At 59.1% G+C, this 56,826-nt stretch carries 52 protein-coding genes, 1 tRNA gene, 1 pseudogene and 5 riboswitches (1 of these 59 only partly in view); of the genes and pseudogenes, 36 read left to right on the top strand and 18 right to left on the bottom strand.

All coding sequences use genetic code 11. The features are described from left to right. Window positions 1-223: the 5' portion of a TetR/AcrR family transcriptional regulator gene (locus tag B9Z48_RS05850; protein ID WP_233261029.1), read on the bottom strand. It extends 461 nt beyond the left edge of the window; the window shows 223 of its 684 coding nt (coding positions 1-223); the start codon lies at window positions 221-223; its stop codon lies beyond the left edge, outside the window. A gap of 99 nt (window positions 224-322) precedes the next feature. Here B9Z48_RS05850 and B9Z48_RS05845 point away from each other — a divergent pair, with 99 nt between their 5' ends. Then, complete coding sequence (locus tag B9Z48_RS05845) at window positions 323-1,219, top strand: metal-dependent hydrolase (protein WP_089961671.1); 897 nt, start codon at window positions 323-325, stop codon at window positions 1,217-1,219. A gap of 45 nt (window positions 1,220-1,264) precedes the next feature. Here the strand turns inward: B9Z48_RS05845 and B9Z48_RS05840 are convergent, their stop codons facing one another. After that, window positions 1,265-1,687: a thioesterase family protein gene (locus tag B9Z48_RS05840; RefSeq protein WP_089961676.1), complete on the bottom strand. Its 423-nt coding sequence runs from the start codon at window positions 1,685-1,687 to the stop codon at window positions 1,265-1,267. A 10-nt stretch (window positions 1,688-1,697) separates the two neighbouring features. Next, complete coding sequence (locus tag B9Z48_RS05835) at window positions 1,698-2,480, bottom strand: SDR family oxidoreductase (RefSeq protein ID WP_108377478.1); 783 nt, start codon at window positions 2,478-2,480, stop codon at window positions 1,698-1,700. A 151-nt stretch (window positions 2,481-2,631) separates the two neighbouring features. Here B9Z48_RS05835 and B9Z48_RS05830 point away from each other — a divergent pair, with 151 nt between their 5' ends. The 9 genes from B9Z48_RS05830 to B9Z48_RS05790 all read left to right on the top strand — a co-directional run bounded on the left by B9Z48_RS05830 (window position 2,632) and on the right by B9Z48_RS05790 (window position 14,474). Then, the gene (locus tag B9Z48_RS05830) at window positions 2,632-4,323 is read left to right on the top strand and encodes an electron transfer flavoprotein-ubiquinone oxidoreductase (protein ID WP_108377477.1); all 1,692 of its coding nucleotides are present in this window, start codon (window positions 2,632-2,634) and stop codon (window positions 4,321-4,323) included. Window positions 4,324-4,512: 189 nt separating this feature from the next. Then, the gene (locus B9Z48_RS05825; RefSeq protein ID WP_108377476.1) at window positions 4,513-5,484 is read left to right on the top strand and encodes a TRAP transporter substrate-binding protein; all 972 of its coding nucleotides are present in this window, start codon (window positions 4,513-4,515) and stop codon (window positions 5,482-5,484) included. 71 nt (window positions 5,485-5,555) lie between these two features. Next, window positions 5,556-6,050, top strand: coding sequence for a TRAP transporter small permease (locus B9Z48_RS05820; RefSeq protein ID WP_108377475.1), 495 nt, complete (start codon window positions 5,556-5,558; stop codon window positions 6,048-6,050). Beyond that, window positions 6,047-7,324 (top strand): TRAP transporter large permease, encoded by a 1,278-nt coding sequence (locus B9Z48_RS05815; RefSeq protein ID WP_108377474.1) that lies wholly within the window; start codon window positions 6,047-6,049, stop codon window positions 7,322-7,324. Before B9Z48_RS05820 ends, B9Z48_RS05815 begins: the two co-directional genes overlap by 4 nt. A 9-nt stretch (window positions 7,325-7,333) precedes the next feature. Continuing rightward, window positions 7,334-7,451: riboswitch (glycine riboswitch) on the top strand. Between the two features lie 11 nt (window positions 7,452-7,462). After that, window positions 7,463-7,595: riboswitch (glycine riboswitch) on the top strand. 45 nt (window positions 7,596-7,640) lie between these two features. Beyond that, a complete protein-coding gene (gene gcvT, locus B9Z48_RS05810; RefSeq protein ID WP_108377634.1) occupies window positions 7,641-8,780 on the top strand; it encodes a glycine cleavage system aminomethyltransferase GcvT in 1,140 nt (379 codons plus the stop codon). A gap of 117 nt (window positions 8,781-8,897) precedes the next feature. Further along, window positions 8,898-9,263 carry a glycine cleavage system protein GcvH gene (gene gcvH, locus B9Z48_RS05805; RefSeq protein WP_089961700.1) on the top strand — a complete coding sequence of 122 codons (366 nt, stop codon included), beginning with the start codon at window positions 8,898-8,900 and terminating at the stop codon, window positions 9,261-9,263. Between the two features lie 244 nt (window positions 9,264-9,507). Further along, on the top strand, window positions 9,508-12,414 hold the full coding sequence (gene gcvP / locus B9Z48_RS05800) for an aminomethyl-transferring glycine dehydrogenase (RefSeq protein WP_108377473.1): 2,907 nt from the start codon (window positions 9,508-9,510) through the stop codon (window positions 12,412-12,414). A 38-nt stretch (window positions 12,415-12,452) separates the two neighbouring features. Next, window positions 12,453-12,543, top strand: a riboswitch (glycine riboswitch). Window positions 12,544-12,564: 21 nt separating this feature from the next. Continuing rightward, window positions 12,565-12,666: riboswitch (glycine riboswitch) on the top strand. A 63-nt stretch (window positions 12,667-12,729) separates the two neighbouring features. Continuing rightward, entirely contained in the window at window positions 12,730-13,989 is a 1,260-nt protein-coding gene (locus B9Z48_RS05795) for a D-amino acid dehydrogenase (protein WP_108377472.1), read from the top strand. Between the two features lie 2 nt (window positions 13,990-13,991). Continuing rightward, window positions 13,992-14,474: a GNAT family N-acetyltransferase gene (locus tag B9Z48_RS05790; protein WP_108377471.1), complete on the top strand. Its 483-nt coding sequence runs from the start codon at window positions 13,992-13,994 to the stop codon at window positions 14,472-14,474. Between the two features lie 194 nt (window positions 14,475-14,668). Here B9Z48_RS05790 and B9Z48_RS05785 read toward each other — a convergent pair. From B9Z48_RS05785 to cysS, 6 genes are all read right to left on the bottom strand, one after another. After that, a tRNA-Ser gene (locus B9Z48_RS05785) sits at window positions 14,669-14,761 on the bottom strand. A gap of 17 nt (window positions 14,762-14,778) precedes the next feature. Then, window positions 14,779-16,041, bottom strand: a complete 1,263-nt coding sequence (locus tag B9Z48_RS05780; protein WP_089961709.1) for an aspartate kinase — start codon at window positions 16,039-16,041, stop codon at window positions 14,779-14,781. Between the two features lie 147 nt (window positions 16,042-16,188). Next, window positions 16,189-17,133, bottom strand: coding sequence for a tRNA lysidine(34) synthetase TilS (tilS, locus tag B9Z48_RS05775; RefSeq protein WP_108377470.1), 945 nt, complete (start codon window positions 17,131-17,133; stop codon window positions 16,189-16,191). Window positions 17,134-17,161: 28 nt separating this feature from the next. Further along, window positions 17,162-18,136, bottom strand: coding sequence for an acetyl-CoA carboxylase carboxyltransferase subunit alpha (locus B9Z48_RS05770; protein WP_089961716.1), 975 nt, complete (start codon window positions 18,134-18,136; stop codon window positions 17,162-17,164). Between the two features lie 45 nt (window positions 18,137-18,181). Further along, window positions 18,182-18,832 carry a DNA-3-methyladenine glycosylase gene (locus B9Z48_RS05765; RefSeq protein WP_108377469.1) on the bottom strand — a complete coding sequence of 217 codons (651 nt, stop codon included), beginning with the start codon at window positions 18,830-18,832 and terminating at the stop codon, window positions 18,182-18,184. Beyond that, window positions 18,829-20,205 carry a cysteine--tRNA ligase gene (gene cysS, locus B9Z48_RS05760; RefSeq protein WP_089961853.1) on the bottom strand — a complete coding sequence of 459 codons (1,377 nt, stop codon included), beginning with the start codon at window positions 20,203-20,205 and terminating at the stop codon, window positions 18,829-18,831. The genes B9Z48_RS05765 and cysS overlap by 4 nt, the downstream gene beginning before the upstream one ends. A gap of 242 nt (window positions 20,206-20,447) precedes the next feature. Here cysS and B9Z48_RS05755 point away from each other — a divergent pair, with 242 nt between their 5' ends. The 10 genes and pseudogenes from B9Z48_RS05755 to B9Z48_RS05710 all read left to right on the top strand — a co-directional run bounded on the left by B9Z48_RS05755 (window position 20,448) and on the right by B9Z48_RS05710 (window position 29,763). Further along, window positions 20,448-20,954 carry a tetratricopeptide repeat protein gene (locus B9Z48_RS05755; protein WP_089961725.1) on the top strand — a complete coding sequence of 169 codons (507 nt, stop codon included), beginning with the start codon at window positions 20,448-20,450 and terminating at the stop codon, window positions 20,952-20,954. Between the two features lie 116 nt (window positions 20,955-21,070). Then, window positions 21,071-21,703: a peptidylprolyl isomerase gene (locus B9Z48_RS05750; RefSeq protein ID WP_108377633.1), complete on the top strand. Its 633-nt coding sequence runs from the start codon at window positions 21,071-21,073 to the stop codon at window positions 21,701-21,703. 4 nt (window positions 21,704-21,707) lie between these two features. Next, entirely contained in the window at window positions 21,708-22,214 is a 507-nt protein-coding gene (locus tag B9Z48_RS05745; RefSeq protein ID WP_089961733.1) for a peptidylprolyl isomerase, read from the top strand. Between the two features lie 11 nt (window positions 22,215-22,225). After that, a complete protein-coding gene (locus B9Z48_RS05740) occupies window positions 22,226-23,050 on the top strand; it encodes a UDP-2,3-diacylglucosamine diphosphatase (protein ID WP_108377468.1) in 825 nt (274 codons plus the stop codon). A 103-nt stretch (window positions 23,051-23,153) separates the two neighbouring features. Continuing rightward, window positions 23,154-23,860, top strand: a pseudogene (locus B9Z48_RS05735) (IS5 family transposase); the annotation flags it as partial. Window positions 23,861-23,979: 119 nt separating this feature from the next. Further along, entirely contained in the window at window positions 23,980-24,198 is a 219-nt protein-coding gene (locus tag B9Z48_RS05730) for a hypothetical protein (RefSeq protein ID WP_108377467.1), read from the top strand. Window positions 24,199-24,859: 661 nt separating this feature from the next. Beyond that, window positions 24,860-26,062, top strand: a complete 1,203-nt coding sequence (locus tag B9Z48_RS05725) for an FxsB family cyclophane-forming radical SAM/SPASM peptide maturase (RefSeq protein ID WP_368665913.1) — start codon at window positions 24,860-24,862, stop codon at window positions 26,060-26,062. Beyond that, window positions 26,055-27,356 (top strand): HEXXH motif-containing putative peptide modification protein, encoded by a 1,302-nt coding sequence (locus B9Z48_RS05720; protein ID WP_108377465.1) that lies wholly within the window; start codon window positions 26,055-26,057, stop codon window positions 27,354-27,356. Before B9Z48_RS05725 ends, B9Z48_RS05720 begins: the two co-directional genes overlap by 8 nt. Then, window positions 27,331-29,082: a hypothetical protein gene (locus tag B9Z48_RS05715; protein WP_108377464.1), complete on the top strand. Its 1,752-nt coding sequence runs from the start codon at window positions 27,331-27,333 to the stop codon at window positions 29,080-29,082. Before B9Z48_RS05720 ends, B9Z48_RS05715 begins: the two co-directional genes overlap by 26 nt. 72 nt (window positions 29,083-29,154) lie before the next feature. Next, window positions 29,155-29,763: a hypothetical protein gene (locus tag B9Z48_RS05710; RefSeq protein WP_108377463.1), complete on the top strand. Its 609-nt coding sequence runs from the start codon at window positions 29,155-29,157 to the stop codon at window positions 29,761-29,763. Window positions 29,764-30,135: 372 nt separating this feature from the next. Here B9Z48_RS05710 and B9Z48_RS05705 read toward each other — a convergent pair whose 3' ends face one another. After that, window positions 30,136-32,853 (bottom strand): DUF349 domain-containing protein, encoded by a 2,718-nt coding sequence (locus B9Z48_RS05705; protein ID WP_108377462.1) that lies wholly within the window; start codon window positions 32,851-32,853, stop codon window positions 30,136-30,138. 421 nt (window positions 32,854-33,274) lie between these two features. On the opposite strand from B9Z48_RS05705, the gene B9Z48_RS05700 reads away from it, so the two are divergent. From B9Z48_RS05700 to nrdR, 3 genes are all read left to right on the top strand, one after another. Then, the gene (locus B9Z48_RS05700; RefSeq protein ID WP_158273216.1) at window positions 33,275-34,060 is read left to right on the top strand and encodes a lytic transglycosylase domain-containing protein; all 786 of its coding nucleotides are present in this window, start codon (window positions 33,275-33,277) and stop codon (window positions 34,058-34,060) included. A 41-nt stretch (window positions 34,061-34,101) separates the two neighbouring features. Next, a riboswitch (ZMP/ZTP riboswitch) is annotated at window positions 34,102-34,272 on the top strand. A 58-nt stretch (window positions 34,273-34,330) separates the two neighbouring features. After that, window positions 34,331-35,575 carry a serine hydroxymethyltransferase gene (glyA, locus tag B9Z48_RS05695; RefSeq protein ID WP_108377460.1) on the top strand — a complete coding sequence of 415 codons (1,245 nt, stop codon included), beginning with the start codon at window positions 34,331-34,333 and terminating at the stop codon, window positions 35,573-35,575. Between the two features lie 12 nt (window positions 35,576-35,587). Beyond that, window positions 35,588-36,034: a transcriptional regulator NrdR gene (gene nrdR / locus B9Z48_RS05690; RefSeq protein WP_089961755.1), complete on the top strand. Its 447-nt coding sequence runs from the start codon at window positions 35,588-35,590 to the stop codon at window positions 36,032-36,034. Window positions 36,035-36,073: 39 nt separating this feature from the next. On the opposite strand, the gene B9Z48_RS05685 is transcribed toward nrdR, so the two are convergent. Further along, entirely contained in the window at window positions 36,074-36,667 is a 594-nt protein-coding gene (locus B9Z48_RS05685) for a GspH/FimT family protein (RefSeq protein WP_108377459.1), read from the bottom strand. A 116-nt stretch (window positions 36,668-36,783) separates the two neighbouring features. On the opposite strand from B9Z48_RS05685, the gene B9Z48_RS05680 reads away from it, so the two are divergent. From B9Z48_RS05680 to B9Z48_RS05655, 6 genes are all read left to right on the top strand, one after another. Then, window positions 36,784-37,251 carry a type IV pilin protein gene (locus B9Z48_RS05680; RefSeq protein ID WP_108377458.1) on the top strand — a complete coding sequence of 156 codons (468 nt, stop codon included), beginning with the start codon at window positions 36,784-36,786 and terminating at the stop codon, window positions 37,249-37,251. After that, window positions 37,248-37,880, top strand: coding sequence for a hypothetical protein (locus B9Z48_RS05675; RefSeq protein WP_108377457.1), 633 nt, complete (start codon window positions 37,248-37,250; stop codon window positions 37,878-37,880). Before B9Z48_RS05680 ends, B9Z48_RS05675 begins: the two co-directional genes overlap by 4 nt. Beyond that, window positions 37,877-39,094 carry a hypothetical protein gene (locus B9Z48_RS05670; protein ID WP_108377456.1) on the top strand — a complete coding sequence of 406 codons (1,218 nt, stop codon included), beginning with the start codon at window positions 37,877-37,879 and terminating at the stop codon, window positions 39,092-39,094. The genes B9Z48_RS05675 and B9Z48_RS05670 overlap by 4 nt, the downstream gene beginning before the upstream one ends. Beyond that, a complete protein-coding gene (locus B9Z48_RS05665) occupies window positions 39,091-39,528 on the top strand; it encodes a prepilin-type N-terminal cleavage/methylation domain-containing protein (protein WP_089961771.1) in 438 nt (145 codons plus the stop codon). The genes B9Z48_RS05670 and B9Z48_RS05665 overlap by 4 nt, the downstream gene beginning before the upstream one ends. Window positions 39,529-39,575: 47 nt before the next feature. Continuing rightward, window positions 39,576-40,733: a bifunctional diaminohydroxyphosphoribosylaminopyrimidine deaminase/5-amino-6-(5-phosphoribosylamino)uracil reductase RibD gene (ribD, locus tag B9Z48_RS05660; protein ID WP_228769328.1), complete on the top strand. Its 1,158-nt coding sequence runs from the start codon at window positions 39,576-39,578 to the stop codon at window positions 40,731-40,733. A gap of 689 nt (window positions 40,734-41,422) precedes the next feature. Beyond that, window positions 41,423-42,958, top strand: coding sequence for a class I adenylate-forming enzyme family protein (locus B9Z48_RS05655; protein WP_108377453.1), 1,536 nt, complete (start codon window positions 41,423-41,425; stop codon window positions 42,956-42,958). 11 nt (window positions 42,959-42,969) lie between these two features. On the opposite strand, the gene xerD is transcribed toward B9Z48_RS05655, so the two are convergent. Both xerD and B9Z48_RS05645 read right to left on the bottom strand, forming a co-directional pair. Next, the gene (xerD, locus tag B9Z48_RS05650; RefSeq protein WP_108377452.1) at window positions 42,970-43,878 is read right to left on the bottom strand and encodes a site-specific tyrosine recombinase XerD; all 909 of its coding nucleotides are present in this window, start codon (window positions 43,876-43,878) and stop codon (window positions 42,970-42,972) included. A 9-nt stretch (window positions 43,879-43,887) separates the two neighbouring features. Then, a complete protein-coding gene (locus B9Z48_RS05645; RefSeq protein WP_089961782.1) occupies window positions 43,888-44,862 on the bottom strand; it encodes a tripartite tricarboxylate transporter substrate binding protein BugE in 975 nt (324 codons plus the stop codon). Between the two features lie 150 nt (window positions 44,863-45,012). Between B9Z48_RS05645 and B9Z48_RS05640 the strand changes: the two genes are divergently transcribed. Beyond that, window positions 45,013-45,918, top strand: a complete 906-nt coding sequence (locus B9Z48_RS05640) for an AEC family transporter (protein ID WP_108377451.1) — start codon at window positions 45,013-45,015, stop codon at window positions 45,916-45,918. A gap of 103 nt (window positions 45,919-46,021) precedes the next feature. Here the strand turns inward: B9Z48_RS05640 and queG are convergent, their stop codons facing one another. Beyond that, window positions 46,022-47,086 carry a tRNA epoxyqueuosine(34) reductase QueG gene (gene queG / locus B9Z48_RS05635; protein WP_108377632.1) on the bottom strand — a complete coding sequence of 355 codons (1,065 nt, stop codon included), beginning with the start codon at window positions 47,084-47,086 and terminating at the stop codon, window positions 46,022-46,024. 24 nt (window positions 47,087-47,110) lie between these two features. Between queG and tsaE the strand changes: the two genes are divergently transcribed. Together tsaE and B9Z48_RS05625 are read left to right on the top strand one after the other, a co-directional pair. Further along, window positions 47,111-47,659, top strand: coding sequence for a tRNA (adenosine(37)-N6)-threonylcarbamoyltransferase complex ATPase subunit type 1 TsaE (gene tsaE / locus B9Z48_RS05630; protein WP_233261043.1), 549 nt, complete (start codon window positions 47,111-47,113; stop codon window positions 47,657-47,659). Continuing rightward, the gene (locus tag B9Z48_RS05625; RefSeq protein WP_108377449.1) at window positions 47,649-49,040 is read left to right on the top strand and encodes an N-acetylmuramoyl-L-alanine amidase; all 1,392 of its coding nucleotides are present in this window, start codon (window positions 47,649-47,651) and stop codon (window positions 49,038-49,040) included. Before tsaE ends, B9Z48_RS05625 begins: the two co-directional genes overlap by 11 nt. A 370-nt stretch (window positions 49,041-49,410) precedes the next feature. Here B9Z48_RS05625 and B9Z48_RS05615 read toward each other — a convergent pair whose 3' ends face one another. Genes B9Z48_RS05615 through B9Z48_RS05600 form a run of 4 tightly spaced genes read right to left on the bottom strand, consistent with a single transcriptional unit; the run spans window position 49,411 to window position 52,545 of the window. Continuing rightward, the gene (locus B9Z48_RS05615) at window positions 49,411-50,082 is read right to left on the bottom strand and encodes a transaldolase family protein (RefSeq protein ID WP_108377448.1); all 672 of its coding nucleotides are present in this window, start codon (window positions 50,080-50,082) and stop codon (window positions 49,411-49,413) included. After that, window positions 50,079-51,302 (bottom strand): ROK family protein, encoded by a 1,224-nt coding sequence (locus B9Z48_RS05610; RefSeq protein ID WP_108377447.1) that lies wholly within the window; start codon window positions 51,300-51,302, stop codon window positions 50,079-50,081. Before B9Z48_RS05610 ends, B9Z48_RS05615 begins: the two co-directional genes overlap by 4 nt. 20 nt (window positions 51,303-51,322) lie before the next feature. Continuing rightward, window positions 51,323-51,763 carry an RbsD/FucU family protein gene (locus B9Z48_RS05605; RefSeq protein ID WP_089961803.1) on the bottom strand — a complete coding sequence of 147 codons (441 nt, stop codon included), beginning with the start codon at window positions 51,761-51,763 and terminating at the stop codon, window positions 51,323-51,325. Then, entirely contained in the window at window positions 51,757-52,545 is a 789-nt protein-coding gene (locus B9Z48_RS05600; RefSeq protein ID WP_194944837.1) for an ATP-binding cassette domain-containing protein, read from the bottom strand. Before B9Z48_RS05600 ends, B9Z48_RS05605 begins: the two co-directional genes overlap by 7 nt. 163 nt (window positions 52,546-52,708) lie before the next feature. Between B9Z48_RS05600 and B9Z48_RS05595 the strand changes: the two genes are divergently transcribed. The 4 genes from B9Z48_RS05595 to B9Z48_RS05580 all read left to right on the top strand — a co-directional run bounded on the left by B9Z48_RS05595 (window position 52,709) and on the right by B9Z48_RS05580 (window position 56,595). Beyond that, complete coding sequence (locus B9Z48_RS05595; RefSeq protein WP_089961807.1) at window positions 52,709-53,674, top strand: sugar ABC transporter substrate-binding protein; 966 nt, start codon at window positions 52,709-52,711, stop codon at window positions 53,672-53,674. Window positions 53,675-53,743: 69 nt separating this feature from the next. Next, complete coding sequence (locus B9Z48_RS05590; RefSeq protein ID WP_089961810.1) at window positions 53,744-54,688, top strand: ABC transporter permease; 945 nt, start codon at window positions 53,744-53,746, stop codon at window positions 54,686-54,688. Window positions 54,689-54,709: 21 nt separating this feature from the next. Then, entirely contained in the window at window positions 54,710-55,660 is a 951-nt protein-coding gene (locus B9Z48_RS05585; protein ID WP_089961814.1) for a carbohydrate kinase family protein, read from the top strand. Window positions 55,661-55,728: 68 nt separating this feature from the next. Next, the gene (locus tag B9Z48_RS05580; protein ID WP_089961817.1) at window positions 55,729-56,595 is read left to right on the top strand and encodes a CoA transferase; all 867 of its coding nucleotides are present in this window, start codon (window positions 55,729-55,731) and stop codon (window positions 56,593-56,595) included. Window positions 56,596-56,826 lie beyond the last annotated feature (231 nt).

The following is a 56,826-nucleotide window of genomic DNA, read 5'->3' as shown; positions in this document are numbered from 1 at the left end:
CTTTGCTGGGGAAGTATTGGTACAGCGTGCCAATCGAAAATCCGGCGGCGGCGGCCACTTTGTTCGTGGTCAAACCGCCCTCACCGTCCTTGTCCAAAATCTGAGCAGCGGCTTTGAACAAGGTTTGCATGGTTTGCTGCGATCTGGCCTGCGATGGCTGGCGACGCAGGCTGGACGGGGCTTTGGCAGACGGGGTCGCTTTGGCGGGTTTGGCTGAAGCCATGAAAAAGCCCTTCAAAAAATGTGAGCAGATCGCGAGTTGCAAGGTCTTTGCAAAACCTGAACAATGCTCATATTCTGATCGATCACGCAAGGCACTCCCATGAGCACACACGCAAACTCCCCCACTGAATTGACCGTTCGTCGCTTGAGCGTGGACCTGAGCCAAGGGTTTTCTCGCCACTGGAACGGTGGCGACGCCTTCATGACGGCTTATGCCAACGCCTTGTCCATGAGCTTTCCGGTGGGCGAACAATCCTTCATCGACGCGGTCAAGAACGGTGCCAAAGCCTTGCCCGACACGCCAGAAAACGCTGACCTGAAAAGTGTCGCGAAAGGTTTTATTGGGCAAGAAGCCACCCACCGCCACCTGCACGCCCTCTACAACGCCCACCTTGAAAAGCAAGGCTTGGTCAACCATTGGGGCCCCCGCGCAGAGCGCCGTCTGAAAAAAGGCCGTGAAGAGTTTTTCAGCAAAAGCGACAAGGGCTATTTGCACGAATTGGCCATCACGGCCGCTTTTGAGCACTACACCTCGATTTTTGGCGACCTGACTCTCGAGCGCATGGACCAGCCCGGCGACTGGTTCGCCGGGGCGCAAGAGCCCCTGAAAACCTTGTGGCGTTGGCACGCGGCCGAAGAATCCGAGCACAAATGCGTGGCCTTTGACCTGTACCAACGCCTGGGCGGCAACCACGCTTGGCGCATGCGCTGGTTTTGGTACGTCACGGTGCAATTCAGCACCGACGTGTTTCGCCAGACGGTCAACAACCTGTGGCACGACAAGACGCTCTTCAAGCCCTCCACTTGGTGGTCGGCCAGCAAGTTCTTGTTTGGCCGTCACGGCATGGTCTGGCGAGTGGCCAAACCCGTTTGGGAATACACCCGCAAAGACTTTCACCCCATGCAAGTGGGCAGCGACACCTTGTCGAAAGATTGGCTGGAAAACCATGCCGACCAATGGCGTGCGGTGGGTTCAGCGACCCAGGCTGCGGCTTAAGGCATTCGCGCACGGGGGTGCGCTCCCACAAAACAGCAACCACGCTCAGTCGCTGACCAAAGCCCGCACCCAGTCGGGCAAAGTCACGGCTTTTTGATTCGGAAAATCCACCCAAATCGTTGTGGCCCCGCCTGCGGCAAAGATCACGCCAGGCTGATCGGTTCGCTCCAGCGTGCACCAGCTTTCAAACGTGGTGCGACCGGGGTCACTGACAAACATCTTGGCCAGGATGTCGCCCGGAAACTCGAACTGTTTGTAGAAGTTGCAAAACGCGTTCACGATGACCGGCCCCTGGCCTTGCGGGTTGACCTGGCAACCAATGGCCTCAAACCAGTCGATGCGCAGCGTCTCCATGTAGCGGAAATACACCGTGTTGTTGACGTGGCCCATGGCGTCCATGTCACCCCATCGGATGGGGATGACCAACTCAAACACTTGCTTTTTGTGCTCAGGCAGCTCCAGCTTCATGGCTTGGCCCTCACACCGCGAAACCGTCGTCGGCCGACACCACCGCGCCGTTGATGAAGTGGCTCTGGTCGCTGGCCAACAACATCAGCAAAGCGTCCAAATCTTGCGGCTGGCCCACGCGTTTGCGCGGCAACATGCTGATGAGCTTTTGGCCCTGCTCGGTCTGCCAGTGGTGGTGGTTGATTTCGGTGTCGATGTAGCCCGGGCAAATCGCGTTCACGTTGATGCCAAATTTGCCCCACTCCACCGCAAAAGCCTTGGTCATCTGAATCACGGCGGCCTTGCTCATGCAGTACACACCAATTTGCGGCAAAACCTTCAGCCCCGCCATCGAGGCGATGTTGATGATGCGCCCGCCCGTGAAGCTGCCAGGCGCTGCGCCCTTGGCGCGGGCCAGCATGCGCTTGCCCACCTCTTGCGCCACAAAAAACGCGCCGCGCACATTGGTGTTCATGATGAAGTCGTAGTCTTCTTCGGTCACATCCTGGATGCGCTGGGTGGTGCTCACGCCCGAGTTGTTCACCAAAATGTCGATGCTGCCCATTTCGGTTTCGGCATGCGCCACGGCGGCTGCGATGCTGTAGCGGTCGGTCACGTCCATCTCGACCACATGCGCGTCGCCGCCAGCGGCTTCGATCTCGGCCCGCAGGTCTTTGAGTTTGTCCATGCGGCGGCTGGCCAACACCACGCCGGCACCTGCTGCAGCCAAGGTTTTGGCAAATTGCGCCCCCAAACCACCCGAAGCGCCCGTGACCAGGGCCACGCGGCCGGACAAATCGATTTCATAAGCCATGACAACTCCTTCAAGAATGAACCCCTGCGGGCAAAAACGGTTGACGCCATTGTGCGGGGCAAGCCGGGCAGAGCCGCATAAAATGAGTCACACGCCCGACACCCCTGTGTTTGGACATTTGTTTTGACCCCTTTCTCAAGAAGAGACGTTCATGAGCCCCGAAGAAATCCTGAGCACTTATGGTCCCCGCGAATCCATGGAATACGACGTGGTCGTGGTCGGCGGCGGCCCCGGAGGCCTGTCCACAGCCATTCGCCTGAAACAACTGGCCGCTGAAAAAGGTCAGGACGTGTCGGTCGTGGTCCTGGAAAAAGGCGGCGAGCCCGGTGCGCACATCTTGTCGGGTGCCATCATGGACCCCAAGGCCCTGAGCGAACTCTTGCCCAACTGGAAAGAGCTGGGTGCACCGCTCAACCAGCCCGTGACCGACGACGCTTGGAGCTTCTTGAGCGAGACCGGCGCGACCCGCACCCCCGGCATTTTCTTGCCCGAGTGCGCACAAAACCACGGCAACTACATCATCAGCCTGTCCAACTTCACCCGCTGGCTGGGCCAGCAGGCCGAAAACCTGGGCGTGGAAATATTTCCTGGCTTCACCGCCGCCGAAGTGCTCTACAACGACGACGGCTCTGTCAAAGGCGTGGCCACCGGCAATATGGGCATCGGCAAAGATGGCGAACCCACCGAAAACTTCCAGCTGGGCATGGAGCTGCACGCCAAATACACCGTTTTTGCCGAAGGCGCGCGCGGCCATCTGGGCAAGCAGCTGATCGCCAAATACAAGCTCGACGAAGGCCGTGATCCACAAACCTACGGCATCGGCATCAAGGAAGTCTGGGAAATCGACCCCTCACGCCACACCCCCGGTTTTGTCATGCACACCGCTGGCTGGCCCATGAACAACGACACCTACGGCGGCGCGTTCATGTACCACATGGAAGACAACAAAATCGCCATCGGCTACGTGGTGGGTCTGGACTACGCCAACCCCTGGCTCAGCCCCTTTGAAGAATTCCAGCGCTGGAAAACCCACAACAACATCAAGTGGTACTTCACCAACGACCAAGGCGAAGTCAACGCCAAGCGCATAGGTTACGGCGCACGCGCCATCACCGCTGGCGGTCTGATGAGTCTGCCCAAGACCGTGTTCCCAGGCGGTGCGCTGGTCGGTTGTGATGCCGGTTACCTCAACGTGAGCCGCATCAAAGGCAGCCACGCCGCCATCAAGACCGGCATGCTGGCCGCCGAAGCCGCTTACGACGCCATCGTGGCCGGTCGCCAGCACGACGAGCTGAGCGCCTACCCCGAAGCATTTGAAGCGAGCTGGCTCTACACCGAGCTGAACAAGTCGCGCAACTTCAAGACTTGGTTCAAGAAGGGCCTGACAGTCGCCACCCTCATGAATGGCTTTGAGCAGTTCGTGCTGCGCGGCCACATTCCCTGGACACTGCGGCGCGACAAGGCCGACCACACCTATCTGAAGCCTGCGGCCGATTGCCCCAAGATCGACTACCCCAAGCCCGATGGCAAGCTCACCTTCGACCGCTTGAGCAGCGTGTTCATCAGCAACACCAACCACGAAGAAAACCAGCCCGCCCACCTGACGCTCAAGGATGCCTCGGTGCCTGTCAGCATCAACCTGGCCAAATACGCTGGCCCAGAGAGTCGCTACTGCCCTGCTGGCGTTTATGAGTTCGTGAAAAACGAAGACAACTCCGACCGCCTGCAGATCAACGCGCAAAACTGCGTGCACTGCAAAACCTGCGACATCAAGGACCCCACGCAAAACATCGTCTGGGTCACGCCCGAAGGCGGCGGCGGCCCCAACTACACAGGCATGTAATTCCTGCGCATTCAATTCAAGAGGCCCTGCAGGGCCTCTTTTTTTCGACTCGACCCCGCTGCGTCGCCAATGCAACAGCAACCCCGCGAAAACCCTAGGCCAAACGGCCAATGATCACACCATAATCAACTTGTATGACAAGTTGATTCGCAGCTTGTTGTTGTCCATCGATCCACGAGGAGCTTTCGAATGAAATTGAGCAAACTGATGTTGGGCCTGAGTTTGGCCATGGGTATCCTGACCACCGCCTCTGCGCAAATCACCATGCGCAACAGCATCTCTGTCGGCCAGAACTCCCACCAGGGCGAAGCCATCGACACCTTGGCCAAAGAAGTTGAAAAGCGCACCAACGGTCGCATCAAGATCCAGAACTTCTACTCTGGCTCTTTGGGCGGTGAGCGCGAGTCCATCGAATCCGTGCAGCTGGGTACCCAAGAACTGGCCACCACATCCACCGGCCCCGTGCCCAACTTTGTGCCCGAGTCGCGCATCCTGGACGTGCCCTTTTTGTTCCGTGACAAAGCACACGCACGCGCTGTGCTGGATGGCCCCATTGGCCAAGAACTGCTGACCAAGTTCGACGCCAAAGGCTTCAAGGCTTTAGCCTGGGGTGAAAACGGCGTGCGCCACATGACCAACAGCAAGCGTGCGGTGAACGAGCCGGGCGACCTGAAGGGCCTGAAAATGCGCACCATGGAAAACCCAGTGCACGTGGCCGCTTACAAGAGCTTGGGCATTGTGACCACCCCCATGGCTTTCCCTGAAGTGTTCACCGCTTTGCAACAAGGCACTGTGGACGGTCAAGAAAACCCACTGTCAGTGATCATGGCGGCCAACTTTGACCAAGTGCAAAAGCACCTGACACTGACCGGCCACGTTTACTCACCCGTGGTGATCTTGATGAACAAGGGCTCGTTTGACAAGCTCAGCGCTGCCGACAAGCAAATCTTCTTGGACTCGGCCAAAGAGGCCGTCAAGGTCAACCGCGCCCGTGTGGACAAGGACGATGCCAATGGCGTGGCCGAGTTGCGCAAAAAAGGCATGACCATCATCGAGAACGTGGACAAGTCCAAGTTCTTGGCCACCATGGGCCCCGCCATGGCCGAGTTTGAAAAGCAGTTCGGCAAGGCCAACCTGGACCGCATTCGCAACTTCAAGTGATCTGAGCTTGTTTTGGACGCCCGACCAGCTTTGGCTGGCGGGCGTTTTTCAATTTGGCCGAGAAACGCCCCATGAAACAATTATTTTTACGCTTTGAGGAGCGGACCACCGCCCTTTCGATGATGGTCGCCTGCGCGATGATGGCATTGGCCTCGGCTTTTGCCATTCACCAAATTGTGACCCGTTTCATACTCGAGTCTCCGGCGGAGTGGACCGAGGTGTTGATCCGATTCAGCCTGATCTGGATGGTTTTTCTAGGCATTCCCACCGCTTTTCGCACCGGCTCCATGGTCAGCGTGGATTTGCTGTACCGCCTGAGCGGCCATCGAATGCGGCGAGTTTTGGATGCCGTGGTGGCCATCTCGGCCCTGGTGCTGTGCGGCATCATTTTGTGGTGGGGCTGGGACTACGCCAACCGGGGCAGTGTGCAGTCCATGATTGGCTTGGAAGGTGTCTCGATGTTCTGGGCTTATTTGGCTTTGCCCGTGGGCGCTGTGTTCAGCATCATTGGCATCATTGGTTTTTGGCTGGATCCCCAGCGTATGGAATTGGAGAGCGCACAATGAGTTCAGCCATGCTTTTCACGATGCTGCTGTGCTTTGCACTGACGGTATCGGTGGCAGTTTCGATTGGTTTGTCGGCGATAGTTGGCATCCAAATCGCCAACGCCAACATGCTCATTTCCGTCAAGGAAATGTTCAACTCGATCAACAAGTTTCCCCTGGCGGCCATTCCCTTCTTTATTTTGGCGGGCAACCTGATGGAGACCGGCGGCATTTCTCGCCGCTTGGTCGAATTTGCCAAGAGCATTGTGGGTGGTGTCCAGGGGGGCTTGCCCATGACTTGCGTGCTGACTTGCATGATTTTTGCAGCCGTCTCGGGCTCCTCGGTGGCCACCACCTTCGCCGTCGGTGCCATCTTGATTCCGGCCCTGATCAAACACGGTTACCCCAGGCCTTGGGCTACCGCCTTGCAAGCCACCTCGGCCGAGCTGGGCGTGATCATCCCCCCGTCCATTCCCATGATCTTGTTTGGCGTCTCTGCCGAAGTTTCGATTGGTGAATTGTTTGTCGCGGGTGTCGGCCCTGGCCTGCTCATTGGCGGTGCCCTGATGCTGTTCGTCTGGCTTTACTCCAAGTACATGGGTTGGGGCAAAAATGATGGAGACGGTCGCTTGAGCTTTGGCAAGGCCACTTGGCAAGCCAGCTGGGCTTTGCTCATGCCGGTGATTGTGCTCGGCGGCATTTATGGCGGCGTCTTCACACCCACCGAAGCAGCGGCCGTGGCGGTGCTTTACTCCTTCATTGTGGGCACCGTGATCTACCGCGAAATCGGCTTCAAGGACATGTACAACATCCTGCGCAAGTCGGTCATTTCAAGCGCGGTGATCATGTTCATCATCGCCAACGCCGGCTTGTTTGCATTCATGATCACCCGGGCCGGCGTGCCTGCCGCCATTGGTGCCTGGCTGCAAGAGATGCTGCAGTCGCCCATGTATTTCTTGCTGGGCATCAATGCGGCCTTGTTCATCATCGGCATGTTCATCGAGACCAGCGCGGCCATCATCGTGTTGGCCCCGATCCTGGTGCCAGTGGCGATGCACTTTGGCATCGACCCGATCCACTTTGGCATGGTGATGATCGTCAACCTGGCCCTGGGCATGATCACCCCGCCCTTTGGCGTGAACCTGTTTGCCGCGTGTACGGTGGCTAGGATTTCGCTGGACCGGATCATCAAAGACCTGATCCCCTTCATCGGGGTCATCTTGGGCTGTTTGCTGCTGATCAGCTACGTGCCCGAGATATCCTTGACCTTGCGAGACTGGATTTACAACAAATAAAGCTAGAATCCACCCCTGTCAGGAGAGTGCCTGACTTGTCTTCCCTTGTGAAACAAGTCAGGCCGCCGAAGGCGCAGGCGGTTTGAAAAACTGCTGAACGCTCAGGCAAAAGGACTGACAAAACGCCTTTCATCAAGGCGTTACCTCACTGGAGAGAGGTGCCGGGCCATCGGGCCACGGCATCCACCGAAGGAGCAACCCGCAGAACGTTTGGCTTTTGGGCTGAAGGTTACCGGCGAATCTCTCAGGTAAAGCGGACAGCGAGGGCAAGCGCCACAGCATGTGCTGTGGTTTTTCATTGCCCTTGGAGTTTTTTGTGACCGCTGCTGCCGACCTGCTCACTACCCCTTTGAACGCACTGCACACCGAGTTGGGCGCCCGCATGGTGCCTTTTGCGGGTTACAGCATGCCAGTGCAATACCCGGCAGGCTTGGTGGCTGAGCACCACCACACCCGCTCTGCCGCTGGCCTGTTCGACGTCTCGCACATGGGCCAGTTGTGCCTGAGTGGGCCGGATGCCGCAGCCGCCTTCGAGAGCCTGATGCCCGTGGATGTGATGGGCCTGGGCGTGAACAAACAGCGCTACGGCCTGTTGCTCAATGACGCTGGCGGCATCATCGACGACCTGATGTTCGTGAACCGCGATGTGGCCAACGGTGGCGACATTTTTGTGATCGTCAACGGTGCCTGCAAACACGGGGATTTGGCCCATATCCAAGAGCGCATTGGCAACCGCTGCACCATCACGCCGCAATTTGACCGCGCCTTGCTGGCACTGCAAGGCCCGCAAGCGGTGACCGCCTTGCAACGCCTGTTGCCCGGTGTGGAAAAACTGGTGTTCATGACCGGCGCTGCCTTTGAAGTGGACGGCGCAGACCTGTTCGTGACGCGCAGCGGCTACACCGGCGAAGACGGTTTTGAAATCTCCTTGCCCGCCCACGCCGCCGAGGCCTTTGCCCGCCGCCTGCTGGCCCAGCCCGAGGTCAAGCCGATTGGCCTGGGTGCCCGCAACTCGCTGCGCCTGGAAGCCGGGCTGTGCCTGTATGGCAACGACATCGACACCACCACCACCCTGGTCGAAGCTGGCCTGAACTGGGCCATGCAAAAGGTGCGCCGCACAGGTGGCGCGCGGGCGGGCGGCTTTCCGGGTGCCGACAAGATCCTTTCACAGCTCAACGGAACATCCCCGGCACAGCGATTGCGTGTGGGCCTGGTGGGCCTGGAGCGCGTGCCGGTGCGCGAGCATGTTGAACTGCACAACGACGCCGGTCAAAAAGTGGGCGAAGTCACCAGCGGCCTGCTCGCCCCCACAGCCGATCAGCCCGTGGCGCTGGCCTATGTGCAGGCAGAATATGCGCCAGCAGGCACACGCCTGAACGCCATGGTGCGCGGCAAAGCCGTGCCCATGGAAGTCAGCGCCCTGCCCTTCGTGCCCAACCGCTATTTCCGCGGCTAAAGGCTCATTGAATCGTTAATCGGGGTCAGATCCCAATTAAATCCACACACCCGTCCAAGCCAAACAATTGGGATCTGACCCCGATTTAATTTCCAAACACACACCAGGAGCCCCCTCATGATCAAGTACACCGAAGACCACGAATGGTTGCAAATTGACGGTGACACCGCCGTCGTCGGCATCACCCACCACGCGCAAGATGCGCTGGGTGATGTGGTGTTTGTAGACCTGCCCGAAGTGGGCAAGTCTTTTGCGGCCAAAGAAGTGGCTGGCGTGGTCGAGTCGGTCAAGGCCGCCGCCGACGTTTACATGCCCGTGGACGGCGAAGTCACCGAGGTGAACGAAGAGCTGCGCGGCGACCCATCACTCGCCAACACCGACCCGCTGGGCAAAGGCTGGTTCTTCAAGGTCAAGTTAAGCAACCCGGCGCAAACCGATGCCCTGCTGGACGAGACGGCTTACAAGCAGTTTTCTGCTGGCTGAGTGACCTGTTCACTGAAGACTAAGTGAGCAGTTTTTGTGTTTTGTCACCCCGGACTCGATCCGGGGTACATCTCCTCAAGAGCACCACAGCACCCATTTGACGACATGCGTGCTCGATCAAGTCAGGCATGACAAAACCACAACGCACTCACCCCAAAGAACCCCAACAGAACGCGTAAATATCCAGAACCTTGGGCAAATGGCACACCGTGCCACTTGCCGAATGTTTTAACCGGAGCCACACATGCTGATGTCCACCCTTAAACCCTTGGCCGAACTCGAAAACCCGTCCGAATTCATTGCCCGCCACATTGGCATCAGCGGTGCAGACGAGCAGCACATGCTCAGCGTGATCGGCGAGGCTTCGCGCCGCGCCCTGATCGAGTCCATCGTGCCGCGCAGCATCGCCCGTGCCCAGGCCATGGACTTGCCCGCCCCAGTGACCGAGGCAGCGGCGCTGGCCGAACTCAAAAGCATGGCGCAGCAAAACCAGTTGCTCAAGAGTTTCATCGGCCAAGGCTATTACGGCACACACACCCCCGGCGTGATCCTGCGCAACATTCTGGAAAACCCCGCTTGGTACACCGCTTACACGCCCTACCAGGCCGAGATTTCACAAGGCCGCATGGAAGCGTTGGTCAACTTCCAGACCATGGTGACCGACTTGACGGCCATGGACATCGCCAACGCCTCCATGCTCGACGAGGCCACGGCCGCCGCCGAGGCCATGACGCTGGCCATGCGCACCGTCAAAAGCAAGAGCCGGGTGTTTGTGGTGTCTCGCGCCTGCCATCCGCAGACCATTGAGGTGATTCAGACGCGTGCCCAACCGCTGGGCATTGAGGTACTGGTGCCGCAAAGCGCCGACGCCTTCACCGCTGCGCTGAACGCTGAGCACTTTGCCGCACTGGTGCAGTACCCCTGCAGCACCGGGCTGGTGGAAGACCTCAGTGGCTACGCAGCCCAAAGCCATGCGCAATCCGCCGCCCTGATCGTGGCCGCCGACATGCTGGCCCTCACGCTGCTCAAGGCCCCAGGCGAAATGGGTGCCGACATCGTGGTCGGCACCACGCAACGCTTGGGCATGCCCATGGGCGCAGGCGGACCTCATGCCGCCTTCATGGCCTGCCGCGACGCCTACAAACGCTCCTTGCCAGGCCGACTGGTCGGCGTGAGCGTGGACGTGCATGGCAAACCCGCCTACCGCCTGGCCCTGCAAACCCGCGAACAACACATCCGCCGCGAAAAAGCCACGAGCAACATCTGCACCGCGCAGGTGCTGCCTGCCGTGGTCGCCAGCATGTACGCCGTGTACCACGGCCCCGAGGGCTTGAAGCGCATTGCGCGCCGCGTGGCGACTTACACCGCGATCTTTGCGCAAGGCCTGCAGACCTTGGGCTTCAAGCTGCGCAAAGAAACCGCCTTTGACACCGTGTGGATCGCCATCGGCGAATCCTCGGCCTCGCTCATCGAACGGGCCCGGCAAGCGGGCATGAACCTGCGCAAGGCTTGCGACAAGAGCGTGTCGATCTCGCTGGACGAGACCACCACGCGCGAGGACATCCACGCCCTGTGGCAAGTGTTCGCCGCCGAATCAGCCAACCCGGGCCAATCTCTGCCCAGCTTCGATGCGTTTGAAAAAGGCGTCGAGCCGCTGATCCCAACCGAGCTGCGCCGCAGCAGCGATTTCCTCACGCACCCTGTGTTCAACCGCTACCACTCCGAGACCGGCATGCTGCGCTACATCCGCCAGCTGTCCGACAAAGACCTGGCGCTGGACCGCAGCATGATTCCGCTGGGCAGCTGCACCATGAAGCTCAACGCGACCAGCGAGATGATTCCCATCACCTGGCCCGAGTTTGCCCATGTGCACCCATTTGCCCCGGCTGATCAACTCAAGGGCTACGCCCAGCTGGACCAGCAGCTGCGTGACTGGCTGTGCCAGGCCACCGGCTACAAAGGCATCAGCCTGCAGCCCAATGCCGGATCACAAGGCGAATACGCGGGCCTCCTGGTCATTCAGGCCTACCACCGCGCCCAAGGCCAGGGCCACCGCAACATCTGCCTGATCCCGTCCAGCGCGCACGGCACCAACCCGGCCAGTGCTCAAATGGTCGGCATGCAAGTCGTCGTCACCAAGTGCGATGAAAACGGCAACGTGGACATGGCCGACCTGCAGGCCAAGTGCGAGCAGCACAGCGCCAACTTGGCCGCCGTGATGATCACCTACCCCAGCACACACGGCGTGTTCGAGACGCAGGTCAAGCAGCTCTGCGAACTGGTGCACCAACACGGTGGTCGTGTGTACGTAGACGGCGCGAACATGAACGCACTGGTGGGTGTGGCCGCCCCCGGCGAGTTTGGCGGTGACGTGAGCCACCTGAACCTGCACAAGACTTTCTGCATTCCGCACGGCGGTGGCGGCCCCGGCGTCGGCCCCGTGTGCGTGGTGGAAGACCTGGTGCCTTATCTGCCGGGCCACGCCACAGGCGGCGTGCCGGTCAACGGTGTGGGTGCCGTGAGCGCAGCGCCGCTGGGCAATGCCGCCGTGCTGCCCATCAGCTGGATGTACTGCCGCATGATGGGCGCAGAGGGCCTGAAGCACGCGACCGAGTCGGCCATTTTGGCGGCCAACTACATCAGCAAGCGCCTCAGCGCCCACTACCCCACGCTCTACGCCAGCGACAACGGCCATGTGGCCCACGAGTGCATCCTGGACCTGCGGCACTTCAAGGAAAGCTGCGGCGTGATGGCCGAGGATGTGGCCAAACGTTTGATGGACTATGGCTTTCACGCGCCCACGCTGAGCTTCCCTGTGGCCAACACCCTGATGGTCGAGCCCACCGAAAGCGAAACACTCGAAGAGATTGACCGTTTCATCGACGCGATGATCGCCATCCGCGAAGAGATCCGCCAAGTCGAAACCGGCGCCTGGCCACAAGACAACAACCCGCTGAAACACGCGCCGCACACCGCAGACAGCCTGCTCGGCAGCGAATGGGCCCGCCCCTACAGCCGAGAGATCGCTGCCGCGCAAGCCCAACGCGTGCCGGCCAGCGTGAAATACTGGCCGCAAGTGGGCCGGGTCGACAACGTCTACGGCGACCGCAACCTGTTTTGCAGCTGCATCCCGGTGGGCGACTACGCCTGACCCACACACGAAGGAAGACCACCGCTTCAAACCAAAAAAATCCCGCATCGGGAGAGACTGTCAACCGCAGACAGCGCCGAAGGAGCAACCGCCCCGGAAACTCTCAGGCCAAAGGACCGATGCAGGCTGGCCCCCATCTCCGGATGAGGGGCCACACACTCTGAAGAGCGATCCCGGTTCGTCACCGGGGTCCACCGCAGGAGCAAGCCTCATCCGAGGTGAATCTCTCAGGTTTCAAACAGAGGGGGTCATGCCGCGCACATTCGGTGCGCAGCGTGTCCACCTGTTTGAGACGTTTTGAAGAGAAAACTCCTTATGAAAAAGCACATCGTCATCATTGGTGGCGGCATCACCGGCGTCACCTCCGCCTACGCCCTGGCCCAACAAGGCATTCAGGTCACCCTGATCGAGAAAAACCGCTACCCCGGAATGGAAACGTCTTATGCCAACGGCGGACAGTTGTCGGCCTCGAACGCCGAAGTCTGGACCCACCCGTCAACCATCATCAAGGGCCTCAAGTGGGTGCTCACGAGCGATGCGCCGCTGCTTATGAACCCCGCCCCCACTTGGCACAAACTCAGCTGGATGGCCGAGTTTGTGGCCGCCATTCCCAAGTACAAAGACAACACCATCGCCACGGCCCGGCTGGCCATCGAGTCGCGCGAACATCATTTCGCCTGGGCCAAGGCCGAAGGCATCGACTTTGACCACAAGCGCGAAGGCATCTTGCACATCTACCGCGACAAAAAAGGCTTTGACCACGCAGGCCAAGTCTCCAAGCTGCTGGCCCAAGGCGGCCTGCCGCGCCGCGCCGTGACGCCCGACGAAATGAAAGCCATCGAGCCGACCCTGCAAGGTCAGTACTACGGCGGATACTTCACCGAAAGCGACTCCACCGGCGACATCCACAAGTTCACCTTTGGCTTGGCCAAAGCCTGCGAACGCCTGGGCGTGAAGTTCCTCACCGAGCACGAAGTGCTGAACGTGCAGTCCGATGGCCAAATCGCCAGCGTGCAGGTCAAGCACCAAGGCCAAGTGGACACCTTGACCTTTGACGGCATCGTGGTCTGCGCCGGTGTGCACGGCCGCCGCTTGGCCGCGCAGCTGGGTGACCGCCTGAACATCTACCCTGTCAAGGGCTACTCGATCACCGTGGGCCTGAATGACGCCGCCAGCCAGGCCGCGGCACCGCAGGTCAGCCTGCTCGATGACGAAACCAAACTGGTCACCAGTCGCCTGGGCGCAGACCGTTTCCGCGTCGCGGGCACGGCCGAATTCAACGGCATCGACCTGGACATCCGCGCCGACCGCATCAAACCCTTGGTCAACTGGGTCAACGACTGCTTCCCCGGTGTGGACACGCGCCGCGCCGAGCCCTGGGCTGGCCTGCGCCCCATGATGCCCAACATGTTGCCACGCGTCGGCGCAGGCAAAAAAGCCAACGTGTTCTACAACACCGGCCACGGGCATCTGGGCTGGACACTGAGCGCCATCACCGCGCACCAATTGGCTGGCCATGTGATGGCCGCTATGCAGGACAATGTGCGCTCCTTCATGACCCCTGTCACCGCCTGACCATGCCACTTCACATCCTGCCCGTTGATTACCAAAACCCCACCCACCGCAACGCGCTGGTGATGCTGCTGGACGCCTACGCCCAAGACCCCATGGGCGGCGGCGAAGCACTGGCGCAGGATGTGAAAGCGCGGCTGTGCGATGACTTGGCCGCACGCACCGATGCGGCCAGCTTCATCGCCTGGCTGGACGATGCGCCTGTGGGCTTGGTCAACTGCATCGAGGGATATTCGACCTTCAAAGCAAAGCCCTTGATGAACATCCACGACATCGCCGTGCTGCCGGGTCACCGGGGCGCGGGCGTCGGTCAGGCTTTGCTGGCAGCCGCCGAACAACACGCCAAAGAACACGGCTGCTGCAAGCTCACGCTGGAAGTGTTGACCGGCAACGCGCGGGCCTTGAAGAGTTATCTCGGATTTGGCTTTGAGCCTTATGCGCTGGACCCGGCAGCGGGCCAGGCCAGCTTCATGCAAAAGTGGCTTTGAACAGCGCAGACTTGCCCATTGGTTGATGTTCCACCCATGGTGCGATTCAGACACCGCGGGTTGCACAAAAAAATCAGCTTGACCCAAGAAGGCTGATGGAGTTGTTTGTCCGATCAGACGGGGTCGGCTGAACCCAATTCCAAACACCACAAAAGAAAAAACCCCAAGTAGATCAACTACTTAGGGTTCAGTCTTGGCGGAAACGGAGGGATTCGAACCCTCGATGAGGCTCTACACCCCATACTCCCTTAGCAGGGGAGCACCTTCGGCCACTCGGTCACGTTTCCAATGCGTAAATTATAGCTCAGGCTTGGTCCAGATCGAAGGCTTTGTGCAAGGCACGCACTGCTAATTCCATGTATTTTTCATCGATCACGACCGAAGTCTTGATTTCGGAGGTTGAAATCATCTGAATGTTGATGCCTTCTTCACTCAAGCTGCGGAACATCTTGCTGGCCACGCCCACATGGCTGCGCATGCCGATGCCAACGATGGACACTTTGCAAATCTTGGCGTCGCCCAACACTTCGGCTGCACCCAATGAAGGCAGTACTTTTTCCTTGAGCAAATCAATGGTCTTGGCGTAATCGTTGCGGTGCACCGTGAAGCTGAAGTCGGTCTTGCCGTCTTTGCTCAGGTTCTGGATGATCACATCCACTTCGATGTTGGCGTCGGCCACAGCGCCCAGGATTTGGTAGGCAATGCCGGGCTTGTCGGGCACGCCCAACACGGAAATTTTGGCTTCGTCGCGGTTGAATGCGATGCCGGAAACGACGGCTTGTTCCATTTGTTCGTCTTCCTCAAAAGTGATCAGGGTGCCGGATGCGGCTTCTTCGTTGATGTCGATGTCCCAGGGCGTGAAGCTCGACAGCACGCGCATGGGCACTTTGTATTTGCCTGCGAACTCCACCGAACGGATTTGCAGGACTTTGGAGCCGAGCGATGCCATTTCGAGCATTTCTTCAAAGCTCACGGTGTGCAGGCGACGGGCTTCAGGCACGACGCGGGGGTCGGTGGTGTAGACGCCGTCCACATCGGTGTAGATCAGGCATTCGTCGGCTTTGAGCGCAGCAGCCACAGCCACGGCTGAGGTGTCGGAGCCGCCACGGCCCAGCGTGGTGATGTTGCCCTGGTCGTCCACGCCTTGGAAGCCGGTGATGATCACAACCTTGCCCGCGTTCAAATCACCGCGAACTCGCACATCATCAATCGATTCGATGCGGGCTTTGGTGAAAGCGCTGTTGGTCTTGATGGGCACTTGCCAGCCTGCATAGCTGACCGAAGGCTGGCCTTCGGACTGCAAGGCAATGGCCAGCAGGGCCGACGAAGCTTGCTCGCCGGTCGAGGCCAGCATGTCGAGTTCGCGGCTGTAGTCGTTGCCCGGTTTGGCGGGGGCGAGCTCCTTGGCCAAGCCGAGCAGGCGGTTGGTTTCGCCGCTCATGGCGCTGGGGACCACCACGATCTGGTGGCCAGCGCGGGCCCACTTGGCCACGCGCTTGGCGACATTGCGAATGCGCTCGGTGGAGCCCATCGAGGTGCCGCCGTATTTGTGAACGATCAAAGCCATCTTGAGTGTTTAAGTGATAAAAAAACTGGGCAACAGGTGTCTGTTTTCACTGCTGCGAGCATCGGACAAACCCTAGATTGTACCCATCGGCCTGACATCTTCTTGACCTGCTCATGCAGGCCTGCTGGCCATCAAGCCCAGCAGGGTTCAGGCCCTTGTCCAAGACAGGTGGCTGGCTTGACGCAGCACAAAGCCTTGCCCCACTTTCAGGTGCAAGCGATGCCCACGGGTGGTACAGGCCGCCACTTGGTCGAGCAACTCGTGCAGCTGCGCAGTGCTGGGCGTGGTGGCGTGGTGTTGCCTCAACCAGTGTCGCAGCACCAAGGCTTGGCGGGCACGGCTGAGTTGCTGCAAAGCCTGGATGCGTGGTGGCACGCCCACCTGCGTCAAATCTTGCGCAGCCACCTCGTTCAAGACCTCTTGGGCCTGTGCTGCGTGGGTGGCGCTGCGGGCAAATGTGGCGCGAAAAGCAGGCAACGCTTTGGACAAAGCGGGCAGTACTTGGGCGCGAATGCGGTTACGGGTCAAGTGCTCGTCCGTGTTGCTGGGGTCTTCAACCCAAGTTTGCCCTTGGCTTTGCAGCCAATCACGCAGGGCCGCACCCGGCACAGCCAACCAAGGGCGGTGCCAGTTCAAGCCCTGTCGCTGCCAGTGCGCCGGCATGCTGGCCAACCCCGGCAAACCTGCGCCGCGAGACAAAGCAATGAGCAGGGTTTCAATTTGGTCGTCCGCGTGCTGGGCCAAAGCCACATCACGCACCTCGGGCCATTCGGTTTGTACCGCCTCGGCCAGCGCCAAGTAGCGGGCCTGGCGGGCTGCATCTTCTGGGCTTTGACCGGGGGCATGAGCAGCCTGAACCCGGCGCACCGCCAAGGGCAAGGCCAATGTCTTGCAAAGTGCTCGGCAGTGCGCCTCAAAACCATCGGCGGCCTCTTGCAAGCCATGGTGGATGTGCACCGCCCTCACCTGTCCTGGCCAACGTCGTTCACAGGCCAACAGCAGCGCGGTCGAATCGGCCCCACCGCTCAAGGCCACAGCAAAAGGAAGGCCCGGGCTGAAATCAGCCAGGGCCTGATCAAGGTTGGGGTTCATGCAAGCGACTCGTCAACCCCCAGCGCACTCACTTGGCTGCTTTGGTATCGGTAAAACGGCCGTAGCTGTTCAGTCGCTCGTAGCGACGCTCCAGCAGTTCCTTGGGTTTGAGGTCGGCCACTTGACGCCATGCATCCCCCAAAGCACGCTTGAGGAAAGACACCATTTGAGCGGTGTCGCGATGCGCCCCACCCACAGGCTCATTGACGATTTTGTCGACCAGACTCAAGGCTTTCAAGCGGTGCGCGGTGATGCCCAAGGCTTCGGCGGCCACTTCGGCTTTCTCGCTGGTTTTCCACAAAATGGAGGCGCAACCCTCAGGGCTGATGACCGAGTAGACCGAGTACTGGAGCATCAAGACTTGGTCGGCCACAGAAATGGCCAATGCACCGCCAGAGCCACCTTCGCCAATGATGGTGGTGATGATGGGCACTTCGAGTTGGGCCATCTCGAAAATGTTGCGGCCAATGGCTTCGGACTGACCACGCTCTTCGGCGTCAATGCCAGGGTACGCGCCGGGTGTGTCAACAAAAGTAAACACTGGAAGCTTGAATTTTTCGGCCGTCTTCATGAGGCGCAGGGCTTTGCGGTAGCCCTCGGGCTTGCTCATGCCAAAGTTGCGCAAAGTTCGCTCTTTGGTGTCTCGTCCTTTTTGCTGGCCCAGCACCATGCAGGCTTGGCCATTGAAGCGGGCCAATCCACCCACAATGGACAAATCATCGGCAAAGTGCCGGTCACCATGCATCTCGACAAAGTCGGTGAAGATGCCTTGGATGTAATCGAGCGTATAGGGGCGCTCCGGGTGGCGAGCGATTTTGGTGATTTGCCAAGGCGACAAATCACTGTAAATGTCCTTGGTCAGCTGATGACTTTTTTTGCTCAGTTGATCGATTTCGAGGGTGATGTCCACCGCCGACTCGCTTTGCACATAGCGCAGCTCTTCGATCTTGGCTTCGAGTTCGGCAACCGGCTGCTCAAAGTCGAGAAATGTTTTTTTGGCCAAGTTTTACTCCTTGTTCATAACCGGGTGGACGCCACGTCCACCCCCTCAATACGCCACGGGAACAGGGTCCAGCGAGCGCCAAATATACCAAGTCGCCACGGTGGCGTAAGGACTCCAGGCCTGAGCTACCTCTCGCGCATCGCTGCGGCTGACCGGCTCACCTGAAAAATAATTGCGGCTGATGCCGTTGATCAAACCCACATCATCGAGTGGCAAGACGTTAGGGCGCATGAGGTAGAAAATGAGAAACATCTCGGCGGTCCAACGGCCAATGCCTCGAATGGCCACCAACTCGTCAATGATGGCCTCGTCGTCCATCTCGTTCCACGCTTTGACGTGCACGGTGCCGGAGCTGAAATGCACCGCCAAGTCCACCAAATACTCCACCTTGCGGGCCGACAAACCGGCCGCACGCATGTCATCGACTTTGAGCTTGAGCACGGCGGCAGGGGTCATGCGCTTGGGCAAGGCCGAAAAACGGTCCCACACCGATTGAGCCGCCTTGACAGAAATTTGTTGGCCCACGATGGACCGGGCCAAAGTGACGAAGGCATCGCCCCGGGTTTCCAAAATGGCATCGCCAAACTGGGGAATCAGTTTTTTCATGACCCGGTCTTTATCGGCCAGGTGCGCGCAGGCCTCGGCCCAATAGGCGGGCGTCACGGGTGTCAAATCTTTGCTGTTCAAAACAGTCACTGCGCCGACTCCCAAGTCGTTCCCGCAGCAGAGTCTTTGAGCACAATGCCTTGGGCCAGCAAATCGTTGCGAATGCGGTCAGCTTCGGCAAAATTTTTGGCCTTTTTGGCGTCGGCTCGTGCCTGAATCTGCGCCTGAATGGCCGCTTCATCCAAACCCGCACCGGATTGCAGGTAAGCCGTGGCGTCGGTTTGCAGCAAGCCCAGCAAGCCGCCCAAGGCTTTGAGCAAGCCCGAACGCTCGGCCGAGCCGCTGCGGTTGACTTCGCCTGCCAACTCAAACAGCACGGCCACCGCCTCGGGCGTCCCAAAATCTTCGTCCATGGCGGCCTTGAATCGAGCAGCCAAAGGGTCAGCCCAGTCGATGGACACTGTTGCGGGCGGCACAGCTTGCAAGGCGGTGTACAAGCGCTTCAAAGCGCCTTTGGCGTCATTGAGGTGCACATCGCTGTAATTGAGCGAGCTGCGGTAGTGGCTGCGCACAATGAAAAAACGCACCGTCTCGGCATCGAATTCTTTGAGCACGTCACGGATGGTGAAGAAGTTGCCCAAGCTCTTGGACATTTTTTCGTTGTCCACATTGATGAAGCCGTTGTGCATCCAAAAGCGGGCCAAGAGCTGGCCGTTGGCGCCTTCGCTTTGGGCGATCTCGTTTTCGTGGTGCGGAAACTGCAAGTCGGCACCGCCGCCGTGGATGTCAAAGGTCTGCCCCAGCAGCTCGCAAGCCATGGCCGAGCACTCGATGTGCCAACCGGGTCGGCCCGTGCCAAAGGGGCTGGCCCATTTCACGTCGTCGGGCTCGGTGGGTTTGGCGCTCTTCCAGAGCACAAAGTCCAGCGGGTCGTTCTTGTCGGTCTCTACGGCCACACGCTCGCCAGCATTCAGCTCGTCCAGCGACTTGCCGGACAACTTGCCGTAACCGGCAAACTTGCGCACCGAATAATTCACGTCGCCATTGCCCGCCCGGTAGGCCAGGCCTTTTTGCTCCAGCGTGCCGATCATGCTGAGCATTTGGGGCACAAAGTCGGTGGCCCGGGGCTCGTGTTGGGGGCGCTCAATGCCCAGGGCGTCCGCGTCTTGGTGCAAAGCGTCGATCATGCGGTCGGTCAGGTGGCGGATGGTTTCACCGTTTTCCAAGGCACGCTTGATGATCTTGTCATCGATATCGGTCACATTGCGCACATAAGTGACTTGGTAACCACTGGCCTTGAGCCAGCGCTGCACCACGTCAAAAGCGATCATGGAACGGGCGTGCCCCAAGTGGCAAAGGTCATAAACCGTCATGCCACAAACGTACATTCGCACATGGCCGGGCTCGGCAGGCGTGAAATCGGAAACAGCACGGCTCAGCGTGTTGAAAATGCGCAGACTCATGTCAAACCACAAAAATTATCGGAAATGAGAACACCGGATCAAACCACCTTGGCACAGGCGCATTGGACCGGAAAAAGCGTTCTAAAAGGCCGCAGTGAAGCTGTGCGGCGAAGAAGTCTCGGGCATGGGGCTGACCCAGCGCTCCGTTACAATGACCCTTCAGTATATCCCCGACCTGCGGCCCCCTGCAGCACTTTGCAGCCATCGGACCCGACACCTACACACCCTTTGTTTTGGCTTGCATGCGACATTTGCTCACACTGACTTGGATGGGTGCCCTGCTGGCATTCAGCACGCATCTGCGCGCCGACATTTACACCGATGTTGACGCCCTGGTGCGCAGTGGACAATGGCAAAAAGCCCAGGCACTGGCCAATCTTCGGCTCCAAACTGCTCCTACAGACCCGCAAATGCGCTTGCTGCAAAGCCATATTCAGGCAGGTTTGGGACAAACCCAGGCGGCAATCCAGACCCTCAAGGCGTTAACGCAATCTTTTCCTGAGTTGGCCGAACCCCACAACAATCTGGCCGTGCTCCTGGCCCAAGACAACCGTCATGAAGAAGCGCTTGAGTCCTTGCAAGCAGCCATCAAGGCACGCCCCGACTATGCTTTGGCACTGGAAAACTTGGGTGATACCCATTTGGCACTGGCCGCCCAAGCCTATGCACAAGCCCTGAAATCGGGTGCGCCTGCGGCCAGGTTGCAAGGCAAAAAACTGGCCACCGAGCAAACCCTGAAAACACCTTGAACGACACCCTGGACCTTGGCAACCACATGACCCAGACCGCACTCGCCCCCCAGCTGCACCAACGCAGACTGACCACATGGGCCGCATTGGCCTTTGTTTTGGCCTCGCTTGCCCCCATGGCAGCCCCAGCACAAACCGTTGGCAGCACAGGCAACACCACCAAAGTCCGCATCAGCACCAGCATGGGTGATATAGACGCTGAACTCTATGCCGACAAGGCCCCCAAAACCGTGGCCAACTTTTTGCAATATGTGAACGACAAGCACTACGACGGCACGATTTTTCACCGCGTGATTGCAGGCTTCATGGTGCAAGGGGGCGGTTATGACGCGCAATACAAAGAAAAGAAAACCCGCGCCCCGGTGCCACACGAAGGACGCCAATCTCTGGCCGCAGGCCTGAAAAACATCACCGGCACGCTGGCCATGGCACGCACCAACGACCCGCAATCGGCCACCGCTCAGTTTTTCATCAATGTGGTGGACAACGCATTTTTGGACCCCACGCCCATCCCCGATGGCGATCCCGTGGCCAAATTCCAATACCAAGGCCGCGTTTACGAAAACGTGGCCCGCGCCCAGCTGCTGGGTGCACCCCAACTGTATGGTTACACCGTTTTTGGCAAAGTCACGTCCGGCATGGACGTGGTCCAAAAAATCAGGACCACCCCCACCGGTGCGGGCGGTCCTTTTCCCGCCGATGTCCCCCGGACACCGGTCCTCATTCAATCCATCACTTTGTTGAAGTAACACCATGAGCAACCCCCAAGTCGAACTGCACATCACTGGCTACGGCGTCATCACCCTCGAACTCGATGCGGAAAAAGCCCCCAAATCCACCGCCAACTTCCTGTCCTATGTGAACAAGGGCCACTACAACAACACCATTTTTCACCGTGTGATTCCGGGCTTCATGATTCAAGGCGGAGGTTTTGAACCTGGCATGAACCAAAAGCCCACCGATGCCACCATCGAAAACGAAGCCAACAACGGCCTCAAAAACAACGAGTACACCGTGGCCATGGCCCGCACCTCGGCCCCTCACTCGGCCTCGTCACAGTTTTTCATCAACGTGGCGGACAACGGTTTTCTGAACCACACGGCCCCTTCCATGCAAGGCTGGGGCTATGCCGTGTTTGGCAAAGTCGTCAGCGGCACCGAGGTGGTCGACCAGATCAAGGGCGTGAAAACCGGCAACAAGGGCGGTCACGGCGATGTGCCTAAAGAAGACGTGGTGATCGAAAAGGCCGTCGCCCTCTGATTGACGACGCCATGCCCAACGGGTCAGCACCCGACGCCCTCAAGCTCGGGCACTTGAGGGCTCCGGCAACTTGGCAATGCGTGGACCTGATCTCGGACCTGCACCTGCAGTCTGCCGAGACGGCCACCTTCGAAGCTTGGCGACATTTCATGCACACGACCTCAGCGCAGGCGGTCCTGATTTTGGGCGACCTGTTTGAAGTCTGGGTGGGTGATGACGCGGTGGACAGTGACCCCTTTTTGCAGGCCTGTGCGGACACTTTGCGCCAAACCACTGAGCGCATCACCGTGGGCTTCATGCCTGGCAACCGGGACTTTTTGCTTGGGCAAAACTTTTTGTCCAGCTGTGGGGTGCAGGCCCTGAGCGACCCCACTGTGTTGGAATGGGGCGATTTGCGCCTGTTGCTCAGCCATGGCGACGCCTTGTGTGTGGCCGATTTGGACTATCAACGCTTTCGCATGCAAGTGCGCAGCGACGATTGGCAGCATGCCTTTTTGGCTCAACCGTTGCACGAGCGTTTGCGCTTGGCCCGTGCCATGCGCATGCACAGCGAATCGCAAAAACGCAGCGATGCGGTCTATGCCGATGCAGACACCGCGACCAGCCTGGCTTGGTTAAAAGCCGCCGACAGCCGCCACCTGATTCATGGCCATACCCACCAAGCTGCTGACCATTCCTTGTTGGAAACGCCCCACACCCTGCGCCAAGTGTTGAGCGACTGGTCACTCGACCACACCCCCCTCAGGGCGCAGGCGCTGAGACTCTGGGCAAATGGCCAAACTGAAAGGGTTGACCTTGCACCCAAAGAGCAAGCCACCCGGCCACTGATGCGATAACCAGCCCTTTGGAAGAGGGCCTGGTCATCAGCACATCAGTGTCCAATCACGAGCGGAGCAGCCCTTTCAAGGCATTTTGCAAACGACGTGCCGACACCTCGGTTTGGGCTTGGTCGAGAGTTTGCTGCGCATGGCGCACCTTGGTTGGCGGGTTCCAGACTTCAGTACTGTGAGCCGACGGAAAAGCGCCTGCAGGTGCAACTGCTCTACCGCGCCAGCACGAGCGCGCTGGACCTGCTGGTGGACAGCACCGGCATCAAATTTCTGGGTGAAGGTAAATGGAAACGCAAGAAACACGGGGCCGAGTACCGACGTCAGTGGCGCAAGGTGCATTTCGGCATTGATGCGAGTACGCTTTAGATTCGTGTCATCGAGCTGACCGACAACAGCTTGGGCGACGCGCACATGCAGCCAGGGTAGCTGGGGGAAGATACTGCCCCATGAAGCGATTGCCAGCACCAGCGCTGACGTCGCTTACGACTCGAAGACGTGCCATGCGGCGATCGTTGAGCGCGGGGTGCATGCGGGGAGTTCCTCGCGGAAGAACGCCCAGGGATAGAAGGCGACTCTCAATGGAGCGCTGGCGCCTAACGAGGCGCTCAAGGGGGGCCGCAGGCGTGCCTGGCGCATATGGAAGAAGTGGAGCGGGTACCACCAGAGCAGTTTGGTGGGGACCAGGATGCATTGCTTCAAACGCTTGGGTAAGCGGTTATGGTACGCACGTTTGAGAGTCAGGTGGTGCTGCGGAATGTGCGGGTGGCCTTGCTCAACCGCTACACGCTGTCCGGGTGCCCGTGTCTGCCATGGTAAAGCCGCGTCTGTGGTTAGGGTACTCTCGTATCCATTTCGACTTGTACAACCAAGTCTCTCGCAATTGAAATTTGTATATTAGAATACTTAAAAATTTAATTTTGAATTACAAATAATCCATGAATAGCAATCAATCGAACAAGGCAACGTCGCATCAGGAATTGACACTTGAGGACTTACTCCAAAGTGAGTCTGCCGTGCTGCGACGCATCAATGACGATTTCCAGCGAGATGGCGACCTGACAATGGCAAGCCACAACTCCACGACCACCGGCCACAATTCAAGCGGGATTCACACCTCCCACACATCGGCAATGAAAGAAAACCTGCTGAAGTAATGCTGGGCCTACCAATGCCCTCCTTTGAAGCAGGAGCCTTTCTCAATACTGTGCTGAAGCTTACCGCTCGGGACGGAAATGTGGCCGTTTTACCCGAGTCCGCAAGATTCGCGTTGGGCGAAAAGCGAGTCGTGCGCGTTGTTGCGCCAAGCGCTGCACAAGAAGAATACTGTCAAGCAATGGACAGGGTTGGCGTTCATTGTGTGCCTCAGCAATTGGCGGTATCTAGTTCAAGTGGCACCTGGCAGGTTATTTCACAACCAGACCTTGACCGAAAAGCTGAGCTGATAGGCCTTTACCTGTCTCAGGACCTAGGCGCTGCCACAGACGCTGCTTTTGCTGATATCTACGACGCAGACACAGCCGGTGCTCTATTTGGGTATCCGGCATGCTGCATCGCAGCAGTTACGGACTTAGAGCATGCGGGAAGTCGATGGCCGGAGCAGTTGGTCAAGCAAAGTGGCCCACCTATCAATTGGCATGCTTCAGCAAATCGAATCGTCGCTGATTGGGGTGGTATCTCACCTGTCGGCGAGTTGTTTCCGTGTTCCCTTGCATGTGAACACGCTGCACAAATCGGCCGTTCGGGGGTCCACGCCTTAGAGCATGTGGGTCTTCACAGGTTGGCCAGCCAAATAGTTCAAGATGCAAGCCGAAACTGGTGTCTTGCGCAAGGCCGGGGCGTTCCGAGTTTCGCCCCAAACGCGTACCAGCTTGCCTGGCAATAGAAGTGCCCACAAAAGTCACTGCAATCAATGAGTTCATCGTCAAAGTTGCCTCCCGATGTAACTTGGACTGCGACTACTGCTACGAGTACCACTCAGGCGACGACTCGTGGAAAACAATGCCGAAGTTCCTCTCCATGGATTCGGCAAATTACCTTGCTTTTCGGATCGCAGAGCATTGTCGCGAACATGGACTCAAAACGGTTTTCGTTACGTTCCATGGAGGAGAGCCTACCTTGGCCGGTGCAGACCGACTGGAACGCTTCATTGAAATCTTTCTGGGAGAAGCACGGTCCGATTTCTTAATCATTTTCGCCATACAAACAAATGCGACTCTGATCACAGATGAGCTCTGCGAATTGATTCGGCACAGGAACATCCAGGTAAGCGTTAGCGTCGATGGAAATCAGAAGCACAACGATTTGCATCGACTCGACCACCGCGGCAAATCCTCGCATGTCCGCACGGCTGCGGGCATTGCAAAGCTGAAAGAGACCGTTGGCGAGCAGCTGTCGGGGTTGCTTGCGGTGATGGACATTAAGACCGACCCTCTTGAAGTCTTTGACGCTCTTGCTCAATACGGCACCACCTCAGTCGAGTTTCTTCTGCCCCACCACAACTGGGACAAACCACCACCTCGTCCAGGTGATGACGAACACGCCTACGGGAAGTGGTACTTCGAAATTTTCAAAGCCTGGATAGGTGGAAGAAACTCTCACCTTGACATCAGGTTCTTCACGCACATCCTTAGTCAATTGGTAGGCAACGGCGGTATCTACGAAGCGATGACCTTGGCACCGATTACGTTGCTAACGGTCAATACAGCTGGCGGCTATGAAGCCGTTGATTGCATCAAGAGTACTGGTTCGGGTGCTCATCACCTAGGCCTGCATGTCAAAGAGACCTCTGTCTCTTCACTGCTGACCCATCCCGCAATCGAAGTCCGTCAAAAAGGGGAAGGACAACTGGCACCGAAATGCCAGACCTGTCGATTCAAGACTTCTTGCGCGGGCGGCTATTACCCCCATCGCTACTCAGTTGCCAATAGCTTTAACAATCCAAGTGTCTACTGCTCGGACTTGTATTGGCTTCTGAGCGAAATCACTACTCACGTCAAGGCCTTGAATCGTCATGCCTGAAAAACTGATTCAACTTGTTCCTCCTCAAGTCCTGCATGAAGCCAGTGGCAAAGCGTTCCAGCTGCGTCTCAGGCACTTTTTCGAAACCTATCGAAATACGGATTCTTTATCGCCGCCCGAGTTGAGCGATCTGCTTCAGTCAGGAGTCTTGGAGTGGCTGTCCGATAGCGCCACCCTCCGAGCGTGGATGTGGAGCATTAGTCGGCTGGCTTTTGCATTGCGAAGCGGGGGGGTGTCCATCGCGGTCGACACTCTCGACCATCTCCGTGTTGACAAGCCACACAAATCCCGGGTGAGCGAATTGCTCTATTGGCAACTACTCGGAATTGTGGTGGGGCAGGCATTGCACAAAGGTGTGTCCTTTTCGGTTTCATCGCAAATCCCGCCGCCAGAACGTATTCAGCTGGACAAGTTCGGAAAGCTGGAGCTCCTGCTGGACCGGCCAGTTGGCGCATATAGTCTTCGTTGCCAGGATGGAGTTCTCATTTTTTCGAGTCCTGGCATGAGCTTGAAGTTGGATGCCCCCTCAAGTAAGAGGACGCAAAACTATCGGTTCACTCCACTGCACTGGGTCACGCCTGAGGTTTATCTGGCGTACGACAATGACGCACTTTGTCGGCCCTTCTTTCAGCCTCTGCCGATGTTGGTTGGCAATGAAGAGAACCGACGACTCGAGGAGCAAATTTCCAGATGCTGGACTGCACTCAACACCTCAGATATTGACGGCGTGAGCCATGTCTTGGCCCTTTGCGAGTCCATTATTGGCCTAGTCAGCTTGACGGAAAGCATTGGTAGCGCAAGCCGCGAGGAAGCCTTGGGGCTCGTTTTCTTGCCAGCAGGCACCGATGACATCAACGTCGGGGAGTGTTTGTTGCACGAAGGTTTGCATCAATTACTGTTCCGGATTGAAGAAGCCGCTGACCTCTTTACTCCTGACACCAGTAAGGGAGAGAACTTCTACTCCCCTTGGCGAACTGATGGCAGGCCGCTAAGAATGGTTTTCCACGGGGCATTTGTTTTCTCCGGAATAGCCAGCATGCACCTTCATTTGCAGCAGAGTATGAATCCGGACCTAAAAGGCAGCCTCGAAGAGGCGTTCCGACGTATGGAGCAAAGTGCCCTAGCGATGGAGACGGTTCGGCGCCACGCACAACTCACCCCCGTAGGAATGAAAGTTGCGGCGGCAATTGACGCTCAAATCGAGAGCGTCCGTGGTCAATTACCCACAAACTACGAATCAGTTCGCGAAGCGATTCGCAAGAGACCTCATGATTTTCCCGTCCTGCTCGTCTGACGCCGTTTATCGCAGGTACAAGCTCGGCGTACTTGGCTTTCTGCAGCACGCCCTGAGAGACGGGGCTCTTTCCACTGAGGTTCTTAAGGCATCACAGGAACGGATGGCGGATGCCGTATACGAGCACCTCGACAACTGCATGCTTGCGCTTTACACACAAGCCCCTTTGGACGTCCAGCTGGCTGCATATTCCGTGGCTGCGACCATGCTACGAGATGTTGAGCACAGCGTGCAATATCCGCGCGTTATCGGCAAAGACCAGCTGCTGACCGGTGCGCTGAATTTGAGTTCGGATGCGCTCGACGAAGATATCGTAAAGGGCGCATACGTTCAAGCCGTCGAACTTCTTGACGCGGCAAATCACCCGGGCTCCGTGATTATTCGCAGCAGCACCCTAGCGCTACTTGGCTTGAAGAACTGCTTTGGCGATATTCGGGCGTTCTCAGATGAGCGCCTCCCTGGGTTCATCGCATTTGGGGCCAGCAATCCGCCCGGTGCGGTAGCAGAGCAGTTGCTGCACGAGTCAGTTCACACACGTCTTTGGTCTTATCTGCAGCTGGAGCACTCTACGCGAGACGTTCTTGCAGCATTGAATGGCACATATTCGCCGTTCGTAAAACGAGGGCGCTCCGCCCTTCTAGTGCTTCATGGCCTGCTTAGCTATGGCGCAGTGCACTCCATGTGGAGGGCTATTTCCGACGCGGGACTCGCTAGTGTCGCGTTTGGTCAAGAAGATGCAATATCCGTAGGCTTAGTGGAAAAGCGGCTGGCCGTATTGGCCTCCCGGGTCCGTTCTGCGCAAAAGATGCTTCAAAACGTCTGTCGACACGGTGAAGCACAAGCGCTTGCCGAAGCTTTAGGAATTTCCTGGAGCTTGACAGGCGAGAAAAGCGTTTCAGCGAGAGCAGACTCGGTGGAAGAGCTACTGAAATTGGTCACTGACTCCTCCCTCGGCAACATTACCAAGGCGGAAATTGCGCTTGCAGTCCTGGGGGAGAAGGTTTCTCGAGCCGTTTTGCCAATCGATGGCCTTGAGTTTCTGGAGGATTTTGGCAATGCCGGAGGGAAATTTGTCATCGGACGGCAAGCCATCCGCTCCAAGTCAGATGACCGAATCGACGGATTTTCCAACATTGTCTCTTCCGTATGTTCGTTGGATTCAAACGAGCCTAGTTTGGATGTGTTTGTCTATTTTGGTACGAACATTGAGATGCTTGAGGTGGCCGCGCGCTTAGACGATACAAACGAAGCTGGACTTCTTCTCGAAATTCCCGCCTGCTGCCAAGAGTACTTTCGAGAAAACTGGAGTACTGTTATGCAGGGCGATGGCGACTTGTTTGGCCATCTGCTGGCTCAACAGCCTCTGATTTCCACAGGATGCCTAGAGTGCAATGCTACACAAATGTATAGAGGTAAAGGCCTGTGTTGGCACTTTCCCTGCTCACTGAACTGTGATGCGACTAAGACCAGGGTCCGTCGCCGGCTGCAACTCATTCATGATGTTGATGAGCAACTAGCCCTTAACCTGAACGCGGACTCGTCAGGCATCCTACTTTGGAGCAGTGTTGACGGATATTGCTACATTGAAAACGCAAAACCAGATGCTCCAATTCCTTTGACATCGAAGTGGCTAAGCGGAAAGTTGATTCCGCCTTCAATTTCATCAAATGAGTGGGTCTGCGGGGGAGGCACCGCCGAAATCCGTCGACTCGTCATTTTTGAATAAAACGGGTTTTATGTAACCCCTCTTGAATTCAATTCAAAAAATTTCTTTGATTTACGTATTTACTGGAGAAAAATGCTTAATTTCATCATAATTGTCGCCATTTCAGCAATTGTAGGTTTTGCATGCTTGTTTATTTGGGACTATGTTTGGGTGTTCTGGGTTATTGGAGTTGTCCTGCTTTTTACCGGATTCAACGCAATGAACGACGGCCGAGTGAAAGACCGTCGCTTTAAAACGGGGTTCAGAAATAATGCTGAAGACACGAGTGACTTGGGGTTAGGTCTAAAGCTAATATGCGCAAGCGTTATGATTTTTGTAATTGCTTTTAATGCTAGGTACATTCTGCCCCGCCCCCACTCAGGCTCTAAAACAGAGACCAGCAGTTCAATTAAGCCTACAGTGGTTGAAACGCACGCGCCTAGTGTCGGACCGTTGAGCCCTGCAACAGTGACAGCAGCCCCGAAGCCCTCAGGTCAAAAGCAAACATCCGGTGCTGACACGTCGCACCCTGAGACTGCCTCTGAGGAACTACGGAACAAGGTAATTGATGTCAAAGACAAGGTGTTCACCGACGAAGAAATCGACAAGTTGGAGGAAGAAAAGCAATATCACGGTAACGATCCGATCGTCAGAGCACGGCTGGGCCTTCCCTCACGGACAACAAAAAGAATAGAGCCTTAATTTCCCATCGCCACCCACCAGCGCAAAACTGCGCGGATCAAATTTATCCCAACCTCCAAGCTTGCCAAACCAAGTTGTATTGAGCAATCGGGAACTCTCTGCCCGAACCATGCCATTCGGCCCTAAAGGCCAAATTGGCCTGGCATAACCGAGGGTCGATAAAAACTAATTGATAGAAAAAGCCATGCTGCGGCTCTGGGGAGAGCGACACATTTTTTAGCGAAAAAAAAGGGATTTATTGTAAGAAAAAATTATTTTTATACTCAACTGTATAATTTATTTGTAGCAAATAAATCCATAAAAAATACCGACGCTGCCATCAGGCTTTGATGCGCGCCGGCATGGTCAAACCGACAAAACCAAGCAGCACGTTCAAGCGCGCAACAGCCCTTTCAAGGCGTTTTGCAAACGACGTGCCGACACCTCGTCGTGCGGACCTGACAACACCTGAGCCACATCCTGGGCCCAAGTCTCTGCAGGACCGGGTTGATTGCGCTGTGTGAGCAATTGCAATTGCAGGGCACGACGCGCGGACAACTGTTCGGCAGGCGTGGGCACTTCAGCAGCCATTTCAAGGCGAAGCAAGGCCGTTGAGGCACTCTCTTTGGCCGGTGAACTCAGAGCCTGAGTCCAAACCTGGCGGGTCGATGCATTGACGGCGCGGCCCAACTCCTGTGTGCTCGGCAAGGCATCGGCTTGACGCTCTTGCCAAGCCCCCATGAGACGCGTGAGGGTTTCACCATGGGCTTGGGCGGCCAGCTTGCGCAAAGACATCTCAGCACGCTCCAAGGCCTCGCGCTGAGCACGGAAAGCGGCATCACCCAAACGCGGTCCACGATCTGGCCGTTGCTCAAAGTCACCTCGGCCAGAGCGATCGCGCTCGCCCATGCGAGGCTGGCCACGCTCGCCCATGCGCTCGCCGGGACGGCCTGAGCGTTCGCCCGGACGCGCATCGCGGCGGCCTGTGGGGGCTGGCGCTTCGGTTTTCTTTTGTCCAGGACGGTCATCGCCCCGAACCGCCACCACCCGTTTGGGCGCTTGTACTTTGGCCACAGGTGACGCCGCAGCGTCGCTCTGTGCACCCGTGTCGCCGGACACCTCCTGACCATCAGCCGATGGAGCAGACGCATTGGCCATGTCCGAGCCTTCACCGTCGGAAGGAGCGGCGTCTTGATCAGGCGCAGCACCGGATGCAGGCAATTCGGCCCGAACCTCTGGGGCAGGACTCGTTTTTTCAGCCAACACCGCTGCAGCTTGGCCACGCAATGCGGCGTCGAGTGCGGCCATGGCGGCACGAATTTTGGTGGCATCGCCACTGGCATTGGCCGCTTCCAAAGCTTGAGAGGCGTCGATCACCATGCGGTCGTGTGCATTCAAGGGTGCGGACACATGCTGGCGCTCAGAGCCTTTGCGCTGGAAAGCTTCATCCAGAGGCGCTCGGAAAATTTCCCACAGTTTTTGCTCGGTTTTGCGGTCCAAAGGCACGGACTGGGCCTCGGTTTGCCAACGGGTTTGCAAAGCTTTCACCGCATCTACGCGCAAAGCCGCAGCCGAGCCCAACTCGCGGGCCTCTTGGATCAAGGCTTGGCGACGCTCAATGCTGGCCTTTTGTGCGGCCTCCAGTCGGGCTGCAGCAGCCTTGAAAAGGGCTTTCCACTGAGACTGCATTTCAGCAAATGACTTTTCGCTCAAGTGACCGGCATTGCGCCAAAGGTCCGCAAACTGGTGCAAAGCCCGCAATTGGCCACGCCAATCTTCACTGTCGGCATGCGCGGCAGTGAACGCTTTGACTTCCTCCATCAGCGCCACACGCTGCGCACGGTGGTCGGCCGATTCTTTTTTGATTTGCTCCAGCCACAACAGCACTGTTTTGTAGGCCTCGTTGCAAGCCGCGTCAAAACGTTTCCACAAAGCGTGGTTGGGCAGGCCCCCTTGGTCGGTTTGCTTCCAGCTTTCACGCAGTTGACGCAGCTTGTCTTGCATTTTGCGCCCCCCCACGGTGGGGGTTTTGTCTTGACCAAGCAAAGCTTCAGCCTGAGCCACCAGGTCTTGACGGATCTGGTCGGCTCGCCAGCGTTGCCAGCCTTCGAGTTCGCCCGCTGCGGTCAAGGCCAAGTGCACACGCTCATCCAAGACCGTGTCCAGATGCTTGCCGTGAACTTTGAGCACCGCACGCAAAGCCACTGCAGCTTCAGCAGACGCTTTTCCTTGACCCTCAGCGGCTTCTTTTTCAACCGCTTCGAGCACGGGCGTGACGGCAGCACTGGCGGCTTCGCGCAGAGCCTGACGTTGCGCTGGATCCAATTTGGGCTTGGCGGGTTTGTCTGTTTTTTCGGTTTTGGCTTGTTCTGGAACGAGTGCGGCCTCTTTGCCCGTGTCACCGCGCAAGCGTCGAATTTCGTCGGCCCAAACAGGCACCGAAGGCAAGGCTGCGGCGGGGTCGGTTTGAGCCAAACCGGCCAAATCCAGAGCTGCTGAAAAACCATCCCAGACCGCTTGAAGTTGTTTACCGGCCACCTCCAGTTGAGAGGGGTACTTCAGGTCCACGCTAGGCCAAACCGCATTTTGGGTGAGGGCCAAAGCCTGGGTTTGCCACTGCACCACATCCGATTGCAAGCCCGAATGACCGCTTTGGGCTTCGCTCAGGGGTTTGGTGGACAACACCTCCACACGCTGAGCCAACAAAACGGCCGCCTCGCGCTGCACCATGACTTGGTGCTGCAAGTCTTCAACCCCTTTGACCACTTCGGCCAAACGCAATTTCAGACTGGCCAAAGGTTCGCGCGACAAGGGGGCACCGGCCTTGGCCGCATCACGCTGCCATGCCAAGGCGTCGGCAATGTTCAAACGCGGAGCCTGCAGCATCTGCTCGGCCTTCTGACCCCAGTCGCTGGCCAAAGCCTCCTGTCCGTGAGCGCGTTTGATCTCGTCGAGTTTTTCCTTGAGGATTTTGGCCACGCCTTTGTCACGGCTGGCCAGTTCACGGTAAACATCGTTGAGCAATGCCTCTGCAGGCTCGGAGGCCAACCACTCACGCAAACGGGCGCTGCGTTCACCGGATGTGGCGGCATTGAAGATACCGGCCGTCATGGGATCGAGGGCGGCAAGGTCAAAAGGCTTGAATGATGAGGTCACGGTAAAAAACTTTAAAACACGTTGGGTGCCAAGACGGCGGCGGGCCGACAGACTCGACCCCTGGGGACCAACTCGGCAACACAAACGCGTATTTTCGCCGGGATTTGCACGCGACAGAAAGCGGAACGCGAATCCAAGCGAAACAGGACGGTTTTCAGAGCCAAAAAACCATCTATATATTCAATGAAATCTATCAAACAAAATTTAAATACTTGACGGGTTATTAAAATTTCTTAAAATTTGCCACACATCGGCACCACTAGGGATAACCCGAGCATCAGCCGATTCGCTGCAAACCCCTCCTGGTCTGCAGCCTCGGCCCCCCTACCAAGCGTTTGCCTGCGGCATGTTCACGCTTGACACGAGAGGAGTTTTTTTGAAATCCCATCTGAATCTGTCCGAATTCTGGCGAAGCTTCACCACCTTGAGCGGCGACGTGCGCGAAGGTTTTGTAGAAATCACACGGCACAGCCTGGCCCTGCTGGGCATGGCTGTGGTGGCTGTGGCCTTGACTTTTTTTGCCCGCCCCGGTTTGCAGGTCTATGCCAGTGAAACCTTGATGAGTTGGCTCGAAATGCGCCAAGCCGAGACGCTGGACATCGACATCTTGCTCGAAGGCGCATCACGTTCGACCGCAACGAGCGTGAAAAGTCTGCCCAAAGACCAAATGGCTGTGACCCAATGGCTCAGCCGCAAATACAAAGTGTCGCCCGAACCCGTCGGCGCACTGGTGTCAGAGGCCTGGTCGGTAGGTGAGCGCAGCCAAATCGCACCGACTTTGATTTTGGCGGTGATGGCCATTGAGTCACGCTTTAATCCCTTTGCTTCGGGTTCACAAGGTGGCATGGGATTGATGCAGATCGAGCCCAATGCCCACAGTCAGGCCTTGACGCCCTTTGGGGGCCGATTGGCCGCGTTCGATCCTTTGACAAACCTGCGCGTAGGCACGCGCCACTTGCAGTTTTTGATTCAACAATCGAGCACCGTTGAAGATGCGCTGCGGCTTTATGCCGCCGACTCAGGACAAGCCAGGGACGAGACCTACATTGACCGCGTCTTGAGCGAACAAAAACAGCTGGACAAAATCACGCAAGGATTCAAAACAGCTGGGGTTACGCCATCGCATTCTGGCGGAACAAAAACCACTCAATTTCCGCTTTGATCTCAGGCATTGACAAGGGCCCGAAAACCCTCGGCTACACTAGCTGGGTGCGCAACTGGCGATAGGGGCGGCGTTCTGGCTCTCAAAAAGCCAGCGACTGCTCTGACGTGGATTGTGGTGGATGCTCCACCCTGAACCACTGGGAAGCGTGCAACCGGCTGTCGCTTTTTGTCGTGCCCAGCCGGTCTCAGCCGTTCGCCTGGGCAGCCCTTGTCAAAAACAACCCCATCTTCGTTTTTATTCAAGGTCACTTCCATCCAAAGGACTGCCATGTACCACCGCAACATTCTGATTGAACAAACCGACCCCGAGCTGTTCGCTGCCATCCAGGCCGAAAACGCTCGCCAAGAACACCACATCGAGCTGATCGCCAGCGAAAACTACGCCTCGCCCGCCGTCATGGCAGCACAAGGCAGTCAGTTGACCAACAAATACGCCGAAGGTTATCCGGGCAAGCGTTATTACGGCGGTTGCGAGCATGTGGATGTGGCCGAACAATTGGCCATTGACCGCATCAAGCAAATTTTTGGCGCTGAAGCCGCCAACGTGCAGCCGCATTGTGGTGCCTCGGCCAACGAAGCCGTGTTTCTGGCTTTCTTGAAGCCCGGCGACACCATCATGGGCATGAGCTTGGCCGAAGGCGGTCACCTGACCCACGGCATGCCGCTCAACATTTCCGGCAAGTGGTTCAACGTGGTGTCTTACGGCCTGAACGCGCAAGAAGCCATCGACTACGAGGCCATGGAAGCCAAAGCCCGTGAAACCCGACCCAAGCTGATCATCGCGGGTGCATCAGCCTATTCACTGCACATCGACTTTGAGCGCTTTGCCAAAATTGCCAAAGAAGTTAGCGCGATCTTCATGGTCGACATGGCCCACTATGCGGGCTTGATCGCTGCGGGCCAATACCCCAACCCCGTGCCCCACGCCGACGTGGTCACTTCGACCACCCACAAGAGCTTGCGCGGCCCCCGTGGCGGCATCATCTTGATGAAGGCTGAGCACGAAAAAGCCATCAACAGCGCCATCTTTCCCGGCCTGCAAGGCGGCCCGCTCATGCATGTCATCGCAGCCAAAGCGGTGGCCTTCAAAGAGGCTCTGGCGCCTGAGTTCAAGGCCTACCAAGCCCAAGTGGTCAAAAACGCGCAGATCATTGCCGAGACACTGACAGCTCGCGGCCTGCGCATCGTCAGTGGCGGCACCCAAAGCCATGTCATGCTGGTGGACCTGCGGGCCAAAGGCATCACCGGCAAAGTGGCCGAGGCGGCTTTGGGCAACGCCCACATGACCATCAACAAGAACGCCATTCCGAACGACCCGGAAAAGCCGTTCGTGACCAGCGGCGTGCGCATCGGCACCCCCGCCATGACCACCCGCGGCTTCAAGGACGAAGAAGCCCGCGCCACGGCCCACCTGATTGCAGATGTGCTGGACAACCCGCTGGACGAAGCCAATTTGGCCGCCGTGCGTGCCAAGGTGCATGCACTGACCAGCCGTTTCCCCGTTTACGGCTGATCGGTCCACACGATGAAATGCCCGTTTTGCGGTCACCTCGAAACGCAAGTGGTCGAGACCCGTTTGGCCGAGGACGGGGATTTCATTCGGCGGCGTCGCCAATGTGGGGCGTGTGAAAAGCGCTTCACCACCTACGAAAAGCCCGAAGTCAACTTTCCGGCCATCGTCAAAAAAGACGGTCGGCGCATCGATTACCAGCGAGAAAAACTGCGCGGCAGTCTCAACTTGGCTCTGCGCAAAAGGCCCGTCAGCATCGAACAACTCGATGCGGCCATGGAGCGGATCGAGGAAAAACTGCTCAACTTGGGCACACGCGAAGTGGCTTCACACCGCATTGGTGAATGGGTCATGCGTGAATTGCAAAAACTCGACAAAGTCGCTTATGTGCGCTTTGCCAGTGTCTACCGCAATTTTGAAGACATTGACGACTTCAAAACCTTGGTTGACGAAGTCCGCTAAAATTTTTGCTCAAGGGCCTGTCGGCCCCTGAAAGAGGCGTCAATCGCAGTCCTTGGTCGGTATTTTTTCCAACTTGGGGCGTCCCATAGCATTGCTGACCACTTGCCAGCCGTGTGGCAAATTTGCCGAACAAAAGCGCCAGGTGCCCGCCATGAAGGCCCCGCTCAGGCTCACGCTTCTTCCCTCACCACCATAAGAAAAATAAGACTTGACGGTATTGGTGACCGTCAATTGAAAACCTTCGGGCATGGCGTCTTGACGCTCGACGATCACCTCTCCCGGATCTCTGCGGGCGCTGTTGTTGCTGTCCACAAACACCAGCCAGCCTTGCTGCCAACGCCCTTCGGGATCACATGAATCGCCATGGGGAGCAGCGTTTGCACACACGGTCACCCTTTGCTGGCGATGCAGCGCTTCTGAGCGAGCCAACACCAAGCTGCTCAAAAAGGCCTCGGCCCGTGCTTGCAGCCGATGCTGTTGCCGCAAGTCCGACAAAGACGGCACAGCGATGGCCATCAACACACCCACCAGCGCCAGCACCACCAAGGCCTCCAGCAAACTGAAGCCCCGCAGCGTTTGCGCACAGCGCGGGTCATGGGGCCACGGGCGGGGTGGCAGCGTTTGGCGATGCATGGCTCATCCTCCTGGGTTCATGTGTGCGCATCGTGCCCACAAGCAAGCCCTCATCTTGAACTGTACAAAATGAATACACAAGACCACAATCAAAACCAAATCAAGGGAGTCATGCCATGCACCTTTTGGGTCACCATCCCCCAGACACCACCACCGCCCAGTTTCGGAATCGGGGATTCACGCTGACCGAGCTGCTGATCAGCTTGGCGCTGATGGCCGTTCTGGCGGCCTTGGCACTGCCGGCCTACCAACAACAGCAACGCCAGACCCGACGCCTTGACGGTCAAGCCGCTTTGCTGCAATTGCAAATGGACCAAATCCGCTGGCGCAGTGCCCATGACCAGCATGCCGATGCCCTGAGCACTTTGGGCTGGACCACCGACCGATCCAGCCAAGCCCATTACCAACTGCGCATCACCTTGGCCGATGCCGACGGCTTCACCTTAGAGGCCACCCCCGTGGGGGCTCAATCGGCCGACCTCCAGTGCGCTCCCTTGCGGTTGACGTGGCAAGGACCCGCCAACGCTTTGCTCAGCGCGGGCCCTCACTTGAGCGCTGACCCCGACCGTTGCTGGAAAAAATGAGCACCACCCGCCACCGCCTTCAAAAAGGTGAGACCTTGACCGGGCTGCTGGTGGGCCTTGCGCTGGGCATGGTGGTGCTGGCAGCAGGCAGCACCATGCTGACCCGTCAATTGCGTGGTCACCGCCAGACACTGCATGACACCCACCTGCACCACGATCTGCGTTCGGCCATGGACTGGATGGCCAAAGAATTGCGCCAAGCGCAGTACTCGGCCAAAGCCTGGGAAACACGCAGCCCAACCCTGTGTCTGGACGATTTCTGTCAAGACGCACAAGATTTCAGCGTGAGCGACGAAACTCTGGCCTTCAGTTATGACCGCAACCACAACGGGCAGCGCGAGAAAGACGAATGCATGGGTTTTCGGCTCTCGTCACAAACCATCCAAATCAAACGTTCATGCCAAGATGCGGGTGATTGGCAAGCCATCACCGACACCAGCAGCCTGAAAGTCAGCGCACTGCAGTGGACACTCCATTGCTCAGCTGCACAAGGTTGGCTGCGCCGCTCGGTGCAGATGACGCTGAGCGCTGCATGGCCACAGGACCCCAGTCGCACCATGAGCCTCACTCAAACCGTGCGCTTGCAAAACGATTTGCCCGCCAGCGTCCAATCGAAGTTTTGCCCATGACGCGCTCGCCTGCCCTCGGCCCGCAGACGGGTGCCATCACTTTGCTGATGGCCATGACCTTGGTGATGCTGGCCAGCCTGGCCAGTTTTTACAGCGCCCGCAGTGCCCAAATGGACCAGCTGGCCACTTTCAACCACGCCCGAAGCCACCAAGCCCGATGGGCCGCCACGGCCGCTTTGGCGGGAGCACAAGCTTTGTTGTTGGATTCAAGCACCCCGGTGGACAGCCTGTTGCAGGCGTTGACCGCCTGCCCCGAAGGGGTCACCGGGCCCCAGTGGCAGTGCATTCGGCTCACGCCCGAACAACACCCTGCCATGCCGCAGGCCCAGCTGAGCACCACCGCCGTGCGCGACTTGGTCGAGTCGCCCCATGTGCTGACATTGCACGCCAGCGCCCGCATGGGCACACCACACAGTCAAGCGCTGGTCAAAGAAAGTGTGTTCGTCCCTACGGTGGCCCCAGCGCCCGACTTGCAAGAGCCCGCTGCGCTGGTGCTCAACGGTTGCTTGACCGAAGCCCCCGGGGCCAAGCTGCGGGTGTGCCCTTTGGTCAGCAAGGGTGAAGCCTGCGTCGGCACCGCCAAAGGACCCGCGGTGTTGACGCATTTTGTGGTGGACACCAACCGCAACGGCAGCATTTCAGCGGCAGAGAAAAATGCCTGCCTGGCTTTGAGCACCACCAGCTTGCCCGGCGGTGGCAGCAAAACCGGGCCAAGCCAAGCTGTGCCGCGCAGCCCCTGCACCCGCGCCGCTTGGCAAAGTGTGCTGGGTTCCATCACCGACGCGCAACTGCAAGCTTGGTCCTCCGCTCAAGAACGCAACGGCTTGACAGCGCAGACCACCCCACCACGCTCGATCTACTGGATCGACAGCCCCAACGACTGGCAACAAAGCGTGGGCACGGCCAACACCCCGGCACTGCTGGTGTTTTCTGCCAAAGCTTGCGCCCTGCGCTGCCCGCGCATCGGTGCCAACACCCTCATCTACGGCAGCGTCTTGATCGACTCGGGCTGCAACGACGACAAAATGCGCGGCTGGCAAGGCGGCACCATTGAAGGCCAACTGGTGGTGCAATCGGGCATTCCTGAATGGCGATCGGGCACGGTACTGGCCCGCCCGGCTGGGCGCAATGCTTACATCCTGAACTGGCCAGACGGCATGGACGCTTCGCGTGTTCAACGGGTCAACGGCAGTTGGACCGCCAGCACGCCATGAAAGGTGCCCAACACCCCCAGCAAGGCATGGCCTTGATCGAAGCCTTGATCGCATCGGCCGTGCTCGGCATCGGTCTGCTGGGTGCGACACAACTGACCTTGAAAACTTTGCAACTGAGCCGCGAAAGCCGTCAACACGCGGCAGCTCAAAGGCTGGCCCAAGAAGGCCTGGACTGCTGGGTGGCCAGCATCCGGGGCAGCGCCCATCCATGCGCATCCGATGAAACCATCCTGGTTCAAGGGGTGCAATACAGCCGACAAACCAGCAGTACGCCACGCGGCAATGGGCTCATTCAAGACTTGCAAGTGCGCGTGACCTGGACAAACAGCGGCAAGCCCGGCAAAGGCCCCGACACTTCGGGCACACCTTCAGAAAACCGCATCGAATGGCACAGCAGTGTCTCGGCTCTGCCCTCCTGGGTATCCGGGCCATAATTGTTTTTTTAAGGCAAAGCGCCTCGATACCCCATTTTTTGACCACCGTGCCAGCTTCAAACGCCCCCTTCTCACCTTTGCTCACGCCCCTGCAAACGGCCCTCCACTTGGCCCGTCAGGCTTTGTGGCTGACCTCGCCCAACCCGCGTGTGGGCTGCGTTATCACCGCTGCTGACGGCACGCTGCTGGGCCAAGGCCACACCCAACGTGCAGGCGGCCCGCATGCCGAAATCATGGCCTTGCGCGACGCGGCCGAGCGCGGCCACAGCGTGCAAGGTGCCACCGCCTGGGTCACGCTGGAGCCCTGCGCTCACCAAGGCCGCACCGGACCCTGTTGCGATGCGCTGGCAGCGGCTGGCATTGGGCGCGTGATCGCGGCCATGACCGACCCCAACCCGAAAGTGGCAGGCCAAGGCATGGCACGTTTGGCAACTGCGGGGGTGCAAACCGAAACGCTGGGCCCCAGCTCAGACGAAGCCATTCAAGCGCGTGAGCTGAACATCGGATTTTTCAGCCGCATGGAGCGTGCCCTGCCCTGGGTGCGCATGAAGGTGGCCACCTCACTCGACGGGCAAACCGCCTTGCAAAACGGCCAAAGCCAGTGGATCACCGGACCCGAGGCCCGCGCCGACGGCCATGCCTGGCGTGCCCGTGCCTGCGCCATCCTGACCGGCATCGGCACCGTGCTCGAAGACGATCCGCGACTGAACGTGCGCGGCCTTGATGTGCCTCGCCAACCGCATCTGGTGGTGGTGGACAGCCGCCTGGACATGCCTTTGAACGCCAAACTGCTGGACACCCAAGGCACAGGCGAGCAAGCCCGCCAAATCTGGATTTACACCGCCACCGCCCCGCAGGACGCACAACATGCGGACAAACGCGCAGCACTGATCGCACGCGGCGTCACCCTGATCGACATGCCCGGCCCGGGCGGCAAAGTCGATCTGGCTGCCATGCTGCGCGACCTGGCCCGGCGCGAGATCAATGAGCTGCATGTGGAAGCCGGACACAAACTCAACGGCTCCTTCATCCGTGAAGGGCTGGTGGACGAATACCTCGTCTACATCGCCCCCCAGCTGCTCGGCCCTGGCCAAGGCATGGCCAATTTGCCTGCGCTGACGGCCCTGAGCGACTCCGTGAAGTTGGCCTTCCACGCGGTGGACCGTGTCGGCCCGGATGTGCGTTTGCTGCTGCGCCGCGCCTGACCACGTGCACCTTGGGCGCATGCCCTGTGAAGTTTCAAGCTTGTATCAGGGCGCAGCGATCCGCTTTGCAATCGGTGTCGGAGCCCCGCCCTCGGGGCGATGGGTGGTGTCCTGCGAGGCTTTTCGCGACGGGGGCGTCGCTCCTACAGGGACAGTGCCCTGCATTTTGTAGGAGCCCCGCCCTCGGGGCGATGGGTCTTGGTCTGCGAGGCTTTTCGCGACGGGGGCGTCGCTCCTACAGGGACAGTGCCCTGCATTTTGTAGGAGCCCCGCCCTCGGGGCGATGGGTGGTGGTCTGCGGGGGTTATCGCGACGAGGGCGTCGCTCCTACAGGGACAGTGCACTGCATTTTGTGGGAGCCCCGCCCTCGGGGCGATGGGTGGTGGTCTGCGGGGGTTATCGCGACGGGGGCGTCGCTCCTACAGGGGGAATGCCTGCAGTTTGTGGGGGGCCCATCCCTCGGGGCGATGGGTCGTGGTGTGCGAGGCTTTTCGCGATGGGGGCGTCGCTCCTACAAAAAATCGTGGATGCAAACATCATCGTGCCGGATCAATCGGGCGCCTGCCCGCAGGCCAGTTCCTTCTGCTCCGACATGAGGGCTTGGCGTGTCAGTGACCAAGACGTCCAAGCGACAAACTGCGTTCGGCAGTCGGGGTCAAAATAGCGGCACTTTTGCTGGAGACATTGAATTGAACCTTGCCCACTTGCTGCAACGCCAAGCCCGCATGGCCCCCGAGCGCCCGGCCCTTTTCAGCGGCACCTCATGTGTGGCCACCCATGGGCAGTGGGCGCAGCGCTGCCAGCACTTGGCGGTGCAGTTTCAAGCTGCAGGCTTGCAACCCGGCGACCGCGTGGCGCTGTTCATGCGCAACCATGTGCGCTACCTTGAGGTGGTGTTTGCCGCCTGGTGGGCAGGTTTGGCGGTGGTGCCCATCAACGCCAAACTGCATGTGCGCGAAGCGCAATGGATCATCGACAACGCCCAGGCCCGCTGGGCCTTTGTGACGGCCGACATCACGAGCGAGGCTGGCGAAAACCTCTCGGGTCTGGAACGCGTGATCGATGTCGACAGTGCCGAGGCCCATGCGCTTTGGCAATTGCCCGCATCCCCCATCGACACCCCGATCACCGAGCGCCAGGCCGATGACCTGGCCTGGCTGTTCTACACCAGCGGCACCACCGGCCGACCCAAAGGCGTGATGATCACGCACCGCAACCTGATGACCATGGGCTTGGGCTATTTCTGCGATGTGGACGCCGTCAGCCCGCAAGACACCATCGCCTACGCCGCCCCCATGTCGCACGGCGCGGGCATTTACGCCATTCCACACCTGATGGCCGGGGCCTGGCACATGGTGCCGCCTTCCGGTGGGTTCGACCCGGCCGAGTTGTTTGCGCTGGGCCAACAAGTCGGGCCGCTGTCGATGTTTGCAGCGCCCACCATCGTCAAGCGACTGGTGGACCATGCCGAAGCAGCTGGCTTGTCAGAACAAGCTTGTGGCCAATCCTTCAAGACCGTGGTCTATGGCGGTGCGCCCATGTACGCGGCCGACATCCAGCGGGCGCTGCGTGTCATGGGGCCGCGTTTTGTGCAGATTTACGGTCAAGGCGAAAGCCCTATGGTCGGCACGGCGCTGTCGCGCCACCATCTGCAAGACACCCAGCACCCCCGGCACCTGGATCGCCTGGCCTCGATTGGCGTGGCACAAACCCCGGTGAACATCCGCGTGACCGACGAGCAAGGCTGCGACTTGCCACTGGGCGAGATTGGCGAAGTGCTGATTCAGGGCGACAGCGTGATGGCCGGCTACTGGCGCAACCCCGAAGCCACGGCCAAAGCCATCCAGAACGGCTGGCTTTTCACGGGCGACATGGGCTGTCTGGACGCCGATGGCTTTTTGACCCTGAAAGACCGCAGCAAAGACATGATCATCAGCGGCGGCTCCAACATCTACCCGCGCGAAATCGAAGAAGTGCTGCTGCACGCACCGGGCGTGGCCGAAGTAGCCGTGGTGGGCGCACCGGACCCTGAATGGGGCGAAGTGGTGGTGGCTTTTGTGGTGCCACAAGCAGGCCACATCCCCGACACCGCTGCACTGGACGCGCTGTGCCTGCAAGAGATCGCCCGCTTCAAGCGCCCCAAACGCTACGTGGTGGTGGACAGTTTGCCCAAAAACAATTACGGCAAGGTGCTCAAAACCGAACTGCGGCAACGCTTGGTCTGAAGCAACCGACTTCAGCCTCGCGGGTGGTGCTGAGCGTGCAGGGCTTTGAGCCGTTCACGGGCCACATGGGTGTAGATGGTGGTGGATGAAATATCGGCATGCCCCAGCAGCATTTGCACGGCCCGCAAATTGGCCCCGTGGTTGAGCAAATGGGTGGCAAAGGCATGGCGCAAAGTGTGGGGCGACAGCGGCGAAGTGATGCCCGCCTCCATGGCGTAGCGCTTGACCAAGCTCCAGAACATGACGCGGGACATGCCCGTACCGTGTTTAGGGCCACTGGAGGTGACAAACAAATCTTCACTGAGGCGCGACCCCAACAAAGCCGGGCGCACCTGGCTCACATAGCGCTGCAACCACGCCCGAGCCTCGTCCCCAAACGGCACCACGCGCTCCTTGCTGCCCTTGCCCGTGATGCGCAAAACGCCCTCATTGAGGCTCACATGCAGGGTTTGAAGGGATACCAGTTCGGTGACCCGCAAGCCACTGGCATACATCAACTCCAGCATGGCACGATCACGCAAGCCCAACTCGGTGCTCACATCAGGGGCAGACATCAAAGCGTCAATTTGTGATTCGCCCAAAGTGCCAGGCAGCTTGAGTGCCTGTTTGGCAGCCAATAGGCGCAAGCTCGGGTCAGCTGGCATCCTGCGCTCGCGCAAAGCCCAACGAAAAAACCGCTTGAAAACCGTCAGGCGGCGGTTGGCAGAAGTTGCTTTGGATTGAACGTGGCGCTCAGCAAAATAAGCCTGCAGGTGCGACTCTTGACTGGCCAACACGGCCAGCCGATGCGTCAAGAAGAGCCAATGGGCGTAAAGCGTCAAGTCCTGACGGTAGGCCGCCAAGGTATTGGCGGCCAAACCATCTTCCAGCCACAGGGACTCCACAAACAGATCGATGGCGTCCTGGCTGGCCTCATGCATGGATGTGCATCAGTCGAGCTTGAGTTTTTGCTGCTCCACCACTTTTTTGTAGACCTCAAATTCGGCCTTGATTTGAGCGGCAAACTCATCGGGTGTGTTGGCCACCACCAAAGAGCCCGTGTCTTGAATGCGCTTGGACACGGCTGGATCTTGCAAGGCTTTTTTCACACCGGCGCTGATCTTGTCAACCACCTCTTTGGGCAGATTTTTCGGACCCAAAATGCCGTAATAAGCCATGCGGTTCACCGGCTCCAAGCCCACTTCTTTGAAGGTGGGCACATTGGGCAACTGCGGCAAGCGCTGGGGAGCAGCCACAACAATGGGCACCAAACGACCTTGCTGAATGAAGGGCAAGGCCGAGGGCATGTTGTCAAAAATGATCGGCACCTGGCCCGCCACAGTGTCGTTCAGGGCTGGACCTGCACCACGGTAAGGAATGTGGGTGATGAACACCCCGGCCAGACTCTTCCACAACTCGGTTTGCAAATGACCAATGCCCCCTGTGCCCGAAGAAGCATAGGAGTATTTGCCGGGGTTTTTCTTCAACTCTTCAATGAAACCCTTGTAGTCTTTGGCTGGAAAACTGGGGTGCACGGCAATCACGTTGGGCGTGGCTGCGATGTTGATGATGGGGGTGAAATCGGTGGTCGGGTTGTATGGAATTTTGGGGTTGATGGCCGGATTGGCAGCAGTGGTTGACACGGTGGCCATGCCCAAGCTGTAACCATCGGGTGCTGAGCGAACCGTCTCCGTAGCCCCCACCACGCCGCCGCCGCCGGCCTTGTTTTCGACAATCACGTTTTGACCCAAGGCTTTGCCCAGGGGCTCTGCAATGACTCGGGCCACGATGTCGGTCGTACCGCCCGGCGCAAAAGGCACTTGCAGTTTGATGGTTTTGTTGGGGTAAGCCTGGGCCCAGACGGAACCAACGGCTGCGGTGCTGGCCGCCATCACGGCTACGGAAATCCAATCGCGTCGCTTCATTCAAAAACTCCTTGAAATAATCACATCATATTCAATCGCCAGGGCCTGCCTGGGTCAAAAAAGGCCAAAAACCCTCCGATGGAGGTCTTCATCGCCCCAAGGTGACAGCTGTGTACCCTGAAGATCTATAGGCGCAGTTATCCTAGCTGAGTGAACTTTGCCCAACTCCTCTTTCCAGACTTTTCCCTGATTTTGTGCGGCTACTTGCTTTGCCGCTTCACGGCATTGGGGCGCTCAGTGTGGCAACCGGTTGAAAACCTGGTGTATTTTTTCCTTTTCCCGGTGCTGTTGTTTCACTCCATCGTGAAAAGTCCGATCGACTTGGGTGCAGCCTCGAGCTTTATTGGCGCAGGGGTGAGTTTGGCGTTTTGTGCCATCGCTTTGTCCTACAGCCTGCCTTATTGGCCGATTTTGGGCCGTCAACTCGACCGCCGTGACCACGCGGCCGCAGCACAAATTGGTTTTCGTTTCAATTCCTTCATGGCCCTGGCCCTGGCCGAACGCCTGGGCGGACCCGAAGGTTTGTTGATGATTTCCATGTTGATCGGGGTGTGTGTGCCACTGTTCAACATCGGCGCCGTCTGGCCCATGGCCCGGCACGCCAAAACCGGGTTTTTAAGGGAATTGGTGCGTAACCCCTTGATCGTGGCCACGGGCTCAGGCCTGATCGCCAATTTGGCGGGATTTCGAATCCCTGTTTGGCTGGACCCCAGCTTGGGTCGCATTGGGGCCGCTTCATTGGCCTTGGGACTGATGGCCGCAGGTGCGGGGATGCAGCTGGGCTCTTTGCGCCAAGGCCAACTGCTGGGCTTGAGTGTGCTGGGCATCAAGCATTTGGCGATGCCCTTGATGGCCTTGGGTTTGGCCCAATGGTTCCAGCTGGGAACCTTGCAAACCACCGTGCTGCTGACTTTTTCGGCCTTGCCCACAGCATCAACATGCTATGTTTTGGCCGCACGCATGGGTTACAACGGCCCTTATGTGGCAGGACTGGTCACGCTGTCCACCCTGTCGGGCATGTTGAGCTTGCCTTTTGCTTTGGGTGTGTTGCGCTGAAAGTTCTGCAGGTAAGCCTGACTGCGCACTTCACCAGCGACAGCACCCAGCGAACAGTTTGGAATGCACACCAAAGGCGATCATCGACCGCTGGCGTTTTGAATCACGCACTGCCCAATGACCACACCACCTGTTCTTGCACCACCGGATCAGGGTGCCCCGCATGTGTGCTCAGGGCTTGATGCAAAGCGTGTCGATCCAGTGCGGTCAAACCCGCAGACGCCAGCGCATTGCCCGCTGCCAGGGCCAGGTTGCGCAGCCAACGGGCATGGCCGATGCGGCGGATGGCGCTGCCTTCGGTGCGGCCCAAAAACTCGGCTTCGCTCCAGGCCATCAGCTGGACGATGCTGGACGCACCCAAACCTTCGCGCGGCTGCCAATCCGGCAAGGCGTTGACTTGCGCAAACTTGTTCCAAGGGCAGGCCAGTTGGCAATCGTCGCAGCCATAAATGCGGTTGCCAATCAAGGGACGCAGCGCCTCGTCGATGGGCCCGGCATGCTCGATCGTCAGATACGAAATGCAGCGCCGCGCATCCAGCCGGTAAGGCCCGACGATGGCCTGCGTGGGGCACAGGTCCATGCAGGCGGTGCATTGGCCGCAATGCGCCGTCGCGGCTGGCGTTTCGGGCAGCGCAAAATCCACAAACAACTCACCCAGAAAGAACATCGAGCCCGCCTCGCGTGACAGGATCAGGGTGTGCTTGCCGCGCCAGCCCAAACCGCTGCGGCTGGCCAGCTCGGCCTCGAGCACGGGGGCCGAGTCGGTGAACACGCGGTGGCCAAAGGGGCCTATCGCCTGGGCGATGCGATCTTGCAGTTTTTGCAGGCGGCTGCGCAGCACCTTGTGGTAGTCGCGCCCCCGGGCGTAAATCGACACCACCGCCTCGCCAGGCTGCAGGCTGCGAGCGGTCTCCCGAGACACCCAGTCGGACGTGGTGCCCTCGGGCAAATAATCCATGCGAGCGGTGATCACGCTCACCGTGCCAGGCACCAGCTCGGCGGGTCGGGCACGTTTGAGGCCATGTGCGGCCATGTAATGCATGCTGCCCTGAAAACCCGCCTCCAGCCAAGCGGATAATCCGGGCTCTGCCGAGGACAAATCGATCCCCGTCACGCCAATTTGGGACAATCCCAGTTCACCCGCCCAGACTTGGATCTGGGGCCACAGTTCAAGAAGGTCGATTTGAGTACGTTGAGCAGTCACCCACCGATTGTAGAAAGCCCCTTCACCGCCTCCAGCTGGACAAGCCTGTGGTCCAACGAAGCGGCCACACAGGCCTTTGCCACCGCACTGGCTGCGGCGTTGCAAACATGGCCCCAAGGGCGTGATGCACGCATCGAACTGCGCGGCAATTTGGGCACGGGCAAAACCACGCTGGTGCGGCACCTGTTGCGTGCGGCGGGTGTACAAGGCCGCATCAAAAGCCCCACTTATGCAGTGGTTGAGCCACACCAAGTCGGCACCGGCGAGAGCGCTTGGCCGATTTGGCATTTTGATTTTTACCGTTTCAGCGACCCCAAAGAGTGGGAAGACGCCGGTTTTCGGGACATCTTTGCAGGGCCGGGCCTCAAGCTCATGGAATGGCCAGACAAAGTGGCCGGGCAACTGCCTGCCGCGGACTGGGTGATTGCCCTTGAAGCCCTCGACGAAGACCAGCGCCGTGTCCACATCAGCGCAGGCACCCCCCAAGGGCAAAGTTGGCTGCAGTCGTGGGCCCAAGGTGCCACACATGCCCATTGACCGACGCCAATGGCTCAAGGCGGGCCTCTGGGTGCTGAGTTTGGGTTCAGCCCAGCTGGCCCGAGGGGCCAACATGCTGGCTGTGCGCATTTGGCCGGCTGCCGACTACACACGGGTCACGCTGGAATCGGACGCGCCCCTCAAAACCACACAAACTTTCATCACATCACCGCCTCGCTTGGCCGTGGACATCGAAGGCCTGCAACTCAATGCCGCCTTGCGTGACCTGGTGGGGCAGGTGCAAGCGTCTGATCCGAACATTTCCGGCATTCGCATCGGCCAGTTCAGCGCCCAGGTGGTGCGCCTGGTCATCGATTTGAAGCGCCCGATTGCCCCCGAGGTGTTCACGCTGCAACCGGTGGCCGCTTATGCCCACAGACTGGTGCTGGACCTCTACCCTGCCCAAGCCCTTGACCCCCTGGAACAACTGATTCAGGAACGCATGGCCGAAAAAACAGCCCCTGCGGCTGGCCTGCCAGCGCCCTCAGCCGCCGTGAATGACCCACTGGGTGAGTTGATGGCCAAGCACAGCCTGCCCGGCACAGGGGCGATGGTTTTGGCCCCGCCCAGCACCCGGCGACTGGACAAGCTGCCGCCAGGCACCCCATCGATGGACCGTCCGGATCACCCCCCGCCCAAGTCGAACACCACCAGCACGGAGCGATTGATCGTGGTGGCGCTGGATCCCGGGCATGGCGGCGAAGACCCTGGGGCCATTGGCCCGGGTGGCACGCGTGAAAAAGACGTGGTGCTCAAAATTGCCAAAATGCTGCGCGACCGCATCAACGCCAGCAGCGTTGCAGGCAACCCCATGCGGGCCTACCTGACGCGCGATGCCGATTTTTTTGTTCCGCTGCAAGTGCGGGTGCAAAAAGCACGTCGCGTCCAGGCCGACCTGTTTGTCAGCATCCATGCCGATGCATTTTTCACGCCACAGGCCAGTGGGGCCAGTGTGTTTGCCCTGAGCCAGGGCGCCGCGTCGAGCAGTGCCGCCCGGTGGATGGCACAAAAAGAGAACAAAGCCGACTTGATTGGCGGCATCAACCTGGGCACACAAGACGCCCAAGTGCAGCGTGCATTGCTGGACATGAGCACGGCCGCGCAGATCAAAGACAGCTTGCAGCTGGGCAGCAGCTTGCTGCGCGAGATTGGCGGTGTGGGTCGCCTGCACAAACCCCGCGTCGAGCAAGCGGGTTTTGCCGTACTCAAAGCACCCGACATCCCCAGCGTGCTGGTCGAAACCGCCTTCATCAGCAACCCTGAAGAAGAAGAAAAACTGCGCAGCGAGGCCTACCAAAAGCAACTCACCGACGCCTTGATGCGCGGCATCTTGCAATATTTTTCGCGCAACCCGCCACTGGCCCGCAACCGCAGCATTTGAAGAGGGGCGGTCGATGGTCAGAACCCTTGCGCTGTTGTCACAGGTATTTGTAGGTCGTTGGCTTCAGCCCCGACAACGCGTACTGGAAATCCATGTCGGGGCTGAAGCCGCCGACCTACAAAATTCATCAGCAACCCTGAAGAAGAAAAACTGCGCAGCGAGGCCTACCAAAAGCAACTCACCGACGCCTTGATGCGCGGCATCTTGCAGTATTTTTCGCGCAACCCGCCACTGGCCCGCAACCGCAGCATTTGAAGAGGGGCGGTCGATGGTCAGAACCCTCGCGCTGTTGTCACAGGTATTTGTAGGTCGGTGGCTTCAGCCCCGACAACGCGTACTGGTAATCCATGTCGGGGCTCAAGCCGCCGACCTACAAGACGGCCTGGTGGCTGGTCTGCACATCCCGGTCAAACTGTGCCATCGCCGCCAGCGTCAGCGGGTCGGTGGCCAGACCCGCTGCAAACTCGGGACGCACCGTCACAGCGTGGGCACCCACGGCGATCAAACGCGAGAGCACATCGGCCGACTTGATGCTGGCGGCCAGCAATTGCAAGCCGTCGGACTGCACCGCGACACAGGCCTCGATCAAGGCCCACACATCACGGCCATCGGCCTGCAAGCGGCCCACATAGGGCGCCACATAGCTGGCCCCTTGCGCCCTTGCCCACAGCAGTTGCACCGGGTTGGACAAGCCCGTCAGCAAAGTGGGCACGCCCCAGGCCTGCACCTCACGCAGCACCGGCTGCCAGTCGGGGTGGCACGGCAGCTTGATGGTCAGGCGCACGCGGGCCTGCACGGCGGCAGGCAGCAGCACTTCCAACCATTGGGCGGCTTCGCCCACGTCGGCGCGGGGCAGTTGCAGCATCAGCTCGGGCATGCGGGCCTCGCCCGCCTGCGCCACCAGCTGCAGATAGCCGCTCAGGCTGACCGGCAAACCGGCTTGCATGACCAAGGTGGGGTTGGTCGTCACGCCCTGCACGGGCGGGCAACCTGCGGGCAGCGCCCATTGGCGGGCGTCGGCCGAGTCGAGGTAGAACTTCATGCGGCGTCCTGTTTCAGGAAGATGTCTTTGTCCGGAAAAAACTGGCTGTGCAGCGGCAGCAAGGCCCCGCCCAAAGCACGGGCGTGCGCCCCCACCTGCCCCGCCAACAGGGGGGGTTGGTGCATGCCGTCAAACCGGTACTGGCCCAGCGCCTCTTGCGTGGCGGCCATCAAGGCGGTCATGAGCGGTGCACCGAGCGAGCCGTCCATCACCACCGCGTCCAAGTCGAGCAAGGCGGCGGCACTGGCCACGGTCATGGCCAAGGCTTGACTGGCTTGGGCGATCCACGGGCCGGTGAATTCGGCATAAGCCGCATCCATGATGGCGCTTTGGTGAATGAGCAAAGGGTTGTGGCCTGCGGCCAGCAAGGCTTGTTCGAGCTGCCAGCCCGAGGCCTTTTGCAGCAGCTGCGGCGGCATGCCTGAACCCTTGGACTCGGACGTGGCCAAACCCACAGGGAGTGAGCCAATCGCCCCGGCGTTGCCGCGCTCGCCGTTCATGATGTGGCCCGACAGCACCAAACCGCCGCCGATGAAGGTGCCCACAAACACGTACAAAAAGCTGCGCTCGCTGCGCCCATGGCCTTGCAGCAGCTCGGCCACGCAGGCGGCGGTGGTGTCTTTGGCAAACACCACCGGCAAATCGCTCAATCGCTGCACTTGTGCAAGCAAGTCGATGTGTTCCCAGCGGGCCAAGGCCTGTGCGGCTTTCCCGCCCATCAGGTCGGCCCATTTGTGCAGCGACAGCGGCGCGGTCAGGCCCACCCCCACGGTGCGGGGCCAGAGATCGCCCATGCGTGCTTGCAAAGTCTGCAAGCCTTGCGCCATGGACTGAAACAGCTCGTCGGGGTCTGGATAGTCGTAAAGCACCTCCACGCGATGGACCGGCTGGCCCGTGAAATCGGCCACCAACAGCTCCAGATTGCGCCGCCCCACCTGAATGCCCACGCTGAACGCCCCTTGCGGGTTGAGCGACAGTGGCACCGAAGGCTGGCCGATCTTGCCCCGCACCCGGTCTTGTTTGAGCAGCAGCCCATCGTCGAGCAAACGGCCCACGATGATGGCCACGGTCTGGGTGGACAGCTGGGTCAGGCGGGCCAAATCGGCTTTGGGGATGGCCCCGTGGTGACGGATGGCCTGCAGCACGATGCGCTCGTTGAATTGGCGCATCCCGACGTGGTTGGACCCACGCATGGCTGAATTCGGGGTGGCGCTGTTCATGTCAGAAATGCTGGAATAAATTAAACAAGAATCACGCCCTTGCAAAACAAGGCGTTGCCATAGGCCGTGCCTTCACCGCTTTGCACGATCAGGCTGGCCGCTTTGATTTTCTCGTAAAACGCATAGCGCTCCACCGCCTCGACCTGTTCGGGTTGAAAGCCTTCGGCCACCACGACATCCACCACGGCCTGCTGAGCAGGCGTGCGGTGTCCGTCTGCGCTGTGACACACCCGCATGAAAGCCGCAGGTTTCGCCACATCCACCGCCAGCGGAATCACCGACAGCACGGCGCGGCTCACCCGCTCCAGGCTGTTGCCTGGCAGGCGCACCACCGGCTTGCCCTGGCTCAAAAAATCGGCCGTGAAATTCGCATCCACCACCGCCACCCATTCACCGTGCCCCATGGCGCACAGGTGCATCAGCAACTCGGGCGTGAGCAGCGGGTCGATCCCTTTCAGCATGTGGCGGCCTCTTCAGAGCGCAGGTTGGCCGGGTCAATCGCCCCGGTGATCAGGCCCACGATCTCTTCGGGGCTGGTCTCGCGGGTCAGGCGGCTGCAGATGATGCGGCCTTGGCGGAACACCCAGATGCGGTCCACCAGATCAAACACCTGGCGCAGGTTGTGGCTGATGATGATGAGTGGAATGCCGCGCTGCTTGAGGCCCTTGATGATTTCTTCCACGCGGGCTGTCTCTTGCACACCCAAAGCGGCGGTCGGCTCGTCCAGGATGATGAGTTTTTTGGCAAAACCAGCGGCGCGGGCAATCGCCACGCACTGGCGCTGACCGCCCGACATGCCACGCAGGCTTTCGGACATGTCCTGAATCTTCACGCCCGTGGTGGACAACATGGCCGCTGATTTTTCACGCATGGCCTTGTGGTTGAGGATGGACAGCGGCCCCAAGTTCAGGCGGGTGATCTCGCGGCCCAGAAAAATATTGGCGGGCACATCCAGGTCTTCGGCCAGGGCCAGGGTCTGGTACACGGTTTCGATGCCCTGCTCTCTCGCATCGAGCGGTGACTCGAAATTCACCTTGCCGCCGTCCAGCAAGATATCGCCTGAATTGGGCTGCTCGGCCCCGGTGATCAGGCGCACAAAGGTGCTTTTGCCCGCGCCATTGTCGCCCACGATGGCCGCGTGCTCTCCAGGCAAAAGTCGGAAATGCGCATCGGTCAAGGCTTTGACGCCGCCGTAATGCTTGGTCAGTTGTTGGATTTCGAGAACAGGGGGGGATGAAGACATGACAGCAACTTTCACATGGAATGGCGCAAGCATCGCGGATTTCGTGATTTCACGCATTAGTAAAACTACTAGGTTTACTTAGTCGGGTTTTTCGTTTCCAATCCGTTCGCGGTCAGAGAAAAGGTTTTCTGCCCGGTACGAACCCACAACGGAGAAAAGACCCATGATCACCAAACGCACTTTCGGCCGCCTGGCCATCGCCGCCGCTGCCGCCACTTTGTTCACTTCGGCCATGGCAGCCGACATCACAGTGGCCTACATCACCAACGGCAACACCAATGAAGGATGGACCCTGATCAATGGGGGTGCCAAGAAAGCCGGACAAACCAAAGGCGTCAAATTCATCGAATTGGCCGCTGACAAAGGCGAGTTGTCACGCCAGCTGGCCATCGTGGAAGACATGATCACCCGCAAAGTCAATGCGATTGCCATCGCGCCGGTGGACTCGGCCGGCATCGCGCCCGCCATCAACAAAGCGCTGGCCGCTGGCATTGCCGTGGTCGCGGTGGACACCGGCATCACCGGCTCCAAGATCACCTCGTATGTGGCCACCGACAACATCAAGGCCGCCAACGTGCAGGGCAAATGGGCCGCTGAGCAAATCAAAGACGGCGACACCGTGATTTACGTGACCGGCGACCAAGGCCAATCGACTGGCCAAGAGCGCAAAAAAGGCTTTGTGGACGCACTGAACGAGGTTCGCAAGAACGTCAAAATCGTTGAAGTGGCCACCACCTGGGACCAGACCATGGCCCAAAACGGTGTGGAAGCTGCCTTGCGTGCCAACCCCGGTGCCAAAGTGATCGCCTGCGCCTGGGACGGCGGCGCTCTGGGTGCCAAAGCCGCCTTGATGGCCGCAGGCAAGAAGCCCGGCGACGTGAAAATTGCAGGCTTTGACGGCTCGCCCGGCGGCCTGGACATGATGAAGCAAGGCTGGCAACAAGCCAACGCCGCACAAATGCTGGCCAAGATCGGCCAAGTGGGCGTGGAAACCGCCATCGCAGCGGCTCAAGGCAAAAAGGTTGAAGCCCGCATCGACACCGGCTCTTTCTTGGTGCTGCCGGCCAACGTGGACAAGTTCGCGGCCGACTCCGGCGTGGGCCAGTTCATGAAGGTCAAGGCCAAATAAGTCAATTCCACGATAGGGCCCGCCCGGACCTGCGTGTCCGGGTTTATCTTTTTGCAATACCGAGAATTTATGAAATCCATCACCCGACAAGAGTGGTACGGCGCCTTTGTGGCGGTCATCGTGCTGGGCGTTTTGCTCACCTTCGCCTCGCCCTACTTCCTGACCACCGGCAACCTGTCCAACATCCTGGTGCAGGCCTCGGTGATCGCCTTGCTCGCAGGTGGACAAACCTTTGTGATCCTGACCGGTGGCGTGGACCTGGCCGTGGGTGCGCTGACCGCGCTGGCCGGTGCCGTGGCCGGTCACATGATGATCAAAATGGGCGTCGATCCTTATCTGGCCATGCTCGTGGCGCTGGCCATTGGCGCGGCGGTGGGCATTTTCAACGGTTACTTGGTGGCCTTTGTGGGCATCCCGGCTTTCATCGTCACCTTGGGTGGTTTGACACTCTGGCGCGGTCTGGCTTTTGACATGACCGGCGGTTTTGACAACGCGGGCTTGCCCGATCCCTTCCCTTTCATCGGCTATGGCGATGTCTTCGGCATCCCCATGCCCACCCTGATCACCGGCGTCTTTTTTGTGGTGATGGCCTTTGTGTTGTCGAGCACCAAAATCGGCCGCTATGTGTACGCCATGGGCTCCAACGAAATGGGCGCTCGCCAGGTGGGCATCAACATCCGTTGGTACAAGCTGGGCGTGTACGTGATCTCGGGCCTGTGCTGCGCCCTGGCGGCCATCGTGCTCATGGCCCGCATGGACTCGTCGAGCGGCAAGATGGCACAAATGTTTGAGCTGGACGCCATCGCCGCTGTCATTCTGGGCGGCACCTCGCTCTTTGGCGGGCGCGGCAGCATCTGGGGCAGCTTGCTGGGGGCGGTGCTGATCACCATGATCCGCAACGGCATGAACCTGATGGAAGTCTCCCAGTTCAAGCAAATGATGGCCATTGGCGCAGTCGTGATCGTGGCCGTGTGGATCGACGTGGTGCGCCGGAAACACCTGCTGAAAAAATAAATTCTTCTCTTTTCCACTCTCATGACCACTCCGATTTTTGTGCTGGGCGAAGCCCTGATGGACTGCATCGCCCAGCCCGACGGCCAATTGCGACCCCTGATGGGTGGCAGCCCATTTAATCTGGCCCGTGCAGCGGCATTGCGCGGGGCCCGCGTGGCTTACATCAACCCCTTGTCCAGCGACCTGTTCGGACAAGGCATGGCGCGGCAACTGCATCAAGACGGCGTGGCGCTGCCTGGCGGCACCAGCCCACGACCCACCTCGCTGGCGGTGGTGCAATTGAATGCGGGTCAGCCGAGCTATGGGTTTTACCGCGAAGGCATTGCCGACCGCGATTACACCGTGGACGGTGTCTTGGACCTGCTGCGCCAACAAGCCAGCCCGGGCATCTTTCACACCGGGTCTTTGTTGCTGATTCCGCCAGAACACCACAAAGTGGTGGCCATTCTCAAGTCGGCACGCGCCATGGGCTGGACCATCAGCGTGGACATCAACCTGCGCCCCCAGGTGGCGGGCGAATTGGCACCTTACGTGGCCGCCCTGAAAGAGGTGATCGCCCTGACCGACTGGCTCAAAGCCAGCGACGAGGATCTGGAGTCCATGGGTTTTGCGGCGGTCGGCGTGGGTGAATCGCCACGATGGGTGCGCGAGTTGCGGGCCAGCGGGCCAGCGGGTGCTTTGAGCCGTGTCGCCCTGACCTTTGGTGGTGAAGGGGCTCATCTGGACATCGAAGGCCACAGCCACACTTTGCCGGCCCCCCCCGTCTCCGTCGTGGACACCGTGGGCGCAGGTGACACGTTTTGGGGCAACACCTTGGCCGACTGGGCCTTGCAACCCCACAAAGCGGGGCTGCGTGTGATGGACACCTTGGGTTTGGCCATGAAAGCCGCGGCCATCAACTGCACCCGCGCGGGCTGCCAGCCCCCCCAACCGGCAGACATCATGGCTTTTGAGCAGCAAGGCAAGCCTTGAGTGACAGCCAGCGTCTTGAACTTTGCCGATAATGCAAAGCCCCTCAAAAACGCATTCAAGTTCACCCCATGTCATCTACAAAACCCCTGCGCGGCACGCGCGTTGTCAGCCTTGCCCTGAACCTGCCCGGCCCGGCGGCACTGATGCGCCTGGCCCAAATGGGCGCAACTTGCACCAAAATCAATCCCCCATCGGGCGATCCGATGCAGCACTACACGCCAGACGGTTACGCGCTGATGCACAAAGGGGTGAAGCACCACACCCTCGACCTCAAAACCGATGCCGGACAAGCTGCCCTGCACAAGCTGTTGGGCAAGACCGATGTGCTGCTGACGTCCTTTCGCCCATCCGCCCTGACCAAGCTGGGTTTGGGCTGGAAAAGCCTGCACAAACAATACCCCGCCCTGAGCTTGATCGAAGTGGTAGGCGCTCCTGGCCCACTGGCCGAAATCCCCGGCCATGATTTGACCTACCAGGCAGAAGTGGGCCTGGTCAACGGCATGGACCTGCCGCCCAGCCTGTTTGCCGACATGGGCGGTGCACTCATGGCCAGCGAAGCCACACTCAAGGCGGTGCTTCATCAGCGTGCAAAGGGCAAAGGCTCCCGCCACGAGGTGGCCCTGTCCAGCGCCGCCGCTTGGTTGGCCTTGCCCCGCCAATTGCGCATGACCACCCCCGACGGCGCGGTGGGCGGGGCCCACGCAGGCTACCGCGTTTACGCCTGCAAAAACGGCCGTGTGGCCGTCGCAGCCTTGGAGCCGCACTTTGCGATGAGTCTGTGCGAAGTGGCTGGCGTCTCACTGACCCACCCGGTCAAGGACCTGTTCAAACCCGCCACCCGCCAAGCCATCGAAGCCTTTTTGGCCAGCCAAACCCGCGCCCAGCTCGACAAGCTGGCGGTGGCCAAAGACATCCCTCTGATGACCCTCAAGTAAAAGCCCCGCCCCGGGGCGATGCTGAGTGGTCTGCGAGGCTTTTCGCGACGAGGGCGTCGCTCCTACAAGGGGAAATGTCAGACCACAGAGGTTGGCCATTCATGTTGATAGGGGTAGGAAAGGCCAAGGCCTCCCCTCCCTCCGAACCGTGCGTGCAGTTTTCCCGCACACGGCTCTCCAGTCAGTGGTTTCCTCATCGGGATTGGCTCGCTTGCATTCGGGCCTGCGTCA

This window comes from Limnohabitans sp. WS1 (genome assembly GCF_003063265.1).
Taxonomy (GTDB): domain Bacteria; phylum Pseudomonadota; class Gammaproteobacteria; order Burkholderiales; family Burkholderiaceae_C; genus Limnohabitans_A.
This window is presented reverse-complemented; position numbering and strand designations above follow the sequence as displayed.

Coding starts and splice junctions, on each gene's coding strand:
- B9Z48_RS05780 (WP_089961709.1), bottom strand. CDS start 16,041: ATGGCTTTGATCGTTCACAAATACGGCGGCACCTCGATGGGCTCCACC.
- B9Z48_RS05585 (WP_089961814.1), top strand. CDS start 54,710: ATGACCACTCCGATTTTTGTGCTGGGCGAAGCCCTGATGGACTGCATC.
- B9Z48_RS05715 (WP_108377464.1), top strand. CDS start 27,331: ATGATTTTCCCGTCCTGCTCGTCTGACGCCGTTTATCGCAGGTACAAG.
- gcvP (WP_108377473.1), top strand. CDS start 9,508: ATGCTGATGTCCACCCTTAAACCCTTGGCCGAACTCGAAAACCCGTCC.
- B9Z48_RS05720 (WP_108377465.1), top strand. CDS start 26,055: ATGCCTGAAAAACTGATTCAACTTGTTCCTCCTCAAGTCCTGCATGAA.
- B9Z48_RS05705 (WP_108377462.1), bottom strand. CDS start 32,853: ATGACGGCCGGTATCTTCAATGCCGCCACATCCGGTGAACGCAGCGCC.
- B9Z48_RS05600 (WP_194944837.1), bottom strand. CDS start 52,545: ATGTCTTCATCCCCCCCTGTTCTCGAAATCCAACAACTGACCAAGCAT.
- B9Z48_RS05825 (WP_108377476.1), top strand. CDS start 4,513: ATGAAATTGAGCAAACTGATGTTGGGCCTGAGTTTGGCCATGGGTATC.
- B9Z48_RS05790 (WP_108377471.1), top strand. CDS start 13,992: ATGCCACTTCACATCCTGCCCGTTGATTACCAAAACCCCACCCACCGC.
- B9Z48_RS05610 (WP_108377447.1), bottom strand. CDS start 51,302: ATGAACAGCGCCACCCCGAATTCAGCCATGCGTGGGTCCAACCACGTC.
- B9Z48_RS05835 (WP_108377478.1), bottom strand. CDS start 2,480: ATGGCTTATGAAATCGATTTGTCCGGCCGCGTGGCCCTGGTCACGGGC.
- B9Z48_RS05670 (WP_108377456.1), top strand. CDS start 37,877: ATGACGCGCTCGCCTGCCCTCGGCCCGCAGACGGGTGCCATCACTTTG.
- B9Z48_RS05595 (WP_089961807.1), top strand. CDS start 52,709: ATGATCACCAAACGCACTTTCGGCCGCCTGGCCATCGCCGCCGCTGCC.
- B9Z48_RS05740 (WP_108377468.1), top strand. CDS start 22,226: ATGCCCAACGGGTCAGCACCCGACGCCCTCAAGCTCGGGCACTTGAGG.
- B9Z48_RS05625 (WP_108377449.1), top strand. CDS start 47,649: ATGCCCATTGACCGACGCCAATGGCTCAAGGCGGGCCTCTGGGTGCTG.
- B9Z48_RS05645 (WP_089961782.1), bottom strand. CDS start 44,862: ATGAAGCGACGCGATTGGATTTCCGTAGCCGTGATGGCGGCCAGCACC.
- B9Z48_RS05755 (WP_089961725.1), top strand. CDS start 20,448: ATGCGACATTTGCTCACACTGACTTGGATGGGTGCCCTGCTGGCATTC.
- B9Z48_RS05580 (WP_089961817.1), top strand. CDS start 55,729: ATGTCATCTACAAAACCCCTGCGCGGCACGCGCGTTGTCAGCCTTGCC.
- B9Z48_RS05820 (WP_108377475.1), top strand. CDS start 5,556: ATGAAACAATTATTTTTACGCTTTGAGGAGCGGACCACCGCCCTTTCG.
- B9Z48_RS05680 (WP_108377458.1), top strand. CDS start 36,784: ATGCACCTTTTGGGTCACCATCCCCCAGACACCACCACCGCCCAGTTT.
- tilS (WP_108377470.1), bottom strand. CDS start 17,133: ATGAACCCCAACCTTGATCAGGCCCTGGCTGATTTCAGCCCGGGCCTT.
- B9Z48_RS05795 (WP_108377472.1), top strand. CDS start 12,730: ATGAAAAAGCACATCGTCATCATTGGTGGCGGCATCACCGGCGTCACC.
- B9Z48_RS05830 (WP_108377477.1), top strand. CDS start 2,632: ATGAGCCCCGAAGAAATCCTGAGCACTTATGGTCCCCGCGAATCCATG.
- glyA (WP_108377460.1), top strand. CDS start 34,331: ATGTACCACCGCAACATTCTGATTGAACAAACCGACCCCGAGCTGTTC.
- B9Z48_RS05845 (WP_089961671.1), top strand. CDS start 323: ATGAGCACACACGCAAACTCCCCCACTGAATTGACCGTTCGTCGCTTG.
- gcvH (WP_089961700.1), top strand. CDS start 8,898: ATGATCAAGTACACCGAAGACCACGAATGGTTGCAAATTGACGGTGAC.
- B9Z48_RS05685 (WP_108377459.1), bottom strand. CDS start 36,667: ATGCATCGCCAAACGCTGCCACCCCGCCCGTGGCCCCATGACCCGCGC.
- xerD (WP_108377452.1), bottom strand. CDS start 43,878: ATGCATGAGGCCAGCCAGGACGCCATCGATCTGTTTGTGGAGTCCCTG.
- B9Z48_RS05745 (WP_089961733.1), top strand. CDS start 21,708: ATGAGCAACCCCCAAGTCGAACTGCACATCACTGGCTACGGCGTCATC.
- B9Z48_RS05605 (WP_089961803.1), bottom strand. CDS start 51,763: ATGCTGAAAGGGATCGACCCGCTGCTCACGCCCGAGTTGCTGATGCAC.
- B9Z48_RS05615 (WP_108377448.1), bottom strand. CDS start 50,082: ATGAAGTTCTACCTCGACTCGGCCGACGCCCGCCAATGGGCGCTGCCC.
- B9Z48_RS05665 (WP_089961771.1), top strand. CDS start 39,091: ATGAAAGGTGCCCAACACCCCCAGCAAGGCATGGCCTTGATCGAAGCC.
- cysS (WP_089961853.1), bottom strand. CDS start 20,205: ATGAGTCTGCGCATTTTCAACACGCTGAGCCGTGCTGTTTCCGATTTC.
- B9Z48_RS05675 (WP_108377457.1), top strand. CDS start 37,248: ATGAGCACCACCCGCCACCGCCTTCAAAAAGGTGAGACCTTGACCGGG.
- B9Z48_RS05840 (WP_089961676.1), bottom strand. CDS start 1,687: ATGAAGCTGGAGCTGCCTGAGCACAAAAAGCAAGTGTTTGAGTTGGTC.
- nrdR (WP_089961755.1), top strand. CDS start 35,588: ATGAAATGCCCGTTTTGCGGTCACCTCGAAACGCAAGTGGTCGAGACC.
- B9Z48_RS05750 (WP_108377633.1), top strand. CDS start 21,071: ATGGCAGCCCCAGCACAAACCGTTGGCAGCACAGGCAACACCACCAAA.
- B9Z48_RS05590 (WP_089961810.1), top strand. CDS start 53,744: ATGAAATCCATCACCCGACAAGAGTGGTACGGCGCCTTTGTGGCGGTC.
- B9Z48_RS05815 (WP_108377474.1), top strand. CDS start 6,047: ATGAGTTCAGCCATGCTTTTCACGATGCTGCTGTGCTTTGCACTGACG.
- B9Z48_RS05730 (WP_108377467.1), top strand. CDS start 23,980: ATGAATAGCAATCAATCGAACAAGGCAACGTCGCATCAGGAATTGACA.
- B9Z48_RS05710 (WP_108377463.1), top strand. CDS start 29,155: ATGCTTAATTTCATCATAATTGTCGCCATTTCAGCAATTGTAGGTTTT.